This window comes from Blastocatellia bacterium, assembly GCA_016713405.1.
Lineage (GTDB): Bacteria > Acidobacteriota > Blastocatellia > Chloracidobacteriales > JADJPF01 > JADJPF01.
Genome location: JADJPF010000010.1, coordinates 1 through 57,671 on the forward strand (window position 1 = coordinate 1; position 57,671 = coordinate 57,671).

Consider the following 57,671-nt stretch of genomic DNA (forward strand, 5'->3'; position numbering starts at 1 on the left):
CCAAAATCATCTATTTAAGATAGTAAAAAAATAAAAATTATCAAAAAAATTTAAAATCATCATCATTTTCTTTTTCGCTTTTAAATCAATCATCATCAAAAAATCATCATCAAAAAATCATCATCAAAAAATCATCATCAAAAAATCATCATCAAAAAATCATCATCAAAAAATCATCATCAAAAAATCATCATCAAAAAATCAGGTAAAATAAACAGCAGAAGGAGTAAGGTAGTCAAGAGATTGATGAGGACGCTGAAAGTTATAGAAGAAAAGTAACGAGAAATACCACTAACAGCTTGAGCAACAGTTTGGTAATCAAAAGATAAGCTTCCTCATATTTAAGACTACATGAAACCTTTCAATAAAAATGTTGTCAAAAACCCTGCCCCGACCATCTTGGCTAATAGAAGCCAATATTTTCAATAAGTACGCTAGTAAATTCTTTAGAGGTAAATTGCGAGCCTTGATCGCTATTGAATATTTCTGGCTTTGCGATTCGTAATGCTCTTTCTAGCGTTGATATGCGAAATAGGTAATCCGCGTGTTTGATACCTCGGAAAGCCAATACATATCTGCTGTACCAATCCATTATTGCTACTAAATATATAAACCCTTTTTGTATTCTTATGTATATTATATCTGTTGACCATACTTGATTTTTCTTTCTATCTTTACTCCTCTTAGCAAAATGGATATTTGTTGCTTTCCTTCCTGTAACGCTCAATTTTGGCTTTGGATATAATGCTTCCAATCCCATTAATCTCATTAACCTTCTTACTCTTTCTGTTTATCTTATATCTCTGTTTTCAACTCAACTGCTTATTCTTCTTACTCCATAAGATGGTTGCTTAGTATATATTTCATCTATTTTTCTTCATTATTGCTAAATTTTCTGTTTTTTTCTGTTACTGCTTTATAATAAAATGCTCCTCTGCCTATTCCTACTAGCTCACACTGTCTTTTTATATTTATTTTCAGGTGGTCTGTCTCTATAAGGCTGCGTTTTTCTTCAACTGATAAGTCCAGCTTTTTTTTTCACCCAGTCTAACTCGACTTGTAATTTACCTATTTGTTCATATAACTTGCTCTTGAGTTCTTCATCGCTCTGGACTTTGCCTTGTCTTTTGTCTGAAAACATTTCTGGCAATTGTTCCAATGCCTGTTTTTCCAATTCATTATTTGGGTCGGATGTACTTTATAATCGCTTGCTATCTCATTTATTGTTCTTTGTCCTTTTATTGCTTCCAATGCTACTTTCGCCTTCCATTCGCCCACTATAGCTTTTCGGTCATTTTTCATTTTTTCCTCCTTTAACTTTTTCTTTCCTCCTATCTTATTATGGTGCCTAATTTTTGGGGAGCATTATATACTTATTTTAAGTTAAAATAGCAAAATATCAGTCTGCTAGATAGTAGGAGTTTAATTTGTGGATATAAAACTAAAAAAAGAAGGGCTAGCGTTTAGGTGTGAAATCTGTCACCAATCAGATCTTTTTGATGCTTTTAATAACTTTTGCCAACGTTGCACCAACTTAGCAAAACAAGCTGATGAACTAGCTAAAACACCTAAAGATTTAAGTTTGCAATATCGTTGTCAAAGTGGTTTACAACAATTGTAGGTATTAGCTTATTAACAATAGGTTTAATATTAGGGCAGCTTTTGGGGTTTTACAGGCAAAGTTTTAATAGGTCATCACGGGAGTAGTTTTAGGATTATTTCCAGGTGCTTTACTAGCTAGTTTTACAATGATTCAACTAGCTAAAAATTTCTCACAACAGAGAAAAATTAAACTCGTACCTTTTTAGCACAGCAATTAGAATATTTAATAAAACCTAGTAATAGCTAAATATTCTAAATAAATCATTTAGAAAGATAACAATATTTTATGATTATAGATTTACATATTCACACTATTTATTCGCAAGACTCTTTAATTGCTCCTGAAGATTTAATTGAACAAGCTATTTCTGTTGGATTAGACGCAGTTTGTGTAATGGAACACAATTCATTTCAAGCATCAGAAACCGCGGAAGAGTTTGCTCTAGGGACAGGACTAAAAGTCTTTCGAGAGTGGAAGTTACAACAGATTTAGGGATCTGTTAGTTTATGGAGTTAATCAAGCACAATGGCAAGAATTTGAAAATAAAACTAACCTACCAGCACAAAAAATTATTGATTATGTTCGTAGTTGTGGAGGTGTTTGTATTCCTGCACATCCTTTTCGCTTTAAAGCTGCTAGTATTGGGGACAGATTAGAAACTTTAATAGGTATTTTTGCTATGGAAGGTTATAATGCAAAGTCAGATATTGAAGAAAACCGCATGGCATGGGAAAAGGCAGAAAAACTTAATCTAAAACTTACTGGTGGAAGTGATGCACATCTTAGTAGGCCAAATAGGAAAATGTGTAACAGAATTTCCATCTAATATTGAAAATATGTCAGAACTTGTTGAAGCCTTGAAAAGCGGTAATTTTCAAGCTAAATATTTATTTTAATTCTAGCCTTAAATAGCTTGCTGCCAACTTAAAGGGTTTTGTACAATTAACCCTTTCTTACTTTATTAGATTCTTTCAAATTAAGGATATATACTATGCCATTTTGTCCTAAATGCCTTTCTGAGTATAAGCGAGAAATTACACATTGTAATGAATGTGACCTAGATTTAGTTGAAGAATTGACAGATGAAAACAGAATCCATGATATTAGTGATGCACCAATGGTAGAATTACGTAAATTTTCAACTGCTACCGAAGCACAAATGATACGAGGACTTTTAGAGCAGAATGATATTCGAGCCTTAATACAAGGTGAAACTAGTAGCAGTGGTTTATTTCCAGCCGCTACATCAGTAGTTTTATTAGTAGATGGAAGGGATTTCTCTAAAGCAAAAGAATTAGCAGAAGCCTACCTTATAGCAGAAATAGTTATGGATGAAAAAGATATTGGTCAGCCTGAAGAAACGGAAAAAGACGAAATTGCTAGACAATCTGTAGAGGTCTTAAAACAAACTACTGCTATGGTAGTTTTAATTACTGTAGATAAAAAAGAACTAGCTGACAAAATAGCAGAAAGCCTAGTAGTAGAAAACCTTGCAGCCTGTGTCAATATTGTTAATCAAATAGAATCGATTTATCGTTTTGAAGGAAAGCTTTCTCTTGAACCATCATTGCTTTTAATTGCTAAAACTGACTTAGCTTTTTCTCAACGATTAGAAGAAAAAGTAAAAGAGTTACATACTTATGACACTCCAGAAATTATAGCTTTGCCCATTAATCGCGGTTCAGAAAAGTATTTGGATTGGCTTAGAGAGTCCTTAAATTTATAAATCTATATTTAGTACACTGTAAACTAAATATTCAGATATTTTAATCTTAAGCCCCAACGGAGGTGACAGATATGTAGCGTAGGGCGCAAGCCCTACGTATGATTAGCACTTAAAAGACTATGTCGCCACTTTGGGGCTTAAGAGTTAAGAATACAAAATTGCTATATTACTTAGTTTACAGAGTATTTAGTATGTTCTTATGGTAAAAATCTAGTGTTCCTTTAGCTTAATAAATAAAATGTTTGGAAGTAAGTCTAATCCTTTTGCAGATAACAAATCTTCTGTAGATATTGAAGGTGTAATTCTGGATTCAGAGTTACTTCTAAAATATCGTTTTGTTGAAAGAGCTAATAGCACGTTAGAAAAAAGCTATTGAATCTTGCCCTAAGAATATTTCTTTACGAGAAAAATTATTAGAAATTTATGTTGATTATAATTTACCAGATAAAGGGGCTGAACAAGCCCTAGCTTTATCAAAGATTTATGCTGAATCAGGAGATATAGATCGTGCAAATGAAAATATAATGCAAGCAAAAGGTCTTAATCCTGCTTTATCAATAAATTTAATTACCCCAAATGCAGAGGCACCTAGAAGAGCAATAACCCAACCCTTACAACCAATACCACCAATGCAACATATACCTAGGCCAGCCGCTAGACCAATGCCCCGCCCAATACCTAGACCAATACCTAGGCCATTACCCCGCCCACAAGCTACTTATCCATCCGTCCAACGTGAAAAAGCTGTAAAAGTATTAACAGGAGATCTATCAACAATTACTATTTTTGATGTAATTCAAATGGTAGAAAATAGCCGTATTACTGGGATACTTACTATTAATGCTACTACTGTACAAGGAAAAATTTACTTTAACTATGGACAAATTGCAGATGCTCAAATGGGGGAATTACGTAGTAATGCAGCTTTTCGATGTTTTGTTGAACTAGAAGAAGGCCGTTTTGAAATGGAAAAATCTCCTGTAGAATTTAAGCAAAACATTACTGCTCCTAATAATACTAATTTGATTTTGGATATTTTAAGAGAAGTTGATGAGTCAAAACGCGACCAAATGATGGGATAGATAAAGTAGGTTAGTGTATTTTAGGAAGACATTCTATTGCTTGTTTTTAAGAACAAAGCTTAAATTATCTTTTTACTAGTAAGTTTAATAAAATCTGTAAATAATTGGATGGTTTATGCACCGAGATAGATTTACAATTCGCGCTCAAGAAGCTATAGATTCAGCTACTAAGCTGGCAGAACGTCAACAAAATCAACAAATTGAGCCAGAACACTTGCTTATAACTATGCTTGAATCAAATGAGGGAGTAATTAGACCTATTTTAGAAAAAATAGGAATACGTCCTCCAATGATTTTGGCAGAGCTAGAAGAAGCAATAAAAAGCTTACCTAAAGTTACTGGGACAAGTCAGGAAAGATTTTTTCCTCCCGCCTTTATTCAACTTTTACTGCTGCACAAAAAAGAAGCCGACAAACTCCAAGATGCTTATATCAGCACTGAACATTTGCTGCTTGCTATAGCAGAAGAAAAAAATGGTGCTTCTGGCAAAATACTTCGCCAACACGGGGTTGTTAATAAAGACTTGTTAAAAGTCTTAGAACAGTTTCGATGTGGTGAGAAAATTACAGATCAAGACCCTGAATCACGTTATCAATCTTTAAGTCGCTATGGTCGGGATCTAACCGAACTAGCTCGAATAGGTAAATTAGACCCTGTAATTGGACGAGATGATGAAATCCGTCGGGTTGTTCAAGTTTTGTCCAGGCGTACTAAAAATAACCCTGTATTGATTGGAGAACCTGGAGTTGGTAAAACTGCTATTGTTGAAGGACTAGCACAAAGAATTATTTCTGGTGATGTAGCAGAATCTTTACGTAATAAACGCTTGGTAGTATTAGATTTAGGTGCGATGTTAGCAGGTGCAAAATATCGCGGTGAATTTGAAGACCGCCTTAAGGCAGTTTTAAAAGAAGTTACTCGACCCGATAGCAACATAATTATGTTTATTGATGAACTACATACCCTAGTAGGTGCTGGCGCGGCAGAAGGGGCAATAGATGCTTCAAATATGCTAAAACCTGCCCTAGCACGTGGTGAACTTCGTTGCATAGGGGCAACAACCTTAAATGAATATAAAAAATACATTGAAAAAGACGCAGCACTTGAGAGACGCTTCCAACAAGTCTATATTGCTGAACCAAATATAGAGGACACAATTGCTATTTTACGTGGCTTAAAAGAACGCTATGAAGTCCATCATGGAGTAAGAATTAAAGACACTGCAATTGTTTCAGCTACAATGCTTTCACAACGCTATATTGCTGATAGATTTTTGCCTGATAAAGCAATTGATTTAATTGATGAGGCTGCATCACGTCTAAGAATAGAAATTGACAGCCTACCAACAGAGATTGACGAGGTAGAACGCGAAAGAATTCAGCGAGAAATAGAGCGTCAAGCACTCCAAAGAGAAGATGATCCAGTTTCGCGTGAAAGATTAGCTAAAATTGAGCAAGAAATTTCTGAATTAAAAGAGAAAAGTGCAGGAATGAAAGCTCGTTGGCAGTCAGAAAAGGAAATTATAGAACGTATTAGTTCTAATAAAGAAGCCCTGGAAAATATGCGTATTCAAGCTGAACAATTTGAACGAGTTGGAGATTATGGAAAAGTAGCAGAAATACGCTATGGAAGTATGGTTGGACTACAAAAAACTGTTGACCAAGACCGCGCCCGGTTAGCTGAACTTCAAGAACGAGGGCGAATGCTAAAAGAAGAAGTTGATGAGGAAGATATTGCTCATGTAGTAGCAAAATGGACAGGTATTCCTGTTGCAAAAATGCTAGAAAGCGAAATTCACAAGTTAATTACTATGGAAAATCGCTTAGAAAGCCGTGTAGTTGGACAATCTGAAGCATTAGCAGCGGTTGCAAATGCTGTTCGTCGTTCTCGCTCAGGTCTTCAAGACCAGGAAAGACCTATTGGATCGTTTATTTTCTTAGGCCCAACTGGTGTAGGTAAAACAGAAACCGCCCGCGCACTAGCAGAATTTCTCTTTGATGATGAAAAAGCAATGGTTCGTATAGATATGAGCGAATATATGGAAAAACATTCTGTTGCTCGTTTAATTGGCGCACCACCTGGTTATGTTGGTTATGATGAGGGCGGAATGTTGACCGAGTCTGTACGTCGTCGTCCTTATGCAGTATTACTATTTGATGAAATTGAGAAAGCTCATCCAGATGTTTTTAATATTCTGCTGCAAATTCTGGATGATGGACGTTTAACCGATGGAAAAGGTCGAACAGTTAATTTTAAGAATAGTGTAGTTATTATGACTTCTAATATTGGAAGTCATCGAATTATGGAATGGGCAGAACATTCAGAAAACCGTATGCGTGAAGAAGTAATGGATGAAGTCAGAAGTGTTTTTAAACCAGAATTCTTAAATAGAATTGATGAAATTGTGATTTATCATAGTTTGGGACGAGAACAAATTAAACAAATTGTAGATATCCAAGTTTCATTACTGGAAAAATCCTTAAAAGAAAAACATATCAACATTAAATTAACAGATTCAGCAAAAGAATTTATTGTTCAAGAAGGCTTTAATCCAGCTTATGGCGCACGTCCCTTAAAACGAGCTATCCAAAGTTTGGTTAAAGATCCTTTGGCTATTAAGTTACTAAAAAATGAAATTTTACCTGGTCAAAGTGTTGAACTAGTAGCAGAACCTAGTATTAGGCAGCTAAAATTTATAATTAGTGATACAAAATAAGGATTTTTATGTCAGATAAGTTAGAGCATCTTAAAGACTTAATCAATTTACAAGAAAAAATGAATCGTCTTTTTAAGGAAGTAACTGTTGTTTCAGATTCTAAAGATTCTTGGGTGCCATTAGTTGATATTTATGAAGCCCAAGAAACAATAGTTATTAAAGTAGATTTGCCAGAAGTCGCACAAGAAGATATTCAAGTTAATTTAGATGGAGACAAATTAACACTTATAGGTAAAAGAAATTTACCTATAGGAGTTGAGAAAGAGCAGTTTCAATGTATGGAACGCTTTTATGGGCAATTTAACCGGCAGTTTACTTTGCCTTCTAATGTTGATCCAGAAAAGATTAATGCTGATTATAAAATGGGAGTCTTGACCATCACTTTACCAAAAATTGCTCCAAAAATTGCTAAGCAAATTAAGGTAAAGATTGGCTAAATTTTATAGATGAAAAATTTTTTAAGGAGTATTTTCATGAAACAACCAGAAACACCAGATAACTCAAACACTACAGATTGTGTTGCTAGTGAGACTACTGCAAGTGGAGATTCTTATATAGATGATGAAATTGAAAGCAATGATGAATCATCTGATGAATCATCAACAGAAAGTTATCCTATAGGTTATGTTGCTGAACTGAAAGCAAAATTAAAAGAAGCTGAAGAAAAAGCCGATATGTTGCAAGCTCGATTTAAGCAAGCCCAGCTAGACTTAAATCGAGAAGCCGACGAACTACGCAACAGATTACGCCGTAATTCGGAAGAGCGGCTAGAAACAGCTAAAAGTGATATTTATAAGCGAATGCTTGAATTTGTAGACAATTTGGAAAGAGCAATTAAATCTGCTGAAACAAATGCTGATGCAAATACTTTGCTAGAAGGTGTAAAGGCTACTCATCAGCTTTTGTTAAGAGATTTAGAAAATAATGGAGTTTCTCAAATAATAGCCGTAGGTGAAAACTTTAATCCTGAACTACATGAAGCCGTAGATATACTAGCGGTTGCACCAGATAAAGATAATCAAGTAACGGCTGTTTATAAAGCAGGTTATAAATTAGGTAATAAACTACTTCGTCCAGCAATGGTGCAAGTTGGGCGTAGTCAGTAAACTTAACAGGCAACCTAATTTAAATAAGATTAACTCTTAGGTTGGGTGGTATTGTAAAATTAGGTTGCCAAAAATTTTTACTTTATATATTTAGTGTAATTTAAACCTTTAACCAAAAAGTGGCATTGCCATTTTAGTGCAGGTGGAAAACTTATGTATGACTTTGGAGATTTTTCAGATCGTTTTAGTGAAAGCGGCCAACGTGTAATGAAACGTGCTATTGAAGAATCACGTCGCCGAGAACATAATTTTATTGCTCCAGAACATATCTTTGCCTCAATACTAGATGTAGAACGCTCTTTTTTTAATGAAATAATGCAAAGTCTTAATGTAGATCCACAGGCTGTAATCAATGAGCTTGATACTAGACTAGCAATTCCTAAACAATATGCAGGCAAACGTGTCAAACTCGCTGATTCTACTAGGGATTTACTTACTGCTGGTCTAAGACGTGCTAGGCAATCAGGCCGACACACCATTGATGCAATAGACCTTTTCCAAGCTCTTTTTGAAGATCGCACAAGTACACCAGTAACTATTTTAAGAAAATTTGGAGCAGAACCAGATTTAGTAGTAGAAAAAATAGCTACTCGTATGCGTAACCGAGAAGAAAAAGAAGACCGCCTTCGTCGTAAATATGAACTCCCTCCTTACTTAAAACATTTTGGTGTTAGCCTAAACAAATTAGCTCGTGCAGATAAACTTCCTCCTGTTGTTGGACGAGAAAAAGAAATTAGACAAATTATTGAAGTCCTTTGTCATAAGGATCGTGCTAATTCTCCAATGCTAATTGGTGAAGCTGGAGTTGGTAAAACTGCTGTTATAGAAGGCTTAGCACAACTAATAGAATTAGAACCAGAAAAAGTTCCTGCCCGTCTTCGTAATGCGCATGTTGTTAATTTACAAATGTCAGGAATTGTTGCTGGCACAATGCTTAGGGGAATGTTTGAAGAAAGAATACAGGGTATTATTAACGAAGTAAAAGAAAGAGAAAACCTAATTTTATTTATTGATGAAGCACACACAATTATTGGTGCTGGTTCAGCTTTAGGGGCTAGTTCTGATGCTGCCAATATGTTTAAGTCTGCGCTAGCACGCGGGGAACTGCGAATTATTGGTGCTACCACTTTAACAGAATATAAAGAATATATTGCTGAAGACGAAGCCTTAGCACGACGATTTCGGACAATAAGAATTGATGAACCAACACAAACAGACACAAGAAGGGAAGCAATAGAAACTGTTATGGAAATGGCCCTCGTTATATGCGCAACCTACATTTACCAGATAAAGTTATAGGCTGGCTAGATACAGCATCGGTAAAAGTAGAAATTGATAGTCCAGATGCGCCAATTGTTACAGCTTCACATGTTATAGATGTTATCTCACAAGAAGCCACCATCCCTCGAGATATGATTTTCCGTGATACCTGTGATCGTTTTAAGCAAATGGAAGACATTCTAGCTAACCGTGTTGTTGGACAACAGGAAGCTGTTAAAGCTGTAGCGCAACGCTTAAGGCTAAACAAAGGGCCACTTAAAGAAAATTTTTATAAACCGGATGGAGTTTTGCTTTTTTTAGGGCCTACAGGGGTAGGAAAAACAGAACTAGCCAAAGCTGTAGCAGAATTTATGTTTGGTGATGAAAGCAAAATGGTGCGAATTGATATGTCAGAGTATCAAGATGGAACCATTGCTATTGAAAAATTAATTGGTATGCCACGGGGCATTGTTGGTTCTGAACGTGGTGGAATCTTAACTGAAAAATTACGTGATAATCCTTATACTGTATTGCTATTAGATGAAGTAGAAAAAGCTTCTCCTTATTTGCTAAATCTTTTCTTGCAAGCTTATGATGAAGGCTGGTTAACTGACGGACGTGGAAAAAAGGTCTATCTATCTGATGCTATTGTGATTATGACTTCTAATTTAGGTAGTGATAGCTTTAAAAAATATGATAAGCCTTTAGGTTTTGGCACTAAAACTACAACAGAAGTCACACAAATTAAGCGAGAAGTTGTAAAGGCAGCAGAAGATAGATTTTCTCCAGAATTTCGCAATCGTATTGATGAAATTGTTGTGTTTTCTCCTCTAACACGAGATGAGGTTAAAGAAATTGCCAAAATTTATCTAGCAAAAATTATTAGACAAATGGAAAAACAAGGTAAATCTCTTACTGTGCTAGATTCAGCACTAGATATTTTAGTAGAAAAGGCTTTAGTCATACCTATGGTGCAAGATTTCTAAAACGTACTATTGATGAAAAAGTAAAATTACCTATTACAGGTTTATGGAAATTGGCAGATCGCTTTCAAGTTGAAGCAGATAAAGAAGATGTAAAAGTAGTTGGATGGCATCCTAATGGCACAAGAATAGAAAGATAAGCCTAGTTTTCACAAACAAATCATTAAGTTTTTCTTTAAGCGTAACTCTAAGAAAGTTACGCTTTTTAATTTTTAGGAGAAAAATAAGGAAAATAATATTGTTGTTTTGGTTATATTTTGCTACACTAAAAAAGTTAAATGATTTTAAGAAGTGTTTTGACAAAAAAGGTAAAGTTCTTTATATTCGCCAAACAACTTAATGAAGTAATTCCACAAAATCCTATCTATATTTAAGGAGTAACGATGGCACAAAAAAATACTAATGACAACAAAAGTCAAATCTTAAAAGCCTTCCAACAATTGTTAGACAACAGAAAAAATGCTAGCCAATTAATTGCAACAAAAGAAGAAACAGCAGAACGACAAAAGGATAAAGAAGTAGTTGATAAAGCATCAAATTACACTGTAGAAAGTATTGTAAAAGGATTAGCAGATTCACAATTAGATTTTGGTAATACAATAGATTCAGTAACAGAAAAACTCACAAAAGAATTAACCAAACTCACAGAATTACAACATGCCATTTTAGTTACAACCCATCAAGTTGAAGAATTGCAAAATATTCGTGTTGCTGCTGATGCTTTAGATATTCTCCAACAAGAAAACCAAGAAAAATTAAAAGATTTTGAAGAAGAATCTACAAAAACCTATAAATTACTAGAAACAGAAACTAATGAAAAACATTTAGCTTGGGAAAAAGAGCAACAAGAATATGAACGTCTTTTAGCAGAAAAACAAGCAACGCTAGAAAAAGACCGTAAGCGTGAAGAAGAAGATTATAAATATGAAGTAGAAAGACAACGTAAAGTTGAAGCTAACCAATATGAAGAACGTAAACGTAAATTAGAAAGAGATTTAGCAGAAAAAGGTAAAGAGAAAGATAAAGTTTGGCAAGAACGAGAAAAAGTATTAGCAGAAAACCAACCAAAGTTTGAAGAATATAAGGCTAAAGTTGCAACTATGCCAGATGAACTAGAAAAAGCTGTGAAAAAAGCTAGAGAAGAAGCAATAAAAGAAACTTATGAAGCTGAACAAGTTAAAGCAAACCTCCTAGAAAAAGAAGTTGCTGCAAGCTCAGAAGTTTATGATCTAAAGATTAAATCTTTAGAAAAGACTATTGAACAACAAGTAAGCCAACTTACCCAACTTACAGAACAACTCCAAGCAGGTATGAAACAAGCTCAAGAACTTGCTATGAAAGCTGTTCAAGGTACTAGTAAATCCAATAACGTAAATAAATCTTAGTTTTAGCTAAGAAATTCTTGTAAGTAAATTAAACTTCTAACTTTCTTAAGGAGCAAAATAAATGACTAAACAATTTTCTGCTAAAAGCACAAAAAACGAGATCCTAGACGCTTACAATGAGTTGGCAGGAGAACATGCCGATTTAGCTAAAGAAACAAATAAGTTAAAAAAGGAACTAGATACTTTACGTAAAGAAAATAAATCATTAGCAGTAAATAATGATGCTAAATCTGATAATGATAGGGGGACGGCTAAAAAAGTGGTTATAGAAGAAACTACACAAAATCTTACTTATACTGTAGCAAGTATTATTGATGAACTAAAACAACTTAGACCTGGATTTGGTAAAGCTGTCAGTGAGCTTTCTGATAAGCTAACTTCTGAAGCTACAACACTTGAACAACTTCGTAAAACTGCTACTACAGAGATTGAAAGACTAAAAACTTTATACAATATTGAAGTCTCTGAAGCGACTTTAGAAGCTTTGATCAAAGAATATGAAGAAAAATCAAAAGCTTTTCAAGAAGAATTAAAAACAAAACAAACCAATTTCCAACAAGATATTTTGGAAAAACGCAAAGCCTGGCAAAAAGAACAAGATGAACATTCTCTAAAAGTTAAAGAACGAGATTCTAATAACAAAAAGACTCAAGATCGTGAACAAACCGAATATACTTATAATTTAACTCAGGCTAGAAACTTAGACAAAGATGCTTATGAGCAACAGAAAAAACAGTTAGAAAAAGAATTACAAAATCTTAAAGAAATTCAAGAAAAAGATTGGGCAAAACGTGAAGAAACTTTAGCTGAACAAGAAAAACAATTTACAGAAGCTAAGACTAAAGTAGAAGAATTTCCTAAAGAACTTGAAGCCGCCATCAAAAAAGCTAAGCAAGAAGGTAGTGGAATTGCTTATCACCAAGCTAAAATCAAAGCTGATCTTGCTGCTAAAGATATTGAAGGTAAAAAGCGAGTATATGACCTTAGAGTACAATCTTTAGAGGAAACTATAGCTAAACAATCCACACAAATTACTAGTCTTTCTACACAACTAGCAGCAGTCCTAAAACAAGGTCAAGAGCTAGCAATTAAGGCAATTGAAGGAGCAGCAAGCGAAACTTCATTCCAAGCTGTTAGAGAGATTGCAATAGAACAAGCTAAAACACAACAGAAAAATAAGTAAAATACTTAATTTTTAATAATCAGTGTTAGGATTAAGTTAATAGACTATTAAAATACTACTTAGCAATTTCTTAAATTATTTGCTTTAATAATTTTAAGATAAATTGCTAAGTAGTTTTGCCTTAAAAAGGGTTTGTACTTAAAAAAATATTTTTGTGGATATCCACAATAGAATAAGCTGTATTTCCCGCTAACTTTCTAATTAATTAATCCTATAGACTTGGCTAGCATTTTTTACTAACAAAGAGGTAAAATAAAGCTCTTAAAATCCGTAATAAAAAGCTTTATTAGCCCATTTATAAAAGTCTTACTTGAGCAATTAGGAGTTTTCCCTGTGAGTAAACAAAACCTTTTCCTTACTCTTGGATTGTTTCTATTTCTAGCATTTTTTCCAAATAAAATTTATGGTCAAGCTGGTGTATTAATCCCTAGTGATTTAACAGGAAATGCCCAAATTACTAACCCTAGTGCAAAGGAATTTTCTGCCCAAACAGCACTTTCATTAGCAGAAATGACTGTAAAAGTTAGTATTAATAACCAATTTGCACGAGTAAAAATCATGCAAATTTATACAAATAATACAGGACGTATTTTAGAAGGAAAATATGTTTTCTCAATTCCTAACACAGCAATTATTTCAGATTTTGCTGTTTGGGATGGAGATGTCAGGATTCCAGGAGTAATTATAGAAAAACGTCGGGCCAATGAAATTTATGAAGAAATAAAACAGCAGTATATTGACCCTGGTTTACTTGAATCTGAAGAAGGCGAGTCAGCATTTTCAACAAGAATTACTCCTATTCAACCCTATAGCACTAAGCGAATGGAGCTAGAATATACGGAAATATTGCCTGTAGATGGGTTAAAGTCTTATTTTTCTTTTCCTCTGCGGCCTTCAAATTATGGTCAACAACTTGCTAATGGGTTTCGACTAGATTTAGATATAAATAGCAAATATAAGATTAAAGATTTTAATTTACGTAGTAAACAGTATCCTTTAGCTTTTAACCAACAAAGCGAAAAACAAATAGTTGCTAGTTATGAAGCTAGCCAAATATCTTTTCAAGAAGATTTTTCCTTTGATTACACCTTAAATGTACCTAAGAGTGAACTACAATTTATTGCTTATCGCGCACCAGAAAAAATTTCTCCTTTAGAACTTCGTGACCCAGCAAGAGCAAACCTTAATCCAGATGGTTATTTTGAAGCAAGTGTAGTTTTTAGCGGTACAAACAAGGCTACAAAAACTGTACCACGATCAGTAGTTTTAATGCTAGATACTTCTTTATCAATGCGTTGGGAAAAATTAGAAAAATCCATTGAAGCAATAGAATATTTTCTACATAACCTAAAGCCTGAAGACAGCTTTAATTTAGTTCTTTTTAATGATGACATTAACACTTTTTCTAAGGGTGCAGTTTCAGCAACAGGAGATAATGTAGAAAAAGCAATTTTCTTTATCCGCAATAGTTATTTAACTGGTGGGACTGACCTAATGGCAGGCTTAAAGGCTGGTCTAGCGGTTGCAAAAGAATTACCAGGAAATGAACGTAATATTGTATTAATTACTGATGGGAATTCTACGCTAACTTCTACATCACTTCGCAAAATAAAGACTAATTTTGACAAAGAAAATAATAAAACTGCTCGTCTTTATGTTTTTGGAATAGGTAGCGATACTAACACCCAAGTTTTAAGCGAGCTAGTTCGGGGTAGCAATGGATTTTTTACTTGGGCGCGTGAAACCGAAGATCTTGATTTTAGGTTAGCAGCATTTTTTGACAAAGTTGGAAAACCTGTAATAGAAAATATTGGAATGATTTCTATTGATTCCGTAGATAATACTAGCAATTACTATCAAGTTTATCCAGACATTGACCGGCTTTCTTATGATGGCTCAAGGTTTGCGTTTGTTGGGCGTTATCGTCGGCCAATGGAAAAAACAGGTATTAGCATTTCTGGTCAACAAGGAAGCGATGCTATCAGCTTAAACGAAGTTGTAAAGTTACCTGAGCTAGATACAACTTACGGACATTTGCCTAGAATTTGGGCTAAATCTCGTGTTGATGCACTGCTACGTGAAATTGCCTTGAATGGTGAAACTGAAGCAGCAATAAATGAAATTATTGCTCTATCTAAAAAATATAAATTTGTTACACCTTATACAGCATTTTTAGCCGCACCACGTTCTTTGCTACGTCCACGTATTATTAAGCCTGGAGATCCTATCTTAAGAGTTCGTACCGATAAATCAATTGTTTCTGTAGTTGCAGTTTTTCCTTTTGGATTAAGTAAACAATTAACTTATTTAGAAAATGAAGATATTTGGGAAACTCGCTTTTTAGCTCCAAAGACAATGCAGGATGGTAGTTATAACGCTAGATTGATTTTAGTTGATAACAATAATCGTGTTTATGAAGAGGAAAAGAGTTTTGTTATTGATAGTAGACCTCCTAACCTAGAAGTTGGACTAAGTAATCAAACTATTCAAGCTGGAACAGATTTAATTGTAAAAGTAAAAGCTGACCGAGATACTCGCCGAATTACTGCACGTTTATTTGGTTCACAGCCTATTGCAATTGTTTGGAATGAAAAAGAAAAGGCTAATCTAGGGCGATTGCATCTTCCAACAGGGCTACCTGCTGGAATATATCAGCTAATTGTTAGTGCAGAAGACTTTGCACACAATAACAGTAGCACAGAACTTTTAATTGAAGTGTTAGGACAATAGGAGGACAAATCATGAAGCGCAAAGTTACTTTACTATCAGTTATTTTTACAGTGTTAATAATTTCTACCTTGTCCCCACAAGCTGACACTACACAACAAAAACGCCCACCTCAAAAGGGGGGCTTAGAGAAAGTTGCACCAGGACAAAAGCTTTCTGATAAAGCACCTAAAACCGTTTTAGATAAAAAGCCTGCGGAAACTTCTAAAGGCAATAGAATTTTGCCTGCGGTTGCTGCTAATCCAAATTTAGCTTCCCAAGCGGACTTAGACAACGCGCTTTACACTTCAGAAGAATTTTTTGGTACAACTAGTCGTTTAATTCGCGCTTTTCCTGATGCTAAAAAACAAGTTGAAAATTTAATTGCTAAATATCCAAAAGATCCACGCTTGCAACTAGTTGCATCATCTTTGTCTGAGCGTTTAGAGCAGTTTGACCAGGCTGATAAACATATAAAACAATTTGTAGAATTAAGTAATAATTCTGCTCCTGCACTTCGTCGACAAGCTAACTTTTACCATAACCGCGCACTTTTTCAGCAACAAGTTGAAGTCCTACAACAACTTGCTTCTAATCTACGACTAGAAGAACGTGAACCAGTTTATAGAGAAATTATTTCTGTTGTTAAAAATCATGCTCTAAAAACTTTTTCTGTTGAAGCTGCTTATAAAGAACTGCTAGAGACTGATAAACAAAATGTAGGGCTGGTTAAAAGCTATTTAGAAGAGCTAACACTAAAAAGAAAATACTCTGAAGCCATCAATGTTTTAGACACCTACCAAGGAAGATATCCAGAAGAGCTACGTTATTTTCTGCAAACCCGTGCATCAGTTTATGAAAAACAAGGTGATAGAACCAAGGCAGAAGACGTTTATAAACAAGCATTTGACCCGCTTTGGTCAACTGAAATTGCTACAGACTTTTATGAGTTATTAAGAAAATTTGGCCGCTATCGTAATTATCGCCGTACTTTGCAAACACAAACTAATAACAATGCTAGTTTTGATAGTGTCTCAAGGCTTTTTAACATATATCTTTATGAAAACAATAACCCTCTAGCTTTTAACCTAGTAAAAAGCTATGAGAAAAAACGCGGTGAACAAGCTAATTGGAAAAACTCAGAGCTAGAAACTTTAGCTGGTCTATATATTTCTATTGGTCAATATGATGAGGCTTCTAAATATCTTTATACTCTTTATCTTTCTGAAGGCTTAAAACAGGGCAGTAGCGAACGAGAAAAATATCTTTACCGATTGTTTAAGGTGCTGATGGATGCTAGCTCTCAACCTGTTCGATTAAGTAGCGGCGACTTATCTTTATACCGTGATATTGCTACTGTAGATCAAAACCCAGGACTACTTAATGGTGTACTCTCCTTAATCCTTTCTAATAGCAATCTTGGTTATGAATTTCAGCAAAAAGAAAGTAGCGCAGGCTCTTATTTTAACCGTGCTTTTGCTTACCAAATTTTTAATAGCTTTCAACAAGAATATGCTAAGTCTGATAAATTGCCTTTGATGTACCAAGATTTAATGGCAATGTTTGGCGGGTTTGGTGAACATAAATTAGTAATTGAATTAGGTAAACAGTTTCAAGCAAAATTTTCTAATGCACCAAATTATAATGAAGTCACCTTAAAAATAGCTGATGCCCATGTGTCACTTGGACAAAGAAATGTTGAAAGGACTTTGCTAATTCAGCTATTAGATAAAATTGCTGCTAAAAATGCTAATCGTGTATTGCTGCAATCTTCTCGTACTGTATCAAGTCCTGACCCAGAAATTGAAAATGTAGTTGAAGAAGTTGTCCAAGATATTCAATTTTTTAGCGACACTTATAACCCTGTTTGGATGAGCCGCGACAATGGCAACGAAAACTACAACACTAATTACAATACTTACTCTAATGATGGAGGAGTAAGTTATTCTGCTGTATTAGAAAGAATTGTTTCAAGTTTTGGTACAGAAGGCAAAAAACAAGAAACCTTAAAGTTTTTTTCTGATGAGTTAAAAAAACATCCTAAAGAAGAAGGTCTTTATGAACGGATGTTAGTTTGGCTTGAATCTGCTAAGTTATTCAATGAACAATTTAAGGTCTACACGGCTGCAATAGATAATTTCCAAGATAATAGCTGGTATCACAAGCTAGCGCGTTGGTATATCCGTAATAAAAAGCGCGATGAGTTCCAAAAATATTCTAAAGAAGTTGTAGAAGTTTTTGACCAAGATGATATTAAAGAATATTTAGAACGGTTTGCTGCTATGCAATATAGCAATATTACAGATGTAAATTATGATTCAAACCTCTATTTCCAACTCTACAGCTATGCCTTAAAACGCTTTCCACATAATGTTAATTTTGTTAATGGTTTATTGCGTTTTTATGCTGCACAAAAGAATTGGGCTGAGTGGGAACGTTTATCTTTTGAATATTATGCTTGTGATACAACTATTAAAGAAAATCTCTTACGCTATTTAGCTAGCAATAAAAAGCTAACAGCTAAGTATAAAGAAGCCCAACAAAAGGCTACTAGCTCACTTTCTTATCAAATGTTTACAGCAGATGCAGCCATCAAGCTTTCTCATTTTGATGAAGCTTTAGAGACTTATAAATTGCTAGTTGCAAACTACCCAGGTGAAACCCAATATTCCATTAGACTAGCAGATTTGGCACGTTCTTTTAGCTACCAGGATGAAAAATTTGCTGAAGAGTCAGCTAAAGTTTATATGCAGCTTGCTCGGATTTATCCAACCAACCACGAATATAAAACTAAAGCAGGAGAAGTTTTAGCCGATACTAGCAATTTTGCTGATGCTAGACAAATTTGGGATACAATCCTAACTAATGAATTAGGTGTTGCAAATACTTATTTAGAAGTTGCTAGTATTTACTGGGACTATTACCAGTATGATGATGCAATACGAGTAATTCAAGATTACCGGGCTAACAGCAATGACAAGACAGCTTTAGCTTATAAACTTGGTGCAATTTATGAAGGTAAAAATGATTGGAAACAAGCAATAAATGAATATGTTAGCGTGTTGTCTGAAGTGGGCCCGGGTCGGGATGTTGTAATTAAACGTTTAGTCCAACTTACACCACGCCGAGATTTTGCCCAAGTTATAGCACGAAGCTATCAACAACAATCAAGCTCTAGTCCTGATAATTGGTTGCTAGCATTAGGTTTTAGTGAATATTTAAGATCATCTGGACAGGAAACCCAAGCAGATAATTTACTGCGCGATCAAGTTGCACAACGTAAAGATTTAGAATTTCTAGAAACTGCACGAGATATTTTTCATCGAGAAGGCTTATCAGCAGATGAGGAAAGCACTATTTTACGTTTATCACAACTAGCACGAGATGAGCGCGAAGCAATGAAATATCGCTTACAGCTAGGTGCTTTTTATGAGCAAAAACGCAATTTAGACAAAGCTAGCGCGATTTTTGATCAATTATTGGCTGAATATCCTAGTAATTTAGGTGTAATCCAAGAAGCATCACAATACTATAGCCGTAGCGGTTTAGTTGATAAATCTATCGCGCTATATAAACAAACCATTAACCGCGCACAAGGTGATTATCGTCGTCAATTTACCCTGCAACTTGCTAATAGATTGGAAAAAGCAAACAAATTAGCTGAAGCAGAGGAAGTTTTACGTGCTTGGTATAAGGATAATCCTTTAGATAATGAATTTTTCCGTAATTTAGTTTCTTTGTTAGGTAAATCTAATAAACAAGATGATTTAGTCGAACTTTATAAAGCAGCATTAAAACAACCTGCAACAAGTGGTTTAGAAGGTGATGAAGCTAAATTTTATGTGATCAATGTCCGGCTAGCAATGATTGAAACTCTAGCTAAACTAAATCGTCATAGCGAAGTTGTAGACCAATATATTGAAGTAATTAACCGTCAATTTGATAATAGCGCGGTTATAGATGCAGCTTTTCGTTATGCTCAAGCTAATAATCAATTAGAGCGTTTTACTAAATACTATGAAGATCTTTCAAAGAAATCTAATAAAGATTATCGCTGGAATTTAGTTTTATCCTCGATTTATGGAGCTAATGGAGATGTAACTAAGCAAATAGACCAATATAAGTTTGCTTTAGTGAATGAACCTCAACGCTTAGACTTACGCACTACACTAGCAGAACTTTACACCCGTGAACAAAGATATGATGAAGCTGTTACAGCCTTAAAACGTAACTTTGACATAGATGGCAATAATCCAGAATGGTTAACCAAAATTGCTATTGTCCAGATCCAAGCAGGAAAACCAGATGCAGCAGTAGCAACTTTGCGGGATGGTCTATCACGTAATCCTAAAGTTACAGCTTCATTGTTGTTTGGTGCTGGAAAATTATTGGCAGATCGTGGTTATACCAAACAAGCTTTTGATTTTTATAAAGATGCTATTGCGTTAGTCAGATCTAAACCTACTCAAGAATACGTAGGTACAGAGCAAGTTTCTGATTATGGTTTAGCACTGCTAAAAAATACTAGTCCAGTAGCTACTTATAAAGAATTAAAAGACCTAGAAAATATGCTAAGGGCTATTCCTGGCGAGGAAGACGGAAATAACAATGCTGCTAACTCAAAATATGCTGTAGAAAGTTTTCTAAGAGATAGATTTGGCAGTCAAATATTAGCAATTACTTCACCAAAAGCGTTTAGACTTAGCTGACTTACTAGCTACCTCAGTAAAAAATATTAAGGGTTATGATAATGATAGTGAAACAGAGTTAAGAAAAGTTCTTTCACTGGCTGAAGCTGGCGGACTAACAGAGCTACAAGAAAATTTATTAGGTAAAATGAAAGAGCTTTCTGTTAATGCTTCTGTCAGCAAATATTACAACAATGTAATAGCTTTAATGGGCTTTTATGAGCGATATGGTTTATATGCAAAAGCCGCTGAAATGCTACAAAATGAAAGAAAACTTGGACGTTGGCAAACCAGAAAAGATCAACAAACTGCTATTGATTGGGATAGAACCTATTATGAGCTAACATCTGAATATTGGCAAAAGGCGGGAATGGCTGATAAAGAACTTGCCTTGCTATCAGAGTATTATATTTCTCGCTCTGGTGAAGCTACTACAGATAATAACTTATTAATTCAACGCTATTTTACTTTGCTTGTTGAGTTAAATAAGGTTGATGAACTTAAGCAAATTGCGGCTAAGTCTAATCCTTATCAACTACAATTAATTAACTTTTTAATTCTAAAGCGTGATAAAGATTTAGCAATACAAGCTATTGAAAATAGTAAGTTTAGCCAAGCTTGGAAAGCTTCAAGACGCGCTCAAGTTGGGCTTTATTTCCAAGATACAAGTAGCAATGTAGAAAAATCTTTCCAAAGTGCTTTGGACATAAAAACTATAGGTCAGATGGTTTTAGCTCCTCCAAATGGAGATAAAGTTTTAATTGGGTCTGATTGGTATTCAGCAGCTTCTAATTATGGTGTTTGGCTAAGTTTATCTACTGATAAAGCTAGCCAATCCCGCAAGTATATTATTGCTAGGGCAGAAGATAAGCCCCAAGCGGCAGTTGCTCAACTTGAGCTAGCTAATTTTTATATCAACAGCAAAACATTTGATTTAGCTGAGCAACATTTAACTTTAGCTGGCGAGTTAGCACCAAATTCACCTGCAATAATTGTTGCACAAGGTAATTATCATTTTATGCAAGGAAATCGAGATAAAGCTTTAGCTAGCTGGAATAGTCTGATTGCTAAAAGAAATTCTGGGCTACTGCAATATACTAGCTATTTTGATGCTTTGGCTTCGCACAATTTAACAGAACAAGCATTACCAGTCGTTGGACGTTTTCTTTCTAAAGCTTTAACTAAAGTAAATTGGGATAGTTTATCTCCATTTATTAGAAAAGTTGCTATTGCTGGTAAAACTCCTGCATTAAGTAACGCGGTTGCAGATATGTTTTATCAAGTAATTCGGGATAATCCTAATAACTTAAAATTAGGTCAAATGTTGATTCAAGAAGACTTGCTTACTTCAGTAGGTGCAAAAACTATTCTCTTCCGAGTCATGCTAGAGCGTTATCAAGAAACTTTGTTAGCAGTTAATAGCACTGGTGGAACTTATCGAGACGGGGAATATTACTATGGTGAAAGTGCAAAAAATCTTTTAGATCAACATGAAAGAAAATTTATTGATTTTCTAATTGGGCAAAGCCAATTTGACCATGCAAAACAAAATATCCGTTATATGCAGGAATCACATAATGATCTTTCCTTACCTGCAACTCCTGAATGGATGGAAATGGCTCAAGCTGCAATTGAGCTAAGGACTAAAAATGTTGATGGAGCTATTGCATTAATAAGGCGTTATGTAGGTTTAGATAGGTCTTCAAGCGAAAGCATTGCAGATGACCGTTATCTAAAGGCTTACACCTTGTTAGTTAATGAAAAACAAGCAGAAGCGGCTGATCAGATTTTATATGATTACTACCAAAACAATTGAGAATTGGACAAGGAACAATTGCCAATTATAGTGGCATTGCTGGTGTTGAATTTCGCCGTGGACGTAGCAAGGAAGCTTAGAATTTTTACAAAGAATGGTAGCAATTATTGGCACGGATCAAGCTTTAATTAGTGCTGGAAACTAGCAGAAAGCTATGGTTTTCATAAAGAAGCTTTTAATTGGCGGGAAAAGGCTGCAAAACTTAACCCATCTCTTGGAGAAAACCGCTTAGAGTTAGCTAGAAATGCTTCTTTAGTTGGACAAAATCAAGTAGCAGTAGATTTACTTAAATTATTAATTGAAAATCGAGAGACTGATAACACACTCCGCGCCCAAGCAATAGCCTTAATTCCTACTGTAGCGGGAAAAGATGCTAGCAATATGTTAGCTACTTTTCAAAATAACCCAGACTATTCTGCTCAACTTGTAACTGCTGGATTACTTATTGCAACAAATCGCAAAGCTGAAGCACGAACAATTTTGCAACAATCTGGGAAATTAACAACGGCTGCACAAGCTAGATTAATGTTAGCGGCTTTAGAAGTTTCTGAAGCAACTGCTAATGCTAAATTTGCTTTACAAAATGCACTTTATAGTGATGGAAAATCTGTAATTAGAGAAGCGATAGCTTTTAATCAAGATGATCCTCGTGCTGTGTTGGTAGAGACTTTTATTAATAATAATCAACTTAATGCAGCACTAGCATTTTCTCCAATTCAAGTAAAACGAGAAATGCTAGTAGATGAAGATAGTGAAGAATACTATGAAGAAAATAATTCCAGTGATTCTAGCGACTCAACAAGACTTCGTAGCTTTAATTATGAACAAGTAATAATTATTGATAACAAAGCTAAATACTTCACTTTAGGGGAGCTTGCCCGCCAACGTCGGGAAGCTACCGAAGCAAAATTGCTAGGATCGCTTGTTGATGTTGCAATTAAAGTTGGAGACTTAAACCAAGCAGTTTCTTTAATTAAGACTTATCAAGCAAAAGTTAATAGTCCAGAGCAATTTAGCTTACTGGAAGGAAAACGCAAAGTTTTAGTTGCACAATTAAATAGCACTCAAGTAATTGAACAAGAGTCGCTAAAACTAGGTACAGAGTTAACTCAATCTGTTTTAGACCAACAATTAACTAAATCAATAGGTGAAACTAACATATCATCAGAGGAAGGTTTATAAACTTATGAGAAATAAAATAACATTTCTTTTACTGTTATTTGTTTTAACAAGTGCTTTAGCAATGGCTGGTGATACGGTTGCACCAAATATAGCTAGTATGTTTACGTTAGCTAATCTAATGCCTAAAGGCGCGTTAGTTTATGTTCAATCTAAAGATTTAACTAGTCAGTTAAAAGCTTGGTATCTTTCACCAGCACATAAACGCTATTTTGCTAGTAGCAATTACAATGCTTTTTCGCAATCCCGCTTATTCTTAAAATTTCAAGAGCGAGTACAAGAATTTGAAGCGGCAACAGGAATTGTTTTAAGTGAAGAAGGTTTTGCTAGCGTTGTTGGCGGTGAATCAGCATTGGCACTTTATGATATTGGGGAACTAGAATTTGTTTTTGCTACAGAACTTCCACAAGCTAAACTAGCAAGCTCAATTCTTGCTCAAAAAGGCGATAAATTATCAACTCGTAAAACGGCTGGCGTGACATATTACTTAAAATCTATGAAGGCGGAAGACGGGGCAGAGAATCGGACTTTTGTTATTGCTATTGTTGGTAGTCGGGGGATTGTTACAACAAGCGAAGTTTTAATGCAGCGTGCGTTAAAAAATAACGCTGATGCTAAGTCTGAGGATAAATTATTAGACACAGTTTTAGATTCAGCAAAAGAAGCAGAAGGTTTTACTGCTCATGACGTGACTTTATGGCTAGATCAGACTGTATTAAATAAAGACAGATATTTTAGAAATTATTGGATTCACAATAACTTAGCAGAGTTAAAAGATATAAATAAAGTGCTAATTGACTTAGAGATTGCTAGCGATAAGTTGTTAGAAAAGCGTTGGCTATTTAATAGTGAGATTGCCGCTAGCACAAAAGAATCTAGTCTTGAGCAACTACTTAAATTTGCTCCAAATAGTGCGCAACTTGTAAGCGTTCGCCAAGCAGATGGTAAGAATATAAATCAAACTTTAGATGCCGTAATTTTTGGGCCAAAAAGAGCAATTGCACCATTAGAGGCTGGTTATAATCCTGCTACTTCAGAATCAACTTCTGAAGATGGAGAAGAGCCAACTAATAGCCCTTATCAACGCTATATTTCTTTAGATCAACGATTTGACCAAGATATTGACAGCCCAGAATTAAGTGTAAATAAAACTATATCTGATAGTGAGAGTAAGTTTTTTGCTGCTTTATCTGAAGTGTTAGCACAAGCTAAACCTGTAAGATTTGCCTTATTTGCTGAACCACAAGTAGAAACAAATAGCTCCTTTGTTAGTTTTAATCGTGCCGTTATTGTGGAGTTTGAAAAGTCAGACAGTTTATCTAAAGAAAAACTAGAGAAATTAATTTCTGATGAATTAAAACAAAGATTTGTAGTTACAGGAAATAATGTAAATTTTAACTGGCAAACTGGCGCAGATAATAGTCGCAGCCTTTCACGAGTGTTAATTGAGCATGGAGGAGCTTATTTGCTAGAAAAAAATTACTTGATTTTTGCTAACTCAGAAAATTACTTAATAAAATTAATAACTAGTTCTAAAACTCCTAATAGCGAAAAATTAACCACTAGCCCAAATTTAACACGTTTTGCTTTGGTACGTGTTCGAGGTAGCAAGAGTCCATTTGATAAATTAATGCGTAGATTAGACGGACTTGGCTTGTCAACTACTCCTATAAAGCAAAATAATAATCAAAATGCTGAATCAGAAGATTCTGAAGTAGATACATCAAGCGGCTCGGATTTGTTATTTAGCCAAAATATTTCTAGTTTGATTGGTGTGGTAGCGGATGTCAATTTAGCCACTTTGGAACAAACTACTAGTAATGGCGTGATTAAAGAACAAGTTAGCTATCGCTTTGCTGGTAAAAAATAAAATGTTTCCTAATGGTATACAAATTTTTATAGGTATTGAACAAAGTGATTCAACAGGCTATGAGCCTGTAGGGTCTTTTATTACTGGTACACCAGAATATTTAACAGCTTTGCAATATGCTCGTGAACGAGCCGAAGAACTAGCAGAGGAATATCCAGATGAAAATCAGTGGTATGCTTTTGTATCAGATGAGTTTGGGAGGAGAATTATTTTATAAATGCAAGTAAAAAGTTTTTTGATTTTATCTTTGGTTTTATCCTTAAATTTAATGGCTTGTAAGAATCAAGATCCAGGTGGTACAACTACAGTTTCAACCCCTACACCAACCCCTACTTTTAAGATGCCTGAAGTAGATGAGATTAAAGAAAATACTTATGAAAGATTTTCTAAAGCAACTGAAGACTCAGAATACTTAAAATTAGTTGAAAGAGGTGAAATAGAGTGGGTTAAAGATATACTCTCTAAAAAAGAAACTAATGTAAATGAACGGGATAAAGGAAATCGTAGTGCTTTAATTATTGCTGCTAAAGAAGGCTATATAGATTTAAGTAAAGTGTTATTAGAAGCAAAAATAGATGTTAATCTACAAGATGTCGCTGGAAATACTGCTTTAATGCATGCTGTTAGTAGAAATAACAAAGAATTAGTAGATTTACTACTTGAAAATAAAGCAGATGTCAACATAGTTGATAGTATGGGTATTTCACCTTTGATGAAAGCGGCAGGCAATGGGCGCAATGATTTAGTAGAAAAACTACTTACTAAAGGTGCTAATGCTAAAGGTAAAGCAAAGAATGGTTGGACAGTATTGCAATTTGCTGAACCTTACCCAGAAACAATAGCAATGCTAAAAAAAGCTGGGGCTAAATAATTAAAAAATGTCTGGGCCAGAGCGAGAAGAACCAAAACTTTGTCAAAAGTGCCAAGAATGGCTTTGTTCTAGTAAAGATGCTTATTGTGCTTATTGTGGTACAGCTTTAGTAGTAATTAAACTTTCTGAAGAAAACTTGGTTCTTTCTCCTGCTGGGGCAGTTCTAAATATTTCTAACTCAGGACTATTTAAGCTTTATTGGGCAGCAGAGGTGCTTAGTCCAGAACCAGGCATAGCAAATTATTTCTCTATTCGTCCTGATTATGGTTCTATTGCACCTAATAACGAACAAGCTTTTTTGGTTCGCCTAACTAATCAAAAAACTAAAAATTTACGTGCAGAAATAGAAATAGCCTCTAATGATCCTCATCGTCCAATTGTAATAATTCCTCTACTAATGGAAGAAATTGCTTAATGACATATTTAGCAGAAAGACTTTTTTGCTCTAATCCTCTTTGTGAAACTATTTTAGTTAGTAAACTTGACCGTTGCCCTCGGTGCCAAGAATCACAACATTATTGTCCAAATTGTCAATCTAGTTTAAGAGTTTTATCAAGGTTTTGTCGTAACTGTGGTAATATTTTAAGAAAAGATTATGCAGTAGAACATCCTGATTTAAGGCTTCGTCCTAGCCAAAACATTAGTGTAACGGTTAAATCAATTTTTCATTTAGATTGGGAAATTGATTTAGAAACAGAAATGACAGCTAGCCCACTAATAGCACGAGGAATAGTAGTTTTAACTTTGGCAAGTGGGCATATTTTAATTTTGGATGAATCTGACGGACAAGTCCGCAAAGAACTTGCTACTAACCCACCGCTTAGTTTTACACCAATTATTACAGATAATTTACTAATTGTTGCTACTAGAGAAGGGGTTATTGCTTTTGATTTAATTGCAGCACTTTATGGAAATTTGTCACGTGGTGGATTAAGAGCTTGGCAATATCAGCTAAATGCTGATGAACAGGTGACTAAACCGCTACTAGCTACAATTGATCGAGTGATTGCAGTAGTAAAATCTAATCAACAAACTAAGCTAATTTTTTTAGATAAAAAACGGGAAAATTGCAAAGTGAGATAACTTTGCAAACGGATAAAACTACAAATCCTTACTTAAAAGGAAAAGAGCTTTTTATAGCTACTAAAAATGGAGCAATAATAGCTATAGATATTACCCAGGCTAAAATTATTGCCAGCACTCAAGCTGGTCGTGGTGTTGATACTAATATTTCTCCAGTAAGTATTAATAATAATTTATTATTTGTTTTAGGAGATGGACGGATTTGGAGTTGCCAAACAGAAGAATTGGCTACCAACAAACTTTCGCTACAAGCTTTTGGTGATACAGGCGGACTACTGATTAATGCTTTATCGGCTAATAATAAATATTTAGTAGTTTCACATGGTTTTGGTATTGCAGTTTATGACAAATATGGAAAAAAAGTCTGGGATACACAACTAGATGCTAATTCTATTTCTTCTCAAGCTTTGATTGTAGATGATTGGGCTTGGGTCATTGATGATAGTGGAATAATGTTTTTCTTTCATATAGCGTCTTCTGTTCCAAAACTACGTCAAAGAGTTTTTCAATATGCTGTCTCGTTGCCTAGTATTTTAACGCAAGATCGTTTAATTTGTAGTAACCGTTTAGCTCAAGTCAAAATTTATCGTTTGGATTAATCAAAAAAACTACAATAAATTATATTTAATCTATGAAGTATTTTTCAGGATTATTACTTTTATTATTTTTATTAGTTCCTTGTGCATTAGCACAACCAACAACTGCACGTAACCATATTATTTTATTAGATGGTTCTGGCAGTATGAAAGGGCATTATCAAGCAGGACTAAGAGATTGGCTTATTTCACCGCTTCTATCAAGTGGAGTTTTTCAAACTAATGACAGGGTAATACTACGAACTTTTGATAAACGAGGAAATAAAAATTTTCTTGCTAATGACCCACAACGCCGCTACCAAGGCCAATTTAATAAAGAAGCGGTTTTAACTTCAGTTCCTACTAGCCAAGACTCAAATGGACAACTTACCGCTATTGCAGAAGGGTTAGAAATAGCTATTGCTGATATTGAGTCTTATAACTGGTCAGGAGATACCTTAATTTGGTTAATTACAGATAATGTTCAAGATGAAAGTGGGTCGGGAAATGATTCAGTAATTCCATTTTATGAAAAAATTTATACAGATCCAGACTTTCGTAATATTTATTTTTTTCCTTTAGTTCGTGAAGGTAGCCCAGGTGCTTTGGTGATGTATATGCTGGATTATGCAAAAAAAGATAACCAATTACCAATGCAAGATTTAATGGAGGGTGTAAGTAAAGCAATTGGACATAGGGCAGTGCTATTTCGACCAATTCAGCTTTCATCTTTAGAATTAGACCGAAGTGGAATTACTTTAGAAACTGAAGACGGGGCGACTCAGCCAGTAGAATTAGAAGATGGCGGAATAGTAATTCCTTTAGCTCAAGGGCGTAGTTTAGCAGGTAGAATAAAGTTTAAGTTACGTTCTAAATTTAAAGAATGGCGTATTGAGCAAGCTAATGTTTCTAATGCAAAGGTAGCAATTGAGCCTTCAGAAGCTTTGGATTTAACAGCAGGGGATAAGTTAGAGTGGAAACTTGACCCACGAACATTAGATTTAGGGCCGCAAGAAACTAGCAAAAAAGTTTATGTGATAAATCTAGCTAGTGGACGGCAAATTTCAGCCTTAAAGCCTGCCTTTTGGCAATCTTTTTTTGTTGAGCCTGAAATAAAAGTTAAAGCAAAAATTCGCTTTGAAGTAAAAGATCCTCAATTAAAACTTTCTTTTTTTGATGATGCAGAGTTGGCTGAGCGTATCCGAAGAGTAAAAGGACTAGAAAAAATAGAAGATTTTCTGCTACCTCGCTCAATTCCAAGTAGTGCTAGAGAGCTTGCCCTAGAAATTCCTTTGCTAATTAAAGTTCAGCAACCTCCGCGACCTCTTTGGATACTGCTTTTGTTAGGAATAGTTTTTTTAGGTGTAAGCGTAGGGTTAGTTTTACTAGCTACCTCGCAAACGCAATATAAATTAACTGGGCCGGATGGAGAAAAAATATTAAAGCTTCGCTTAATAGCTACAGTACCTTTAACTATTGCTCATGAGCAAGCAGGACAATTAACACATCGTTTTGGAAGTTTTCAAGTAAAAACATTTACTCCCTATTTAGTAGATAATGGGTTGACAGAACAACGACTAAATGACTATAACAATACATTTATACTAACTAACAGCGAAACCAAGCAAATAGCAAATTTCTCTTTAGAATCAATTACAACACAGCAGTCTGATAAAGAAAATGATTTTAATTTGTAATTACTTATTGTTAATAAAAAGTTATTTAAAGACTTAGAAAAGTAATATGGTGAACAATAGCGACCTACAGAAAATATATGATAGTAGATTTGCTGAGGTAGAGCAATATCGCCAAGGTGTTTGGAAAATCCTTTGTAAAGAATATTTTCAGCAATTTATTCCAATAAATTCTACAGTGTTGGAACTTGGGGCAGGTTGGGGAGAGTTTATTAATAATATTAACGCTGCTAATAAAATGGCGATGGACTTAAACCCAACCACAAAAGAGCATTTAAGCACAAGAATAACTTTTTTTCAGCAAGATTGTTCAGAAAAATGGCAAATAAGTAGCTCTCAATTAGACGTAGTTTTTACTAGTAATTTTCTGGAGCATCTAGCTAGTAAAGAGAAAATAGAACAAACTATTGAACAAGCTTATAATTGCTTAAAAACAAAAGGGATAATTATTTGTTTAGGCCCAAATATTAAATTTGTTCCTGGAGCTTATTGGGATTTTTGGGATCATCATGTTCCTTTAACAGATTTATCTATAGTAGAGTTGCTTAAATTAAAAGGCTTTGATATAGAATTATCCTTAGCTCAGTTTTTACCTTATTCAATGTCAACAGGGGTAAAACCTCCTTTATTCTTTATTAGTTTATATTTAAAACTGCCTTTGGTTTGGAGGATTTTTGGTAAGCAATTTTTAGTAGTGGGCAGAAAAAGATAATTTATAAAGGCTATGTTTATGGATAAAAATAATATGGATAAAAATATACCTATAGCAATTTTTGGTGGATGTGGTCATATTGGATTGCCCTTAGGCTTATTACTTGCAGATATCGGTTATCAAGTTTCTCTTTTTGATATAAATGAGAAAACTATTGATATGGTAAATGCTGGTCAAATGCCTTTTTTAGAAGAAGGTGCTAGTGAACTGCTAGAAAAAAATATTGGTAAAAATCTAATAGCTACAAGAGATAGCAATTGTTTATCAAAAGCTAAAATAGTTATTAGCGTTATTGGTACACCTGTTGACGAACATCTTAACCCTACTACTTATAAATTCTTAGAAAATGTCCAAGAGATATTAGGAAAAATTAGTGAAAACAGCTTATTAATATTACGTAGCACGATTTACCCAGGTGTAACTAAGCTTTTGTATGAAAAAATAAAACGCTCTAATAAAAAAGTCTCATTGGCTTTTTGTCCAGAAAGAATTGCTGAAGGTAAAGCAATAGAGGAGATGAAAAAACTTCCACAAATTATTTCTGCTTATGAAAAAGAAGCACTTCTACAGGCTAGAGAACTTTTTAGCCAAATTACAGAAAAAATAATTGAATTAGAACCACTTGAGGCAGAGCTAGCAAAGCTATTTTGCAATAGTTGGAGATACTTAAATTTTGCTATTTCTAATCAATTTTATATGTTAACGCAAAGTTATGGGCTAGATTTTTATCGCATTCATGAAGCAATAACTCAGGACTATCCTAGAATGAAAAGTTTTGCAAAAGCTGGGTTTGCTGCCGGGCCTTGTTTATTAAAAGATACTATCCAATTATCAACATTTGCTAGCAACAATTTTTTTATGGGACAAGCGGCAATATTAATTAATGAAGGATTGCCTAATTTTATTATTAATCAACTTGGGCCAGCAAAACTTGCTAGTTCTAGTGTAGCCGTACTAGGGATGGCTTTTAAGGGGGATTCTGATGACTCTAGAGAGAGTCTTTCTTATAAACTTTGCAAATTATTAGAAATTTACTGTCCAAGAGTTTATCGTAATGACCCATATATTGATGATCCTCGCTTTGTTAACTTAGAAGAAGCTCTTAATGCAGATATTATTATTTTGGGTGCGCCACATACTATTTATAAAAATCTAAAATTTCCTAAAGAAAAAACTATAGTAGATGTTTGGGGTTTTTGGAAAAATTAAAATTAATAAACTAAGAAAGAATTTAATCTATGAAAATATTAATTACAGGTTCAGCAGGCTTTATTTCTGGCTATTTGGTTGCAGATCTATTAGAAGCAGGACATGAAGTAGTAGGAATAGATAATTTTAGTAAGTATGGTCAAACAGAAAAATCTTATGATAAACATCCTAGATATAAGTTTGTACATGGTGATGTTAAGGATGTTAATTTGTTAACAGAATGTTTAATGGATTGTGACCATTTTGTTATGTCTGCTGCTATGATTGGTGGAATTAGTTATTTTCATGAATTTGCTTATGATTTATTAGCCGAAAATGAGCGCATTACGGCTGCATCTTTTGATGCTGCTATTGCAGCACATAAGAAAGGTAAATTACAAAAAGTTACTGTTGTTTCTTCTAGTATGGTTTTTGAAAATACCAATGAATTTCCTACACCAGAAGGAGCGCAAAGACGCTGCTCACCTCCTAGTTCAACTTATGGCTTTCAAAAACTTGCTACAGAATATTTTGCCCAAGGTGCTTGGGAACAATATAAATTGCCTTTTACTATTGCTAGACCTTTTAATTGTGTAGGTGTTGGCGAACGTCGCGCCCTTAGAGATAAAGAAATTTCTAGTGGAAATGTAAAACTTGCTATGTCGCATGTTGTTCCAGATTTGGTGCAAAAAATACTAAAGGGTCAAGATCCTCTTCATATTCTTGGTAATGGTAATCAAGTAAGGCATTATACTTATGGTGGTGACTTAGCAAAAGGTATACATCTTTGTATTACACATCCAGAGGCACTAAACCAAGACTTTAATCTTTCAACTCCTGTAGCAACAACAGTTATTGAACTAGCACAAGCAATTTGGCAAAAAATTTATGGTGATGAAAAACCTTTTCGTTACACTAGCGATCCAGCTTATGAATATGATGTACAAATGCGTTCACCTGAAGTTACTAAAGCTAGTAATATATTAGGGTTTAATGCTACTACAACTTTAAGTGAAATACTTGATGAAGTAATACCTTGGATTGATGAACAGATAAAATTAGGGACAATCTAAGCACAGAAATGTTAAACATAGTTATTCCTGTTTACAATGAAGCTAATAATTTTCCTAATCTATGGCTAGAGCTTTCAAGTCAAATAAAAATGCCTTTTAAGTCATTAGTTATTTATGATTTTGATGAAGATAGCACAGTTGCTGTGGTAGAAAAAATTATTTCTCAAGGTGAAAATCGCTTAGAACTAGTAAAAATAATGTTAAACGTGGAGTAATAGGAGCAATATTAACAGGATTCTCAAAAGTTAATGAAGGGCCTATTTTAGTAGTAATGGCAGATCTTTCTGATGATTTATCTAAAGTAGATAAAATGGTTGAACTCTACAACCAAGGATTTCATTTAGTTTGCGCTAGTCGTTATATGAAAGGTGGAAAGTTAATAGGAGGCCCATTTTTCAAACAGTTGCTTTCTCGTTTAGCTGGCGTTAGCCTTTATTATCTGCGAGGTATTCCTACACACGATAGCACAAATGCTTTTAAGCTTTATGATAGTAAAATGTTGAAAAATATGCAGATAGAAAGTAAAGCAGGGTTTGAGTTAAGTTTAGAAATAACTGTTAAAGCTTTTCTTTTTGGATATAAAATAGCAGAAATCCCAGCCACATGGCGAGATCGTACTGAAGGCGAGTCAAAATTTAAGTTATTTGCTTGGCTACCACAATACTTAAGATGGTATTTTTATGCTTTTACTGGTGCTAGAAAAAAGACTAGTTTCTAAATGGTTTAACTTCTATGCAAGAACTTATTAAAGAACAAATAAACAATATTTTAAGCATTGAAAAATTCTGGCTTTTTGTTGCTCTTACTACCTTGTTTTGTTCTATCGCTTTATTTGCTTTAGGTTCTAGCCCACCTTTAATAGGATATGCAGATTATTCATGGGAACTTGCTTTACACGAATTTTTTGCTACAAAAAAACAATTTGGAAAAGAAATAATTTTTACCTATGGCCCATACGGGTTTTTGTTTACTAAAATGTATCATCCTAAAACTTATTGGTTAACTAATCTAGGATGGTTATTTTTAGCTTTGGTTTTTTGGTGGTCTAGCCTATATATTGCTTATAAATTAATCAAAAATAAATGGTTAATTTTTGTATGGTTTTTGTCTTTATTTTTTATATTTTTTGATAATAGTTCATTAGATAGTTTTTTTTGTAGTTTTATTATATTTTTTATTATATTTCATTTATATATTGATGATGATTTATCTAAACTTAATAATAGTTTACTAACAATAGTTCTTTGTTTAATAAGCTGCATGAAATTTGCCTTTTTTTTAATGATAGTTCCTTTAATAGTTATTAGTTTTATTTCTGATTTATTGAAAAAACATAAACCTGTTCAATTAATTTTATTTACTAGCACTTTTTTATTTTTGTGGTTGATAGCAGGACAGAGTTTATTTAACCTACCAAGCTATATAAAAAACAGTTTGCAAATAGCTACTTATTATACTTATGCAATGGCTCCAGTTGCTATTTTGCCTACTATAGAAATTATCAAAATAAGCATATTTTTTATTTTAACTTGTTTAACTATATTTATTAGTGTTTATCAAAAAGAAGTAATTATAAAATTAATTATTTCTTTATTATGGAGTAGCGGATTTATATATTTTATTTTAATTATAATCAAAGCTGGATATAGTTGTTATGGGCCAGTACATACAATTTTTCATAATAGAACTTTATGTATTATTGGAATATTTTATTTAGTATTTTATTTACAAAAGCAATCTAGTTCTTATACTAAAATACTTGTAGTTATTAATTGTTTATTAATATTAGCTATTCATCAAAACCAACTTAACTTCTATCATAAAACTACTATTTTTTCAGCTATAAGCAGAAATACAAGTGTATTGATAGAAAATGTTAAAAACCTTGTTAATTTCAAGCAAATTAGCTCAAAACAGAAATATGAAGAAGAAATGGCAAGGCTTCGCAATTTATTTCCTCTACCAAAACTAACAGGATCTGTAGATATACATTCTTATCTACAACTAACAACCTTAGCTCATAATTTTACTTATAAACCAAGACCTATTTTTCAAAGTTATTCAGCTTATTCAACATATCTTTCTAATATTAATTTAGAATACTTAAGAGATAAATCTCCTGACAACATAGTTTTTAGTAGCCATACTATAAGCAATCGTTATCCAACATTGGATGATAGTTTATGTTTGCCAGAATTTTTAACTAAATATGAAATAAAAGATTTTTCTGCTGGAGGAGTTGGAGCTATTTTTTTGATTTTACAACGTAGCTCAAAGCCTAAAAATTATTCTTTTATAGAGAAAAAGGAAATAAATACTAACTTTAATAAAGTAGTAGCTATACCAAAAATGGATTTGGGGCCAGTCTGGGTGACAATTGAAATTAAACATTCTTTTTGGGGAAAATTGATGGCGAGTATTTTTAAGCCATCAGCTACTTATATCAATATTACTACTAAAGTAGGTGAAAAGTTTAAGTATTTTCTTCCAACTCCTATAGCTGAAACAGGGTTTTTACTTTCACCTTTGATTAGGACACCTTTAGATTTTACCCGATTAGCAACTGTAGAATGGAAAACACAACTTAAACAAGTAGAATTACAAGATATTACTATTACTTGTGAAACAGATGAAGAGTTATGGCAGTTTTCTCCAGAAATTAAAATAACTTTTTCTCATTTAGATTTTCCAAGAGAAACTACACAAGAAATTACTAAAATATTAACTCAACCTATTACACCACAAAATGTTGATCCTTTAGAATTTATTAACCTTTCTTTGCAACAAATACAAAACAATGATAATTATAGTGCAATAATAAGCTGTGAAAAAGCTTTAGAAAAAGGTTCAAGTAAGGAACTTGCTTATAACAATATGGGGACAGCCCTACTAAATTTATCTTTAGTTGATGAGGCAATAGAAGTTTTTGAACAGGCAATAAAATTTTCTCCAGACTTTCAACTAGCTAAAAATAATCTTAATTTTGCAAATTCAATAAAAGCTAACCCAATTGATAAGAGTAAAAAGGCTGAAAATTATATTAATCTTAGTGTTGCCTATATAAATGTAGGTAAGTTTGAAAAAAGTATAGATTTATCAGAAAAAGCTTTAAATCTAACTCCAAATAATCCAACTATTTATAATAATTTATGTGTTTCATATAATGGCTTAAAGCTTTGGGATAAAGCCATAGTTGCCGCAGAACAAGCAATAAAAATAGCTCCAGACTTTCAGCTAGCCAAAAATAATCTAGCCTGGGCCAAATCACAAAAAGCTGAATCGAAAAAGTAAAGTTGTTTTTAATAGTCTGCTAATTACTTTGTTTACAGTGTAGTAATTTACCTAAATTATATTAATTACAATTAATCACAGAACCCTTAACTTGTTCTTTTTCATTTAATAAAATTAGGTTTTGTTTGGCAAAAAGGTAATTAGGATCTATTTGTAAAGTAAGCCTAAATTCACGACGTGCTTCAGTGTAAAGATTCATTTGTACAAATGTAAGACCTAAATTATTATGTGCTTCTGCAAGTTGATTATCTAAGTTGATAGCTTTTATAAAGTAAGTTTTAGCTTGACATAAATCACCTTTAGCAAGTAAACCTGCTCCATAAAGGTTATTAGCATCAGCATTATTTGGCTCTAACTTTAAGGCTTGGCTTAAATAAAGATTAGCCTCATCATATAGGTTTTCTTGTTGTAGTATTCTAGCCATGTTTATCTTTGCTTCAGCAAAATAAGGGTCTAGTTCAATAGCTTTTTTCATAGTTAATTTTGCTGCCTCAAATTCTTGAGCAACATAGAAAACTAGTCCTAATTCATGTTCTAATCTAGCATCTTGCCTACCACTTTTAATGCCTAATTGATAATACTCTATAGCTTTTTGATAATCTTTTTGATCCCGATAAAGACGTGCTAAGGAAACATAAACATAATGTAAATCACCAGGAATATTTAAAGCTTTTGTTAATAAGATTTGGGCTTCTTGGCGGCGATTTTGGGAAATATATAAGTTAGCTAAAAAAGCATAAATATTTGTAAGTCCTGGATTAATAGTCAAAGCTTTTTTATAGTAAGTTTCTGCTTGGCTAAGATCTCCTTTTTTTTCATAAGCATCGGCTAAAGCATAAGTGGCTTTTGCATGAGTGGGCGAAACTTTTACTACAGAAGTAAATAAGGCAATATTATTTTGAAAATCTAAATTCCTATAATAAGTAGTAGTAATCATTAAACTTAGTACAAGGATAAAACTAAATAAGGATAATTTTTGCCAACCTAATTGATAAAGTTGATAAAAAAAAGCAGCTAAAAGTAAACAAATTGAGGCTAAAGGTAAATAAATTACTCTTTCAGCAATTAAAATTCCTGTTGGAAAAAATATATTAGAAATAATGCTAGTAGTAACAAAAAAAAACAAAATAGCAAAACTTATAATTGGGGTTTTTCCACTTTGCCACAAAGCAAATGCTATTATTAAAAAAATTAATAACAATGATAGACTTGCTGTTAAATTTAATGTTGTTGTTTTTGGAATGATTGAGTAGTCATATTCAGTAGCTAAATTAAACGGCCAAACTAACATCTTAAAATATTGAACAAAACCTAAGCTCATTGTGTAAAGGCGAGTAAGAAAGCTTTCTGCCCCTAAAAGTTGACCCGCCTTTGGAACACCAAAAGCACCTGTAACTAAAGTACGAATAACTAAATAAGGAATAGTACAAAGAATATAGCCCCAAGCCTTTATTTCAGGAATAAGTTTTTCTTTCCAAGAAGTTTTAGTACAAAACTGAACTAAGAGTAAAATACCAAAAAAAACTATTCCACTTTCTTTGCAAAATAATGATAAAAAATAGCTTAACAAAGATATAATATAGTAATATTTACTTGTTAATGATTTTAAGTAATAAACCCAGGCTATTAGTAAAAACATTGTAACAAGTAATTCTGGACGACCATAAATAGCTGCAACTGATTCACTATGAACAGGGTGGACTGAAAATAGCAGTGCTGTAAATATACCTAGTAATTTACTTTGGGAATAATATTTTACTATCCAATAAACTAACAAACTGTTAATTGTATTTATAAATATATTTACTAAGTGATAGCTATAAGGTTCTAATCCACTAATTGCATAATTTAAGGCAAAGCTTAGCATTGTTAATGGTCGATATGTTCCAGCAATGTTACCTTCTCCAAAGTAACTTTGTAAAAATAGCTCTGGTATTTTACTAAGAGAATTTAGGCTATTATTAGTTTGTATTAATGTAATATCGTCATAAACAAATTCTCCTAATGAACTATTAGCAAAAGCTAAAAAACTAACAAATATTATTGTTAAGATAATTAATAAGTTTTGCTGAGATTTAGTTAAGGAAAGATTAGAGTAGTTTGTCAAATTATCTTTCATAGATTTTTAATAATTTTATAAGTTATTGATGGACAAAATAATAGCTCTAATTGTTTAAGTTTTAAGATATTTTGTCAATTATTCTGGACAATTAATTACAGGAGTTTTAGCTTGTCCTATTTCATTTAGTAAGGATAGATTTTGCTTAGCGGAAGAGTAGTCAGGATTTATCTGTAAAGCAAGTTGAAATTCACGACGTGCTTCAGTGTAGAGATTCATTTGTGCAAAAGTAACGCCTAAGTTATTATGTGCTTCTGCAAGCTTATTATCTAGGTTGACAGCTTTTACAAGGTAAGTTTTAGCTTGACATAAATCACCTTTAGCAAGTAAACCTGCTCCCCAAAGATTATTAGCATCAGCATTACTAGGATCTAGTTTCAAGGCTTTAGCAAGGAGATTTGTTGCTTGAGTTGTATCATTTTTTTTGCGTGCAATTCTAGCTAGATTTACTAAAGGTTCTGCAAAATTAGGATCTAATTCCAGAGCTTTCTTAAAAGAAATAATTGCTTGTTCTTCTTGACCCATTTCATACAAAAGCATGGCTAATTCTTGTTCTAACTTAGCATTAGGAGAAGAGTTTTTTATCGCTTCCAGTAAAAATTCCTTTGCCTTTTCATAATCTTTTTTATCTTTATAAATCCGTGCCATATTTTGATTGGCATAAGATAACTTAGGGCTTAATGCTAAGGCTTTATTAAGTATATCTATACTTTTATCAATTTGTCCTTGCTCAAAATATAATTCTCCAAGTGCAGCCATAGCAGTAGAATAGTCTGGTATTAGTTTTAAGGCTTTTTCTAAATATTCTTCTGATTTAAGAAAATCATCGTTTCTTAAATAATGGATACCTAAACTATAGTTAACTCTAGGGTTATTAGGGGAAAGTTTTACTATGGTAGTAAAAAATGTAAAGTTATCTCGAAAATCTATATTATGAAAATAGGCACGGATACTTAATAAAGATAATACTATAATAAAGCCAGATAAAGCCAATTTTTGCCAACCTAATTGATAAAGTTGATAAAAAATTGCTGCTATTATTAAACAAATTGATAAAACAGCAAGATATATAGCACGTTCAGCAATTAAAAAGCCTGTAGAAATAAACACATTAGAAACAATGCTAATAGTAACAAAAAAGAATAAAATAGCAAAACCTATAATAGGGTTTTTTCCACTTTGCCAAAAACCTATTATTATCACTAATAAAATTAATATTAAAGATAAACTAACAGATAAATTTAATGTTTTTACTGTTGGAATAACACCATAGTCATAGTCAATAAAAAGTGTTACAGGATAAACTAACATCTTAAAATATTGAACATAACCTAAACTCATTGTGTAGAGACGTGTAAGAAAGCTTTCTGCACCTAAAAGCTGCCCACCTTTTGGAACACCAAAAGCACCAGTAACCAAAGTACGAATGATTAAATAAGGAACTGTAACAAAAACATAACCCCAAGTTTTAAGTTCGGGAAATAACCGGGTTTTCCAAGAGGTTTTAGTACAAAATTGAACTAGAAGTAAAATACCAAAAAAAACTATTCCACTTTCTTTGCAAAGTAATGATAAAAAATAATTTAATAAAGATATAAAGTAATAATATTTATTTTCTGATGATTTTATATAATAAACCCAAGCTATTAGTAGAAACATTGCTGCTAGTAGTTCTGCACGTCCATACACAGGTGCAACAGCTTCGCTATGTACTGGATGGACTGAAAATAAGAGGGTTGTAAAAATAGCTAATAATTTACTTTGAGAATAATGCCTTGTTATCCAATAAATTAATAAACTATTAATACTGTGTATTATTATATTTACTAGGTGATATCCATAGGGTTCTAAGCCATAGACCGCATAATTTAGTGCAAAGCTTAAAGTGGTTAATGGTCGGTATGTTCCTGCATTATTATCTTTTCCAAAATAACTCTGTAAGAATAAATCTGGTATTTTGGATAACGCATTAATACTAGAGTTATTTTGTACTATAGAAATATCATCATAGACAAAACCATTTAATAAAGTATTAGTAAAAGTAATTAAAGTAACTAAAATTATTATTGAAGCGATGAAAAATTCTTGTTGGGATTTTGATATTTTAGCAAAAATACTATTTTGAGGGACTATATCCATAATTATGCTAGATGAATAGCCCCTAATTAAGGAGTTAATTAAGGGCTAAAAAGGTTTATTTGTCTTTTTCTGAAGGGTGATTAGTAGAAATAGAGCTTTTTGGATCAGCAATTTTAGTTTTAAGTCTAGCAATATCATCATTACTAATAGAATATTCTAAGGCTTTTTGCCAGTGTTTACGAGCATCATCTAAACGCCCTAATTTATAATAAAGATCGCCTAAATGCTCTTGTACATCAGCACTACGACGTTCATAAAGAACAGACTCTTCTAAGTATTTTTTTGCTAAATCTAGTTTACCTAATTTAAAGTAAATCCAACCTAAGCTATCTAAAAAAGAACCATTTGAAGGATCAATATCTAAAGCACGCTTAATTAATTCTAAGGCTTCTTCTAAACGCTCATTTCTTTCTGTAAGAAAATACCCAAGGTTATTTAATGCAGTGGCATTATTAGGATCAATTGTTAAAACTTTGCGAAGGGTACTTTCAGATTCTGTATATCTTTTTGCACGGTCATAAATTGTACTAAGAGTAACTAAAAAACCTATATTTTTTTCATCATATTGTAAGGCTTTTTGTACTTGTTTTTCTGCATCATCAAAACGTTGATTTTCAAGCATCACAAAAGCACCAACATGATAAACATCTGCATCCTCTGAGCTACCATCAAGTAGTTTTTGCAAAATTGCCATTGCAGGCTCAACTTGATGTAGCTGTGAAAGGGCTTGGGCTTCTAAATAAGCTAGCTGACGGTCTTTGGGGAATTGTTTGCGAGCCTTTTGTACAGCATTTAAAGCGTCTTGGTATTTACCTTCAGAGGATAAGACCGCAATTAAAACTTCATCTGCTGTAGTAGAGTCTGACCCTAAAGCTTTACGCATACGTTCAATTACTTGTAACGCTTTTTCACGTTGGCTAGCATTGCGATAAGTGTTAACAATTGTACGCATTACAATACCAGCATTGCGCTTGTTAGACTCCGACACAGATCCATCAGGGTTAACTAATGTACTTAAAGCTTCTTCATAGGCAGCAACAGCATTATCTATTTGGCCTAATTCCTCATAAGTTTCTGCTAGCTCAAATTGCACTTCTAAACTTTCAGAAACATCTTGACCTTGTAAGGCTCGTTTTAGAGTTTCTATAGCATCTTGACGTTTACCTGTACGACGTTGGACTTGTGCTAATAGATTTAAGGCACGTAAGTTATTAGCATCTGAGGCTAATATTTTATTTAATTCTTCAGTTGCTTCATCATATCGTCCGGCTCTGACTAAAGCTTCACATAAACCAAAAACTAGTCCAATACGATTAGGACTTTCTTTAATTGCTAAGCGGAAAATATCAATAGCTTCATTGGTTTGACCTGAACGTAAAAGAGAGTCTGCTAGTAAAAAACCTGCTTGAGCATTGTTATTGCTTTGTTCATAGGCTTGACGGGCAGCTTGTGCAGCTTCTCGATATTGTTGTTTTCCATAATAAAGACGAGCAATCTCAAAATAATCAGAAAAATTAGCTAAGCCTGTAGAGATTAAATTTTGATAGGCTTTTAAGGCATTATCATTGTCATTTTGTGCTGAATATAAAGCCCCTAATAATTTCCATCCTTCAGCATCATTTTTATCAAGCCTTACAACTTCTAAAAACTGTACAATAGCCTCCTGAATTTTATCTTTATCTCCTGCTCCACTTAGACCTTCTGTCACCAAAATGCGCCCTAATAAGCGATGTCCACCAATACTATCATTATTAAGCTTAATTGCTTGACGGGCTTCGGTTTCTGCATCTCTTAAGTTACGATTTTGTAAATAAAGATTTCCTAAAGCAACATGTGGTTCGGGTTGTTGTGGGTCAAGTTCAATTACTTTTTTATAATGTTCTACAGCACGAACAAAATTATTTTCTGCCTCTTGTTGTTGGGCCTGAAGAAATTCTAGGTAAGCAGCCCTTTTTTTATCAGGATCTACCTTATCTTGTGTATTAAGTAAATTTTCACTCTTTTTCTTATCTTCTGATTCAATAGATTTATTTGAATTAGGCTTATTTGGCGTAGGAGTATTTTTTTTTGCAGGTTGTGCAATAACCATTGTTGTACTTGTACAGAGTAAAACCGCCATAATTAAAGCTTTGAATTTCATCTTATTTCCTTTCCTGATAAACAAAGAAATAGTTTATTTTTAATAAGTTAAAAGAATTAACTATTTTGATAGTCACCATTTCTGATGCAGAATTTAATAGATCAGATGTTTTTGACCATGAGATAAATCACTAAATTACTATTAAAATACTCCGAAATCACTAAATTAACTTAACTTTGTGACTTTATCTTAAACTAGATAATAGCATTATCTTTGTTTGAAGCGAGACAATTTTTCCTACTTCTAACCAATAATAATTTTACTGTAACTTTATCTTAAAACTTTTTTGGAGCATTCTTAGATTATTTTTTAAGGACAGTTTATTGGAGGATTAGAGTTGTGTTCTAAGCTTTTTAATAAATTTAAGTTCTCATTTGCTGCTTGATAATTTGGATCTAGCTCTAGAGTTTTTTCAAACTCTTGTTTTGCCTCTTGATAACGATTCATTTGAGCAAATGTTACTCCTAAATTATTATGTGCTTTTACTAGACTTTTGTTTGTTGACAAAGCTTTGGTTAAATGATCTTTTGCAGCACATAAATTACCTTGCGATAGTAAAATAGCTCCATAAAAACTATGTGCATCAGCGTTATTTGGATCTAGTTCAATAGCTCTTTTAAATAAATGTATTGCTAAATCTACTTTTGCTTGTTTATTATAAAAATTTGCTAATGCCACATTTGCTAATGATGAAGTCTCATTAAGCTGTAGAGCTTTTTTTAGATAAACCTCTGCTTTGTCAATTTGACCTATATTTTCATAATATAAACCTAAACAATAGTTTGCCTTAAAATGATTTGGAGATATTTTTAATGTTGAAGCAAAAAGCACTTCATCATTTTGAAAATCAAGATTTCTATAGCTAGTTCGTAGACTAGCAAGTAGCAAAGTAAAAATAAAAAAAACTAATGCAAGTTTTGTCCAACCCATCTTATAAACTTTATAAAAGGCTGTTGCTATAAGTAAACAAATTGACCCAACAGCTAAATAAATTGTTCTTTCAGAAATCAAAATTCCTGTTGGCAGAAATATATTAGAAATAATACTAGTTGTTACAAAGAAAAATAGTATCCCAAAAGCTACTATCCTATTTTTATTTGTTTGCCAAAATCCTACTATAATTATTAATGAAATAATTATTAATGATAAGGCTACAGTAAAATTAATAGAAGTTATTTTAGGAACAACACTAAAATCATATTCTGTGTAAAGTTTTGACGGCCAAATTAGCATTTGAAAATACTTAATATAACCAAAACTCATTGTATAAACACGAGTAGAAAAGCTTTCTTCTCCAAGCATTTGACTACTTTTTGGAACACCAAAAGCACCAGTAATCCAAATACGTATAATTAAATAAGGAATAGTAGCAAAAATATATCCCAAAGATTTAAGATTAGGAAGTAAACGTTCTTTCCAAGAAGTTTTAGTACAAAATTGTACTAACAGTAGAATACCAAAAAAAACTATTCCACTTTCTTTACAAAGTAGTGATAGAAAGTAACTTAACAAAGATATAAGATAATAATATTTACTTGTTAATGATTTTAAGTAATAAACCCAGGCTATTAGTAAAAACATTGTTGCAAGTAGTTCTGGACGACCATAAATAGCTGCAACTGCTTCACTATGAACAGGATGGACTGAAAATAATAGTGCTGTAAATATGCCTAGTAATTTACTCTCTGAGTAATGTTTTACTATCCAATAAACTAACAAACTATTAATTGCATTTATTATTATATTTGCTAAATGATAACTATAAGGTTCTAATCCAGCAATTGTATAATTTAAGGCAAAGCTGATTGTTGTTAATGGTCGATATGTTCCTGCCAAGTTGTCTTTTCCAAAATAACTTTGGAAAAATAAACTAGGAATATTGCTAAGAGATTTAATAGAGGTATTATCTACTACTACTAAATAATCATCATAGATAAATTTTCCTGTTAGGTTATTAGCAAAACAAACTAAGCTAACTAAAACTATAGTTAGGCCAATCAACAAATTTTGGTGAGGTTTTTTAGCAGCAATAAAGCTGTCTTTTAATTTATTAAATACCACTAAAAACAACCTTAGAAAGATTAAAAATGCTGATTGCTAATTTTAACCGAACAAAGAACCAATATTTCTGTTAAATTATTTTAAAGAAAAGTTTATATATAAATAATACTTAATCTAAAATTGTTGGGGAAAGTGTATCTTCCGTGTTATCTTCATCATAAACTAATATCCGCTCTATTTGATTAGAGGGAAGACAAAGTGTGTTGCCGTCCTGGGATAATACTAAAATACCTATTACTCCTCCTGTCTCATAACTAAGAAATGTTCCTAGTAATAATCGACCAACAGAAGTACGCACCCTTATTTGTTCTCCCACAGACAAATTAGCACAAATTAGTGCTAGAGTAACTTCTTCCATAAATTTTCCTAATAATAAATTTTATTCTCGTTTTGTTGCATTAGTTTGTTGTTCTATTTGACTATTAAGAACTTGTATTTGACTAACAATGCGTCCATCTTCAGGGAAAAGTCGTAACATTTTTTGGAATATTTTTACTGCTCCTGCTAAATCATCCTGTGAAGTTAAATCTTGTGCTTCTATTAAAAGTTTTTCTTTAATACGAAACCTTAAAGCTAAAGCATTTTCATTGTTTGGATCTATCATCAAAACTTGTGACGCATAATAATACGCACTATTATTGTTAGGTGAAAATAGTCGATTGTTATTAAAAGCAGTTTCTCCCAATCTTAAAAAATGAGGAATTAAATTACGGCGGCTAGCTAACTTGTTTTCTACCCGTTTTAATTCTGCTAATGTTGTAACATCTGTAGGAAAATTTTCTATTAACTGGCTATAAGCTGATAGAGAAGTGCCAAAATCATTTTTTTGCCAAGCAGTTTCTGCTTGTTTTTTTAATGCTTCTCGAATTAATTTGTTTAATTGTAATGATTTAGTGTCATTAGGATTTATTGCTAGTGCGATATTGTTAAAATAAATAGCACTGCTTTTTTCAGGAAAAGCATAATCTCCTCTTAAATATGCTCCTTCTGCTAAACGCCGAAATTCTTTAATACGCTCACTAGGAGAACTTTCATTACTAGTTAAATTATTTGTAAGGATAGGTTTATCTGGTTGTAAGGAAAATAGAGGTAATGTAGTAGTTTGCTTTTCGTTAATCTTAATCTCTTGTTCTAAAGCATAAAAGCCTTGTTTTGCTAGTTTAATTTTATGATTTCCTGTAGACACCGCTTCTAATTTTGCTGGGGTTTTAGCTATCAACTTTCCATCCAACCAAATTTCTGCTCCTGTAGGATTAGTAGTAACTATTAATGAACCTACTGATGATTGGAAAAAAGATAGTAATATTAATAAGCTAGTGGTAGCTAGGAACATTATTAAAGTAATTAAGACTTTTAACCAAGACTTTATCATAAAAACACTTAGTATAATTGTTTAATATATTTTAAATAGTAATTATTTTGTTAATAGCTAGCAAAGTATAACATATTATTTTTTCTATATAAGCCTAGTTAACCTATCTTTGCTAACAGCTTAGCAATATACCTAACAATCTGAGGTGGCAAAGCAATAGCATTCTTCATGTGCATTTCTCTAGTTAAATGTCCTATAACAAATAAGTTAGGTATAGTTGTTTCATAAGTTTTTATATCATATATAGGCTTTCCATCTTCAGCAATTTTTGCTCCTGCTCTTTCTAGCAATTGTACGTCGGGCTTAGTTCCTGTCAAGGCAAAAATTTGCTCACACGCAATTTCTTTAATCTCATCTTTAACTATTAACTTAATACTAGTAGGTAGAATTTCTTTTATTTGAGCATTAAAAACTATTGATAGTTTTCCTGTTTTCCATGCTTGTTCTAGTGGCATTTGCACCCAAGGCTTAATTCCAGTACCTTGTCCAATACGATCCAAAGAAGAGCGTCTTAACACCATTGTTGCTTTTGCCCCTGCTTGGCATAAATCCAACATAGTTTCTGCTGCGGAATTTCCCCCGCCTATTACTACTACTTCTTTCTCCTTAAATGATGCAGCCTCACGGAAAAAATAACTTACTCTTTCTGGGGTTTCTCCTTTTACATTTAATCTGTTAACGATTCCCATTGTTCCAACTGCTACCAAAACATTAAGAGCCTTATAATGATCTTTAGTGGAAATTACACTCATTATTTTACCACTTATTATTTGTATAACTGGCTCATCCGTATAAATATTTAAGTTATGTACTTTATAAACGAAATTATTGTAATAATTTAGAAGCTCTTCTCTAGTAGGTTTTGTTCCAGAATAATGAAGCGTATTAGGGTCAAATTCTAGTTCATTAGCAGTAGAAAAAAGCTCTTTGCCAAGAGGGTAATTATAAATTGTATTTGCAATTTGGCTTTTTCTAACACTAAATAATTTAGTTGTAATTTTTGGGCTGTATAAGCGGCTGCAATTCCTGCTGGCCCGGCACCAATAATAATTAAATCATATAAAATAGTCATAAAATAAATTCAAACATAGCTTTAACTCATGGTCTAGCTTAATTTACGGTGTAGTAAATGATAAAGATAAAGAAATAGAAATATTACACAGGCTCTTTTGAATGATTACAAAATTGATACAAAGCAAGTAGATTGTATTTTATATATTTGTGTCTTTTGACCCAGATCAAGAAATTTTGAGTAATATTACACATTTTGACAAGATAAAAGCCTATAAATATAAAGTTATCTAAAGGCACGTTCATTGCATAAATAACAAATAGCTAATTTTGATTTATTTTTATAACTAGAGGCTAATAAGAGTGGAAAATTTTTTGGTAAAAGGAGGATTTTATGAAAGATAATAGGGAGTTAGCTGATTCAAATAGTAAATTCAATCAATTAGAAACATTAAAACTTCCTATTAGTAATATTTCTTTACCAACCACTACTTCCAATTTGCAAAATTCTAACTTAAAACCTAATTATGTTGAAAAATCAAATTTTCTACCGTCAGCGAATTTACCTAAGTGGAGTTTAGGGGTTATTATAACATTTTCTCTTTTTGCAGTAATATTAATTATTTATTTAGCCTTACCTAATCAATTAGGTTTTACTTTAATTGTTCGTGGTGCGCCCACAGGCAGCGATATTTTAATAGATAATGTTAGTCGAGGCATAACCTTGCCAGATGGTAGTACGAAAGTAACTTATCTTAAACCAGGTAAAAGACTAGTGCGCGTGACTAGAGAAGGATATAACGAATTTAACACGACTGTAACGGCTACAGCAGGAATTACAGAATCTATAATTGCACAACTAGTTGCATTAGAAAGAAAAAACTCGCTTCCTGAAGCAATAGACTATAACGGGCAAATGCTGCTAATAGCAGCAGGAGAGTTTATTTTAGGTAGTAACAATTATTTACCAAATGAGCAAGTAGAGCAAAAAGTTTATTTACCAGATTATTATATTGATAAATATGAAGTTACAAATGGACAATATCAAAAATTTTGCCAAGCTACTAATCGTTCAATGCCAAGTAATCCTTGGTGGGATGAGAATTATTTTTCTAACCCTAATTTGCCTATAGTTGGTATTACTTGGAATGATGCTAATGCTTATGCTAATTGGGCAAATAAAAAATTACCAAGTGAAGCTGAGTGGGAAAAAGCTGCTGCCTGGGATGCAAAAGCGCAAAGAAAGCGTATTTGGCCTTGGGGAGATAATCCTGATCCAATACGTGCCAATATTAATACTGCTCATCCTAGTCCAATTAATCAATATAGTAGTGGAGCAAGTAGTTATGGTGTAGAAGATATGGCTGGAAATGCTGCTGAGTGGGTAGATAGTTTCTATCAAGCATATGCAGGCAGTCAATCAACAGATACAAATTATGGGACAACAAATCGTGTTGTACGTGGAGGAAGTTTCCGTAGTAGTTTTGAAGATGCTCGCACAACCCGCCGATTTTATCACACACCAGATTTTAAGGCAGATGAAGTAAAAAACCGTAGTTGGTTAATTGGCTTTCGTTGTGCAGTTCTGGCAAGTGACCCAAAACTACAAAGTTTCTTAAAACAGCCTATCAATAAATAAATTAAGTGTACTGTAAAAAATTGGACTGTCTAACAAAGGAGATAAAGATTATGAAAATTAAACAATATAAAAACAAATTAATTATTATCTTTTTGTTTTTTTTGTTAGCACAGTTTCAACTAGTCAACCTAAGTTTAGGACAAGATTCCTCATTGGTTTGGGATAAGCCTGTAGCAGTAAAACGTGTGTCTAAACCAACAAGAAAATCTGTTCCTCATCGGCGTGTAGAACGTGTTCCACTTCTAACTTTAGAATGGCGTATGTTAAAGCGAAATAGTGATGGCACTGTTCAAGAAACCAACCCAACCGCTATTTTTCATACAGGTGATCGGATACGACTAGCTATAAAAGCTAATCAAAATGTTTACCTTTATATAATTCATCATAGTGAAGGACAAGATGGCACATTAATTTTTCCAGATTCAAGGATAAATAACGGGGAAAATTATGTTAAAAAAGATCAAGAGTATGTCCTACCTGCCTATTGTCCAACTCCTGAATTTGATGATCCTCGTGATTGTTGGTGGAAAATGACTCCTCCAGCAGGAAGAGAGGAATTTACTGTTATTTGTAGTCGCGACATGATTACAAGTTTACCTAATCAAAGTTTAGACATACCAGGCACAATTAAATTAAATATAATCAATGACTTAAAAACTACTTCTGGTCAAAAACTAAAACGTACTAGCCGACCAGACCTTTCTTACTCAGAAGGAGGTAGCGGACGTTATATAACTTGGGTGACAAATACTAATGCTAAAGATAATGAAGACTTAATAGAAACAATTGTTATTACACATGGGTCTTAGTTAGGAAAAATAAGTTTCTAATGGGGGTGATAGTTATGAAACAGCTTTATTACTTGACGATTTTCTTAATAGCTATTTGTGTAATGAGCTTAACAGCTTTTCCACAAAGTAAACGCGCTCGAGGTTTATTTGTTAATAACCAAGCTGATGCAATACATATTTTGATTTTAAAGAAGATAGATGAAACTAAATTTGCTCCTGTTGATCCTAGCCGCGCTTTTCAAAAAGGAGATCAAATAAAAATTGCTTTTGAAAGTAATTTTGATGGTTTTGTCTATGTTATTAATGTAACTCCTGGAGGAAAGAAAAGAGTTCTATTTCCTTTTAATAAAGAAAGTAATCGCATAATTCATGGACAACGTTATGAATTACCTAATCTTAATACCTTTGTATTTGATGAAGAAAAAGGTACAGAGATAGTTCAAGTTATTATGTCCAAGGATGCAATAGCCTTTTTTGACCAGGCGGTAAAAAACTCTCAAGGTGAGTTAGGCGAAACAGCTTCTAGCGTTGCGGCTGAACTCTCTGGACAAGTTAACAAAACACCTAAAAGCGGTATTGTAGTAGAAAATATAACTAGTGTACTGCCTCAAAGCGGCGCAGGCTCTATGCGTCAACGAGGCATAATTTTATCTCCTGGTAAAGATAAAACTACAGAAGGAACTTATATAGCAATTCCTGATAAAGGAGGCGATCGATCAAAAGATAAAGATGCTAGTAGATTAAAAACCAATGAAGTAGCTGTTTTTGAAATTCGCTTACAACATATTTAAGGTTAAAAAATCATCTGTTGATAAAAAATAGATGAGAATTTAAGGTAAGCAAAACTATTGATAACTTCCTATTTTGCAATTTTTGCAATAAGAGGGCTAAGTTATGTTTGACAAGAGAAAAAGCTTTTTATTAATTTTGCTAATAACTATTTCTAACTTACTTTTTTCTTGTACAAAACTAGAAGATACTAAAAGATTGCCACTTGCTTTAACTAATCAACTATCGTCAAATCAGACAATAGAACAAACAAAAATATCTAAAGAAAAAGTTAGAGAAGCAATTAGCTCTATTGGGCTAATTTTAATTAGAGATAATAATAAAGAAAATTTACGGCCCCGTGGATCAGGTGTTGTTATTAGAGCAAATGGAATTATTGCTACTAATTATCATGTAATACAAAATACTCAAACAGGAGAGCTTTACCCAGAAATATTTTTTGAACTTAATAAAAATGATAGCAATATTGAACGCTATCGTTTAACAACAACCATAATCAATAAAGAGCAAGATCTTGCTTTACTTCAAGTTATCAAAGAAAGCAAAGACGAAAAAAATCAAATTTCAATTAATTTACCAGCCATAAATATAGAAACTAATCCTGTAGAACTCCTTGATGATATTGTAGTTATTGGCTATCCAGAAAAAGGAGGAAAAACAGTTACTGTTAACACTGGTATTGTAGAAGGAAAAGATTTGCTAGAGGAATGGATTAAAACAGATGCTAGGTTAATTCGTGGTAATAGTGGAGGAGCAGCAGTTAATGGTAATGGTAAATTAATTGGTATTCCAACAAAAATTGTTGTTGATAGCCAAGAAATTGATAAGGATGGTGACGGCTTTCCTGATATAACGCAATCTTATGGTGCTGTTGGATTTTTACGCCCAGCATATTTGATTACTGCTATGTTAGGGCAATTAGATAAAAATTCCTTTTCTGATAACCCCAATACAACAAACCCCCCTGATAATGTTCAACAAGTTATTCCTGTAAATTTAGTAACTGTACAAGGAAAAATTATTAAATCAGGAACAGATAATGAACCTATTGCTGGTGCGCGTGTTGGTTTGATTGCAGCAGAAACAGATGAAGTTACTCCTAAAAATCTCCTTTGTTGGGGAGGAAGCAACGCAGATGGTTGGTTTGAACTAAATAAAGCTGTTCCTCCAGGAAAATATTGCTTGAAAGTAAAGGCATTTGGCTTTGAACCATATACACAAACTATTGAAATTAAAGAAGAACAAGAAATTATAATAGTAAAATTAAGTAGGTTAGGAGGATAGACTTTCTAAGGAGATTTGTTAATGAGGTGCAAAAATGAAAACATTTTTAACAGTATTTTTACCTGATAAAACACAAAAAGATATTGAAATAATGCCTAATATAACTATTGGGCAAGCATCTGATAACTGTATTGTTATCAAGCATCCTAGCATTTCACCTTACCAAGCTATTTTAGAAAAAAGACATCAAAGCTACTATCTTACTAATCTATCAAAAAACATTCCTATATTAGTTAATGGAATAGCAATTTATGGAGAAAAAAATTAAAGCCTGAAGATAAAATTGAAATAGGAGCAAGCAAATTTATATTTCATCAAGAAGGACAAAGAATTTTACCTAAATCAACTTTTGAAAAACCTAATTTAGAAGTAGCTAAAGAACCTAATCAAGAATTAAAAAGTGATTTTGTTACAGCAGAAAAGTCACCTAAAAGTAAACCTTCTATTTTACTAGTTTTATCAGCAATAGCTTTAGGTTTAATTATTACTTTTGCTAGTATTTTTTTAGTTTTTTATCCAGAACCTCAAAAACCAACAAACCTAGTTCATATTGTTAGCCCTGCTAGTGGTTCAGTTATTCGTGCTTCTACAAGTATTTTGTTAGAAGTAAAAGACACAAAAAATATTGATACATTAATTTATCAATTAGACGGTGTAGAAATTGCTAGATGTGAAAGCCCTCCATATAAGCTTGTTATTGAGCCTGCAAAACTAGCTACAAAATTTCCTAGCTTAACAACTAGTAATCATATTCTTTCTATCACATTAGAAGATACTAAAGGAAAAAAGACTTTGCAGTCAGAAAGTTTATTGTTAGCTTTTGAAATGGCTGAAATAGCTACTGCAACTTCAACACCTGCAATAGATTCTAGTAATTATGATAGAAATATTTCTTCAACACCTAGAGTAGACATAAGCGTTATGACTACAAATTTAGTAGCTCAAATAGCACAAAAAAGTGGTTATAATTTGCGACCAGGTTTTGTAGAAAAGATACGCTTATCTACAAATAGCTATTGTATTAATACAATTAATAATGCACGTCGTAATAGAAGGGAAATCATAAAAGCTTTTAGAGACAAAGGATTACACCCTTTGTTAGGTTTTGTTTTGGCAACAAGTGAAAGTAAGTTTCAACCTTCTAATAACAATAGCAAAGTAGGTTTATGGCAGATTCCTAAAGAAATAGGGAAAAATTATCTTTTACCAGGTGAACAAGAAACAATGCTTAATGATCCAAAAAGAGGTGCAGAAATTGCAGCAGCTTATCTTAAAGATTTAATTAATGTTTTTGGCATAGACAATTTTGTTTATGCTATTGCTTGTTATGGTCAAACAGTTGGCGAAGCAGGAGAATTGCGAACTAAATTAGCAACAAGTGATTTAGCGACTACCTGGCAAAATGATTTTTGGTATACAGTAGAAAAAGGTTTGATTAGCCAAGATGCAGCAAAACATGTTGTAAATTTTTTTGCTGCTGGCATTGTAGGAGAAAATCCACAAGCCTTTGCTTTACAACAAGAAAGATTATCGTCGCTTTATTAATTTTATGACAACAATAATTTTAACTATTAGATCTCCAGAATCTACACAAAGTTTTGAGATGAAAACTAATCATCTAACCATAGGGCGTGGAAATCAAGCTAATCTTATTATTCAAAACCCTAGCCTTTCAAAAATCCATGCTAGCATTCATCAAGAAAATAGCCGTGTTTGGATACTTAATGAAAGCTCTAATGGTGAAAGTTTTGTAAATAATAAACTTGTGCCAACACAAGGATTAGCTATTAATGATGGCGATCAAATTAGATTAGGGAAAACTACATTTATTGATATATCAATTAAATCTTCCTTAACAACCGTTCATAAAAAAACTACTACACCGGTTAATAAACTTCCTAAAAATACAAGCTTGGTAAAAATTATTTTTGTAATGATTAGTTGTTTATTTGCTATAACAGGTTTAATTTGGTTTTTAACCAAAGAGCCAAACAAAATATCTAATACTACTAATATAGAAGAAGTTACAGACAATAATTTGTCTACATCAACTAATGAAACTCCTCAAACAGAAGACTTAATAACCGAAAATGATTTAGTAGAAAATAATTTACCTAAAGAAGAATTTATAAAAAAAGATGTAAAACTTTATCTAAAAATGTCAGAAGAAGAAAAACTGGAGTTTCTTGATAAACAAGCTCAACACATTTCAATGATGATGGGTAATCGTCCTTATGCTTTTACTGATGATGTTTTAGGCTATATAAAAAAATATGTTGATTCTTATGCACAAAGAGCTAATACAAGCTCTACAAGGCTTTGGGGTGAAAATCTTAATAGTCTTTATGCTCGTGCAAGTCTTTATGCTCCAGAAATTATTAGAGCCTTTAATTTGCGTGGAGTTGCGCCTGTTGTAGGACTTTATATTGTAATGATTGAAACAGAATATCATGACTGTTTGGAAAGCCCTGTAGGGGCTAAAGGACTATTTCAATTTATGCCTGCAACGGCTAGAGCTTATGGAGTAGACCCAAATGATCGTTGTGATGTAAAGAAAATGTCACCAGCAGCAGCAAGCTATATGGCTGATAGAATCACAGAATTTGGGCCCGATGCTATGAGCGTTGCTTTAGGAATAGCTGGCTATAATCGTAGCCCTGATTCTGTTAGACGAGACCTTCATGATGTTATTAGTAGTGAAAATCGTGAACGTAGTTTTTGGACTCTAGTTGCTAATTCCACAAAACTAGATAGACCGTTTCAAAATGAAAATATTAAATATGTACCAAAGTTTTTTGCTGCTGCAATTATTGGAGAAAATCCTTGGGCATTTGGGCTAAAATTAAGACCTTTATCAACTTATACTGAAAATCCATCTTCAGAGAAACTAAGAAATAGTTCCCAAGCTATAGATCAACAATTTGAAAGATCAGTTATAGAGCTAATTCGTCGTATTAGTAGTGATGATAAACCATATGTTTTTCCAGAAACAGCACTTCAAGAAATTAAAGCTAGAGTTGAAAATTATAAAAATCAACCTTTAGTAGCAAATACTTTATTTTCATTAAACCAACAAACAGAAAAACTAGCATTGCTAGCTAGACAAGAAGGCGTAGAACCAGCATTACTTTTTTATATATTGTTAGTTGAATTAACTAATAATAAAGAACACTATGAATTAAATATAATGGCTAAGAAAGTTTTAACAGAATTAATAGCTCTTAGAGCAACTTTTGGCACAACCTTAGCAGATAGTAGTCTAATTATTATTGCTGCTTATCGAATGGGGAGCGGAACAAAAAAATCTCACCCACTACTAGCAGTTATGCGTAGAATTGTTAAAAATCCACAAACAGAAAGAAATATTTGGTTTTTACGAGAACAAGGTGAAATTAATGATGATGTTTATAATTTTACTATAGATTGTCTTGCCTTAGGTCTAATTGGTCAAAACCCAAAAGCTTATGGAATAAATGCGCCTGCCATATATCAATGGTAGAGAGAGTAGCAAGCATTTGGGTAGCATTCCAATTAATCGGGGCTACTGTGAAAAGAATAGGGATGCGAAACAAAAGCAAAGAACAAACAGACTAGCAATGCTCAGTAATAGAAAAAATCATAGCAGGAACACGATAATAATATTTACTATTAATTTTAATATGTAAGCTTTTATTTTGGTCAAAGCATTGAAAAAATTTGGCAAATCCCAAAATCACAGCATATTTTACACTGAATCGATGAGGTGATTCATCGTCAATCTGTTGAAAAGTAGCTTAACTAGAATATTCTAGTAGATTATCTAGAGCAGTAAACCTATAACTTTAACTATTACAATGAGATAATACACTCTATTAGTTTGTACGGCTAACAACTTTTTCTGTAGCAATAGAATGTCTTAAAAGTTCAACAACTTGATCTAAAGCTATATCTTGATTTTGTTTTGATTTACGGGTAAAAAATTCTATTTTTCCTTCGCCTAATTTCTTTCCAACTGTAACACGATAAGGAATACCTATAAGGTCAGCATCCTTAAACTTAACTCCAGGTCGTTCATTACGATCATCTAATAAAACATCAATTCCAATAGCAATTAACTCTTTATAAAGATGTTCGCTTGCTTCACGTTGAGATTCATCATTAAAATTAGCTGGGGTAATAACTACTTCAAATGGAGCAATTGACACAGGCCAGCAAATTCCATCTTTATCATTATAAAGCTCAACTGCTGAAGCCATAATACGACCAACACCAATTCCATAACTACCCATTATAATTGGAGTTTCTTTTCCTTCTACGTTTAAGACTTTTGCTCCCATAGATTCACTATATTTAGTTCCAAGCTTGAAAATATGTCCAACTTCAATAGCTTTATCTACTCTTAATTTAGCTGAACATTGTGGGCAACCTTCACCACTTACAACTGTACGTAAATCAGCCCATTTGCTGACTTTAATGTCACGCTCAATTACTACGCCTCTTAAGTGATGATCATCTAAATTTGCTCCTGTCACCATATTGCTACGGCCTTGCAAGGCATTATCAGCAATTATAAAAGCATCTTTGACATCAACAGCACCTAATGAGCCAGGCATAGCACCTAGTAAATTTTGTATTTCTGTTGGATGTGCTGCTCTTAAATTAATTGCTCCTGTTGCATCACCAAGTTTTGTTTCATTTAATTGATGATCTCCTCTAAGTAAAACTAAAACAGGTTTTTCATCTAACATATAAATCAAAGTTTTAATTTGTCGCTCTGCTGTTGCACCACCAGGGAAAGTAGTCAAATCTTCAATTGTTCTTACTCCTGGAGTAGGGAATTTTTCTGCCTTTTCTGGTGCAGGCTCATCAACGATTGCAGGTAAAACCGAAGTTGCTTTTTCAACATTTGCAGCATATTGACAATCTGCACAACTAGCTATCCAATCCTCACCAGCATCAGAATAAACCATAAATTCACTAGATTTACTTCCACCCATTGCGCCAGAAGATGCTTCTACAATAGAAAACTCTACTCCACAACGCTTGTAAATTTGACAATAAGCCTCTCTATGTGACTCAAATGCTTGGTCTAAACCTTCCCAATCTAAATCAAAAGAATAGGAATCTTTCATAATAAATTCACGAACTCTTAAAACACCTGATTTAGGACGGGCTTCATCACGAAATTTTGTTTGGATTTGATACCAAATTTGAGGAAGTTGTTTATAAGACCGTAGCTCATCACGAGCAATTGAAGTAAAAACTTCCTCATGAGTCATTCCTAAACAAAGATCTGCACCTTTGCGATCTTTAAGACGGAACATATTGTCGCCCATTACTTGCCAACGACCTGTTTCTTGCCAAATTTCTGCCGGATTTAAGGCTGGTAATAAATATTCCTGTCCTCCAATATTGTTCATCTCTTCACGAATTATGTTTGTAATTTTTAGCAATACTCGTTGGGCAAGTGGCAAATAAGAATAGATGCCTGAAGTAAGTTGACGTATATAACCTGCACGTAGTAAAAGCTTATGGCTAATAGCTTCAGCCATTGCAGGGGTTTCGCGTAGTGTAGGAATAAATATTTTTGACCAGCGCATGAGTAATTCCTTTTGAAATATTAAAAATATTATTAACTTAGGCGTAGAAAACGAGAATGATGACTAGTTGCTATTAAAATTGTCAAGCAACTGTGGCATATAAAAGCAAGCTTATAAAATAATAAAGAGGTTTTTATGAATAACATCGAAATTGCAGAAGTAGCTCTACGTTTATGTAATTATACTAGTAAAGAAGGCGGAATAGCTATTTTAGCTTATACCAATGCAGGTACAGCAGATTTATATGTAGAGGGAAAACGCCATACAAATATCTTAACTGAACAACAAATTGTTAAAGGCCAATTCTTGCACCTACGTAGTAGCAAAGCTAAAAGCTATATAGAATTTGATTTGCTTTCCTCTATTTCACCAGAGTTATTTATAGAACTAGGCGAACTTTATAACCGTCTACTCCAAGCAAGACTTAGCCCAGAACAAATGCTTGAATTACTAAAATAATAGTTTGAAAATTAAACCTTATTATTTAGTAAGCGAAAAGAATTAAGAAATTTATTAGCCTCATCTTCACTACTACCATTACGAGTAAATGCAATAACGGCATACATATAACGGCCTACTAAGAAAAAGCGTGCTTCTGTAGTCCCAGGAGGTTCAGCAGTTTGGAATTTTATTGATGCCCCAGGATAACCACCAATAGCAAGCACTTTTTTATCAACTAGCCTGCCTTCAGAAGTGTTAAGAAAATCGTCTGCTGCTCCATCCACAGTTTTTTGTGCTGTTTCAGCAAACTTAAAACCGTCCAGGCGAGCCACTCCATAGGTGCGCGGGCCTTGATCAAGTCTCACCCGAATTTGTGGAGTGCTTTCTTCTACTGGTTGTCCTGGAGGTAATAAAACTGCAAAATTACCAGTTTTAGAAATATATTCTTTCCAGTCAGTAGCAGGTTTTGATTTATTTGCTTGTGGTAAATTATAGTAAATTAACGGTTTAGGTAAA

At 33.2% G+C, this 57,671-nt stretch carries 47 protein-coding genes and 2 pseudogenes; 38 read left to right on the forward strand and 11 right to left on the reverse strand.

The genetic code is table 11. From position 1 onward, the window contains the following. Positions 1–201 precede the first annotated feature (201 nt). Positions 202–1,302: pseudogene (locus IPK14_13990) on the reverse strand (IS3 family transposase). A 127-nt stretch (positions 1,303–1,429) separates the two neighbouring features. Here IPK14_13990 and IPK14_13995 point away from each other — a divergent pair. The 30 genes and pseudogenes from IPK14_13995 (at position 1,430) to IPK14_14140 (ending at position 35,790) form a co-directional block, all read left to right on the forward strand. After that, positions 1,430–1,621, forward strand: a complete 192-nt coding sequence (locus tag IPK14_13995) for a hypothetical protein (GenBank protein MBK7994443.1) — start codon at positions 1,430–1,432, stop codon at positions 1,619–1,621. A 267-nt stretch (positions 1,622–1,888) separates the two neighbouring features. After that, on the forward strand, positions 1,889–2,095 hold the full coding sequence (locus tag IPK14_14000) for a PHP domain-containing protein (GenBank protein ID MBK7994444.1): 207 nt from the start codon (positions 1,889–1,891) through the stop codon (positions 2,093–2,095). A gap of 187 nt (positions 2,096–2,282) precedes the next feature. Beyond that, the gene (locus IPK14_14005) at positions 2,283–2,429 is read left to right on the forward strand and encodes a hypothetical protein (protein ID MBK7994445.1); all 147 of its coding nucleotides are present in this window, start codon (positions 2,283–2,285) and stop codon (positions 2,427–2,429) included. Further along, positions 2,377–2,499, forward strand: coding sequence for a hypothetical protein (locus IPK14_14010; protein MBK7994446.1), 123 nt, complete (start codon positions 2,377–2,379; stop codon positions 2,497–2,499). Before IPK14_14005 ends, IPK14_14010 begins: the two co-directional genes overlap by 53 nt. A 95-nt stretch (positions 2,500–2,594) precedes the next feature. Then, on the forward strand, positions 2,595–3,329 hold the full coding sequence (cutA, locus tag IPK14_14015) for a divalent cation tolerance protein CutA (GenBank protein MBK7994447.1): 735 nt from the start codon (positions 2,595–2,597) through the stop codon (positions 3,327–3,329). Between the two features lie 238 nt (positions 3,330–3,567). Continuing rightward, positions 3,568–3,705, forward strand: coding sequence for a hypothetical protein (locus IPK14_14020; GenBank protein MBK7994448.1), 138 nt, complete (start codon positions 3,568–3,570; stop codon positions 3,703–3,705). 148 nt (positions 3,706–3,853) lie between these two features. After that, positions 3,854–4,411, forward strand: coding sequence for a DUF4388 domain-containing protein (locus tag IPK14_14025; protein ID MBK7994449.1), 558 nt, complete (start codon positions 3,854–3,856; stop codon positions 4,409–4,411). A gap of 115 nt (positions 4,412–4,526) precedes the next feature. Continuing rightward, positions 4,527–7,127, forward strand: coding sequence for an ATP-dependent chaperone ClpB (gene clpB / locus IPK14_14030; GenBank protein MBK7994450.1), 2,601 nt, complete (start codon positions 4,527–4,529; stop codon positions 7,125–7,127). 8 nt (positions 7,128–7,135) lie between these two features. Continuing rightward, positions 7,136–7,564 (forward strand): Hsp20/alpha crystallin family protein, encoded by a 429-nt coding sequence (locus tag IPK14_14035; GenBank protein MBK7994451.1) that lies wholly within the window; start codon positions 7,136–7,138, stop codon positions 7,562–7,564. Between the two features lie 36 nt (positions 7,565–7,600). Further along, positions 7,601–8,233 carry a nucleotide exchange factor GrpE gene (locus IPK14_14040; GenBank protein ID MBK7994452.1) on the forward strand — a complete coding sequence of 211 codons (633 nt, stop codon included), beginning with the start codon at positions 7,601–7,603 and terminating at the stop codon, positions 8,231–8,233. Between the two features lie 153 nt (positions 8,234–8,386). After that, positions 8,387–9,532 carry an ATP-dependent Clp protease ATP-binding subunit gene (locus IPK14_14045; protein MBK7994453.1) on the forward strand — a complete coding sequence of 382 codons (1,146 nt, stop codon included), beginning with the start codon at positions 8,387–8,389 and terminating at the stop codon, positions 9,530–9,532. Beyond that, complete coding sequence (locus IPK14_14050) at positions 9,499–10,479, forward strand: ATP-dependent Clp protease ATP-binding subunit (GenBank protein ID MBK7994454.1); 981 nt, start codon at positions 9,499–9,501, stop codon at positions 10,477–10,479. Before IPK14_14045 ends, IPK14_14050 begins: the two co-directional genes overlap by 34 nt. Before the next feature lie 380 nt (positions 10,480–10,859). Beyond that, positions 10,860–11,861 (forward strand): hypothetical protein, encoded by a 1,002-nt coding sequence (locus IPK14_14055; protein MBK7994455.1) that lies wholly within the window; start codon positions 10,860–10,862, stop codon positions 11,859–11,861. A 61-nt stretch (positions 11,862–11,922) separates the two neighbouring features. Further along, positions 11,923–13,044 (forward strand): hypothetical protein, encoded by a 1,122-nt coding sequence (locus IPK14_14060; GenBank protein MBK7994456.1) that lies wholly within the window; start codon positions 11,923–11,925, stop codon positions 13,042–13,044. Positions 13,045–13,377: 333 nt separating this feature from the next. Further along, positions 13,378–15,774 carry a VWA domain-containing protein gene (locus tag IPK14_14065; GenBank protein ID MBK7994457.1) on the forward strand — a complete coding sequence of 799 codons (2,397 nt, stop codon included), beginning with the start codon at positions 13,378–13,380 and terminating at the stop codon, positions 15,772–15,774. Positions 15,775–15,785: 11 nt separating this feature from the next. Beyond that, a complete protein-coding gene (locus tag IPK14_14070) occupies positions 15,786–20,459 on the forward strand; it encodes a tetratricopeptide repeat protein (GenBank protein ID MBK7994458.1) in 4,674 nt (1,557 codons plus the stop codon). A 127-nt stretch (positions 20,460–20,586) separates the two neighbouring features. Further along, entirely contained in the window at positions 20,587–22,254 is a 1,668-nt protein-coding gene (locus tag IPK14_14075; GenBank protein MBK7994459.1) for a hypothetical protein, read from the forward strand. Positions 22,255–22,635: 381 nt separating this feature from the next. Then, a complete protein-coding gene (locus IPK14_14080; protein MBK7994460.1) occupies positions 22,636–23,436 on the forward strand; it encodes a hypothetical protein in 801 nt (266 codons plus the stop codon). Positions 23,437–23,440: 4 nt separating this feature from the next. Next, the gene (locus tag IPK14_14085) at positions 23,441–25,303 is read left to right on the forward strand and encodes a hypothetical protein (protein ID MBK7994461.1); all 1,863 of its coding nucleotides are present in this window, start codon (positions 23,441–23,443) and stop codon (positions 25,301–25,303) included. A 1-nt stretch (position 25,304) separates the two neighbouring features. Further along, a complete protein-coding gene (locus IPK14_14090) occupies positions 25,305–25,520 on the forward strand; it encodes a hypothetical protein (protein MBK7994462.1) in 216 nt (71 codons plus the stop codon). Further along, positions 25,521–26,174 (forward strand): ankyrin repeat domain-containing protein, encoded by a 654-nt coding sequence (locus tag IPK14_14095; protein MBK7994463.1) that lies wholly within the window; start codon positions 25,521–25,523, stop codon positions 26,172–26,174. A gap of 7 nt (positions 26,175–26,181) precedes the next feature. After that, positions 26,182–26,589, forward strand: coding sequence for a hypothetical protein (locus IPK14_14100; GenBank protein MBK7994464.1), 408 nt, complete (start codon positions 26,182–26,184; stop codon positions 26,587–26,589). Next, a complete protein-coding gene (locus IPK14_14105; protein MBK7994465.1) occupies positions 26,589–27,257 on the forward strand; it encodes a hypothetical protein in 669 nt (222 codons plus the stop codon). Before IPK14_14100 ends, IPK14_14105 begins: the two co-directional genes overlap by 1 nt. 2 nt (positions 27,258–27,259) lie before the next feature. Continuing rightward, positions 27,260–27,856 carry a hypothetical protein gene (locus IPK14_14110; protein MBK7994466.1) on the forward strand — a complete coding sequence of 199 codons (597 nt, stop codon included), beginning with the start codon at positions 27,260–27,262 and terminating at the stop codon, positions 27,854–27,856. A 32-nt stretch (positions 27,857–27,888) separates the two neighbouring features. Next, positions 27,889–29,529 carry a VWA domain-containing protein gene (locus IPK14_14115; GenBank protein MBK7994467.1) on the forward strand — a complete coding sequence of 547 codons (1,641 nt, stop codon included), beginning with the start codon at positions 27,889–27,891 and terminating at the stop codon, positions 29,527–29,529. 46 nt (positions 29,530–29,575) lie between these two features. Next, a complete protein-coding gene (locus IPK14_14120) occupies positions 29,576–30,238 on the forward strand; it encodes a class I SAM-dependent methyltransferase (GenBank protein MBK7994468.1) in 663 nt (220 codons plus the stop codon). Between the two features lie 33 nt (positions 30,239–30,271). Further along, a complete protein-coding gene (locus IPK14_14125; protein ID MBK7994469.1) occupies positions 30,272–31,447 on the forward strand; it encodes a nucleotide sugar dehydrogenase in 1,176 nt (391 codons plus the stop codon). A gap of 29 nt (positions 31,448–31,476) precedes the next feature. Next, entirely contained in the window at positions 31,477–32,499 is a 1,023-nt protein-coding gene (locus IPK14_14130) for an NAD(P)-dependent oxidoreductase (protein MBK7994470.1), read from the forward strand. A gap of 8 nt (positions 32,500–32,507) precedes the next feature. Continuing rightward, positions 32,508–33,217 (forward strand): annotated as a pseudogene (locus IPK14_14135) (glycosyltransferase). A gap of 14 nt (positions 33,218–33,231) precedes the next feature. Continuing rightward, positions 33,232–35,790 (forward strand): hypothetical protein, encoded by a 2,559-nt coding sequence (locus tag IPK14_14140; protein ID MBK7994471.1) that lies wholly within the window; start codon positions 33,232–33,234, stop codon positions 35,788–35,790. 61 nt (positions 35,791–35,851) lie between these two features. Here the strand turns inward: IPK14_14140 and IPK14_14145 are convergent, their stop codons facing one another. The 8 genes from IPK14_14145 to IPK14_14180 form a co-directional block, all read right to left on the reverse strand. Next, entirely contained in the window at positions 35,852–37,909 is a 2,058-nt protein-coding gene (locus IPK14_14145; GenBank protein MBK7994472.1) for a tetratricopeptide repeat protein, read from the reverse strand. A 78-nt stretch (positions 37,910–37,987) separates the two neighbouring features. Continuing rightward, positions 37,988–40,048: a tetratricopeptide repeat protein gene (locus IPK14_14150; GenBank protein ID MBK7994473.1), complete on the reverse strand. Its 2,061-nt coding sequence runs from the start codon at positions 40,046–40,048 to the stop codon at positions 37,988–37,990. A gap of 55 nt (positions 40,049–40,103) precedes the next feature. Continuing rightward, positions 40,104–42,188: a tetratricopeptide repeat protein gene (locus IPK14_14155; protein ID MBK7994474.1), complete on the reverse strand. Its 2,085-nt coding sequence runs from the start codon at positions 42,186–42,188 to the stop codon at positions 40,104–40,106. 309 nt (positions 42,189–42,497) lie between these two features. After that, positions 42,498–44,249 (reverse strand): tetratricopeptide repeat protein, encoded by a 1,752-nt coding sequence (locus IPK14_14160; protein ID MBK7994475.1) that lies wholly within the window; start codon positions 44,247–44,249, stop codon positions 42,498–42,500. Positions 44,250–44,358: 109 nt separating this feature from the next. After that, entirely contained in the window at positions 44,359–44,607 is a 249-nt protein-coding gene (locus IPK14_14165; protein ID MBK7994476.1) for a hypothetical protein, read from the reverse strand. Positions 44,608–44,628: 21 nt separating this feature from the next. Beyond that, positions 44,629–45,621 carry a PEGA domain-containing protein gene (locus tag IPK14_14170; protein ID MBK7994477.1) on the reverse strand — a complete coding sequence of 331 codons (993 nt, stop codon included), beginning with the start codon at positions 45,619–45,621 and terminating at the stop codon, positions 44,629–44,631. Positions 45,622–45,719: 98 nt separating this feature from the next. Beyond that, positions 45,720–46,373: an NAD(P)-binding domain-containing protein gene (locus IPK14_14175; GenBank protein ID MBK7994478.1), complete on the reverse strand. Its 654-nt coding sequence runs from the start codon at positions 46,371–46,373 to the stop codon at positions 45,720–45,722. A gap of 146 nt (positions 46,374–46,519) precedes the next feature. Next, positions 46,520–46,693 carry an NAD(P)-binding domain-containing protein gene (locus IPK14_14180; GenBank protein ID MBK7994479.1) on the reverse strand — a complete coding sequence of 58 codons (174 nt, stop codon included), beginning with the start codon at positions 46,691–46,693 and terminating at the stop codon, positions 46,520–46,522. Between the two features lie 333 nt (positions 46,694–47,026). On the opposite strand from IPK14_14180, the gene IPK14_14185 reads away from it, so the two are divergent. The 7 genes from IPK14_14185 (at position 47,027) to IPK14_14215 (ending at position 54,634) form a co-directional block, all read left to right on the forward strand. Then, positions 47,027–48,271, forward strand: coding sequence for an SUMF1/EgtB/PvdO family nonheme iron enzyme (locus tag IPK14_14185; protein ID MBK7994480.1), 1,245 nt, complete (start codon positions 47,027–47,029; stop codon positions 48,269–48,271). A gap of 50 nt (positions 48,272–48,321) precedes the next feature. After that, entirely contained in the window at positions 48,322–49,080 is a 759-nt protein-coding gene (locus IPK14_14190; protein ID MBK7994481.1) for a DUF4384 domain-containing protein, read from the forward strand. A 35-nt stretch (positions 49,081–49,115) separates the two neighbouring features. Further along, the gene (locus IPK14_14195; GenBank protein ID MBK7994482.1) at positions 49,116–49,853 is read left to right on the forward strand and encodes a DUF4384 domain-containing protein; all 738 of its coding nucleotides are present in this window, start codon (positions 49,116–49,118) and stop codon (positions 49,851–49,853) included. 103 nt (positions 49,854–49,956) lie between these two features. Continuing rightward, positions 49,957–51,135, forward strand: coding sequence for a trypsin-like peptidase domain-containing protein (locus IPK14_14200; protein MBK7994483.1), 1,179 nt, complete (start codon positions 49,957–49,959; stop codon positions 51,133–51,135). A gap of 34 nt (positions 51,136–51,169) precedes the next feature. Next, entirely contained in the window at positions 51,170–51,403 is a 234-nt protein-coding gene (locus tag IPK14_14205; GenBank protein MBK7994484.1) for an FHA domain-containing protein, read from the forward strand. A 329-nt stretch (positions 51,404–51,732) separates the two neighbouring features. Next, entirely contained in the window at positions 51,733–52,680 is a 948-nt protein-coding gene (locus IPK14_14210; protein ID MBK7994485.1) for a transglycosylase SLT domain-containing protein, read from the forward strand. Further along, positions 52,643–54,634 carry an FHA domain-containing protein gene (locus IPK14_14215; protein ID MBK7994486.1) on the forward strand — a complete coding sequence of 664 codons (1,992 nt, stop codon included), beginning with the start codon at positions 52,643–52,645 and terminating at the stop codon, positions 54,632–54,634. The genes IPK14_14210 and IPK14_14215 overlap by 38 nt, the downstream gene beginning before the upstream one ends. A 352-nt stretch (positions 54,635–54,986) precedes the next feature. Here the strand turns inward: IPK14_14215 and IPK14_14220 are convergent, their stop codons facing one another. Further along, a complete protein-coding gene (locus IPK14_14220) occupies positions 54,987–56,714 on the reverse strand; it encodes a proline--tRNA ligase (protein ID MBK7994487.1) in 1,728 nt (575 codons plus the stop codon). 135 nt (positions 56,715–56,849) lie between these two features. Between IPK14_14220 and IPK14_14225 the strand changes: the two genes are divergently transcribed. Continuing rightward, a complete protein-coding gene (locus IPK14_14225) occupies positions 56,850–57,173 on the forward strand; it encodes a hypothetical protein (GenBank protein ID MBK7994488.1) in 324 nt (107 codons plus the stop codon). Positions 57,174–57,184: 11 nt separating this feature from the next. On the opposite strand, the gene IPK14_14230 is transcribed toward IPK14_14225, so the two are convergent. After that, the gene (locus IPK14_14230) at positions 57,185–57,520 is read right to left on the reverse strand and encodes a hypothetical protein (GenBank protein MBK7994489.1); all 336 of its coding nucleotides are present in this window, start codon (positions 57,518–57,520) and stop codon (positions 57,185–57,187) included. Positions 57,521–57,671: the final 151 nt, after the last annotated feature.

Excerpts from the sequence above, each read along its gene's own strand:
- IPK14_14220 (MBK7994487.1), bottom strand. The coding sequence starts at position 56,714 with ATGCGCTGGTCAAAAATATTTATTCCTACACTACGCGAAACCCCTGCA.
- IPK14_14105 (MBK7994465.1), top strand. The coding sequence starts at position 26,589 with ATGACATATTTAGCAGAAAGACTTTTTTGCTCTAATCCTCTTTGTGAA.
- IPK14_14200 (MBK7994483.1), top strand. The coding sequence starts at position 49,957 with ATGTTTGACAAGAGAAAAAGCTTTTTATTAATTTTGCTAATAACTATT.
- IPK14_14180 (MBK7994479.1), bottom strand. The coding sequence starts at position 46,693 with ATGACTATTTTATATGATTTAATTATTATTGGTGCCGGGCCAGCAGGA.
- IPK14_14225 (MBK7994488.1), top strand. The coding sequence starts at position 56,850 with ATGAATAACATCGAAATTGCAGAAGTAGCTCTACGTTTATGTAATTAT.
- IPK14_14205 (MBK7994484.1), top strand. The coding sequence starts at position 51,170 with ATGAAAACATTTTTAACAGTATTTTTACCTGATAAAACACAAAAAGAT.
- IPK14_14045 (MBK7994453.1), top strand. The coding sequence starts at position 8,387 with ATGTATGACTTTGGAGATTTTTCAGATCGTTTTAGTGAAAGCGGCCAA.
- IPK14_14195 (MBK7994482.1), top strand. The coding sequence starts at position 49,116 with ATGAAACAGCTTTATTACTTGACGATTTTCTTAATAGCTATTTGTGTA.
- IPK14_14145 (MBK7994472.1), bottom strand. The coding sequence starts at position 37,909 with ATGAAAGATAATTTGACAAACTACTCTAATCTTTCCTTAACTAAATCT.
- IPK14_14150 (MBK7994473.1), bottom strand. The coding sequence starts at position 40,048 with ATGGATATAGTCCCTCAAAATAGTATTTTTGCTAAAATATCAAAATCC.
- IPK14_14140 (MBK7994471.1), top strand. The coding sequence starts at position 33,232 with ATGCAAGAACTTATTAAAGAACAAATAAACAATATTTTAAGCATTGAA.
- IPK14_14040 (MBK7994452.1), top strand. The coding sequence starts at position 7,601 with ATGAAACAACCAGAAACACCAGATAACTCAAACACTACAGATTGTGTT.
- IPK14_14000 (MBK7994444.1), top strand. The coding sequence starts at position 1,889 with ATGATTATAGATTTACATATTCACACTATTTATTCGCAAGACTCTTTA.
- IPK14_14055 (MBK7994455.1), top strand. The coding sequence starts at position 10,860 with ATGGCACAAAAAAATACTAATGACAACAAAAGTCAAATCTTAAAAGCC.
- IPK14_14050 (MBK7994454.1), top strand. The coding sequence starts at position 9,499 with ATGCGCAACCTACATTTACCAGATAAAGTTATAGGCTGGCTAGATACA.
- IPK14_14035 (MBK7994451.1), top strand. The coding sequence starts at position 7,136 with ATGTCAGATAAGTTAGAGCATCTTAAAGACTTAATCAATTTACAAGAA.
- IPK14_14070 (MBK7994458.1), top strand. The coding sequence starts at position 15,786 with ATGAAGCGCAAAGTTACTTTACTATCAGTTATTTTTACAGTGTTAATA.
- IPK14_14130 (MBK7994470.1), top strand. The coding sequence starts at position 31,477 with ATGAAAATATTAATTACAGGTTCAGCAGGCTTTATTTCTGGCTATTTG.
- IPK14_14170 (MBK7994477.1), bottom strand. The coding sequence starts at position 45,621 with ATGATAAAGTCTTGGTTAAAAGTCTTAATTACTTTAATAATGTTCCTA.
- IPK14_14090 (MBK7994462.1), top strand. The coding sequence starts at position 25,305 with ATGTTTCCTAATGGTATACAAATTTTTATAGGTATTGAACAAAGTGAT.
- IPK14_14165 (MBK7994476.1), bottom strand. The coding sequence starts at position 44,607 with ATGGAAGAAGTTACTCTAGCACTAATTTGTGCTAATTTGTCTGTGGGA.
- IPK14_14060 (MBK7994456.1), top strand. The coding sequence starts at position 11,923 with ATGACTAAACAATTTTCTGCTAAAAGCACAAAAAACGAGATCCTAGAC.
- IPK14_14010 (MBK7994446.1), top strand. The coding sequence starts at position 2,377 with ATGCACATCTTAGTAGGCCAAATAGGAAAATGTGTAACAGAATTTCCA.
- IPK14_14185 (MBK7994480.1), top strand. The coding sequence starts at position 47,027 with ATGAAAGATAATAGGGAGTTAGCTGATTCAAATAGTAAATTCAATCAA.
- IPK14_14190 (MBK7994481.1), top strand. The coding sequence starts at position 48,322 with ATGAAAATTAAACAATATAAAAACAAATTAATTATTATCTTTTTGTTT.
- IPK14_14085 (MBK7994461.1), top strand. The coding sequence starts at position 23,441 with ATGAGAAATAAAATAACATTTCTTTTACTGTTATTTGTTTTAACAAGT.
- IPK14_14115 (MBK7994467.1), top strand. The coding sequence starts at position 27,889 with ATGAAGTATTTTTCAGGATTATTACTTTTATTATTTTTATTAGTTCCT.
- IPK14_14175 (MBK7994478.1), bottom strand. The coding sequence starts at position 46,373 with ATGAGTGTAATTTCCACTAAAGATCATTATAAGGCTCTTAATGTTTTG.
- IPK14_14100 (MBK7994464.1), top strand. The coding sequence starts at position 26,182 with ATGTCTGGGCCAGAGCGAGAAGAACCAAAACTTTGTCAAAAGTGCCAA.
- IPK14_14125 (MBK7994469.1), top strand. The coding sequence starts at position 30,272 with ATGGATAAAAATATACCTATAGCAATTTTTGGTGGATGTGGTCATATT.
- IPK14_14120 (MBK7994468.1), top strand. The coding sequence starts at position 29,576 with ATGGTGAACAATAGCGACCTACAGAAAATATATGATAGTAGATTTGCT.
- clpB (MBK7994450.1), top strand. The coding sequence starts at position 4,527 with ATGCACCGAGATAGATTTACAATTCGCGCTCAAGAAGCTATAGATTCA.
- IPK14_14025 (MBK7994449.1), top strand. The coding sequence starts at position 3,854 with ATGCAAGCAAAAGGTCTTAATCCTGCTTTATCAATAAATTTAATTACC.
- IPK14_14075 (MBK7994459.1), top strand. The coding sequence starts at position 20,587 with ATGAAAGAGCTTTCTGTTAATGCTTCTGTCAGCAAATATTACAACAAT.
- IPK14_14005 (MBK7994445.1), top strand. The coding sequence starts at position 2,283 with ATGGAAGGTTATAATGCAAAGTCAGATATTGAAGAAAACCGCATGGCA.
- IPK14_14155 (MBK7994474.1), bottom strand. The coding sequence starts at position 42,188 with ATGAAATTCAAAGCTTTAATTATGGCGGTTTTACTCTGTACAAGTACA.
- IPK14_14080 (MBK7994460.1), top strand. The coding sequence starts at position 22,636 with ATGTTAGCTACTTTTCAAAATAACCCAGACTATTCTGCTCAACTTGTA.
- IPK14_14095 (MBK7994463.1), top strand. The coding sequence starts at position 25,521 with ATGCAAGTAAAAAGTTTTTTGATTTTATCTTTGGTTTTATCCTTAAAT.
- cutA (MBK7994447.1), top strand. The coding sequence starts at position 2,595 with ATGCCATTTTGTCCTAAATGCCTTTCTGAGTATAAGCGAGAAATTACA.
- IPK14_14020 (MBK7994448.1), top strand. The coding sequence starts at position 3,568 with ATGTTTGGAAGTAAGTCTAATCCTTTTGCAGATAACAAATCTTCTGTA.